The sequence below is a fragment of the Amycolatopsis sp. NPDC003731 genome (assembly GCF_053586895.1).
Genome location: NZ_JBSFNC010000054.1, coordinates 1 through 55176, shown reverse-complemented (window position 1 = coordinate 55176; position 55176 = coordinate 1). Strand labels below are relative to the sequence as shown.

The following is a 55176-nucleotide window of genomic DNA, read 5'->3' as shown; positions in this document are numbered from 1 at the left end:
TCCTTCGCCGCGGACGCCCGGCCAGCCATCCGGATCCGTTGTTGGCCGCGGCGCCAATAGGCACTCATTCGGGACGTCCGAGGTCCCGAATGAGTCATTCGCGACACCGGAAGCCGGGCGGAGCGGGGCCGCCGAGCCCGTCGTCAGCGGGTCAGCGGTTGCCACCGTTCGACATAAACCGTCCGCGGCGGTTCGAAGTCCACCACCAGCACCTGGGTGCCGGAGCTGAACGTCTCCTCCGGGTCCGCCGGGTACGCGTAGAACGCCTCCGTGCCGCCGCGGACGTTCAGCAGCACTTCGCCGATGAGGCCGGGGCCGATCGTGCCCGTCACGCGGCCTCGGCTGCCGATCATCCCCCGAAGCCCTTCAGCTTGACCTTGGAGTTCTTCGCCACGAACGTGCCCGGCTGCGGGTCCTGCTGGAACACGAAGTCGAACCCGCCGCCACCGCCGTTGCCGCGCCCGCGGCCGCCTTCGCGGTCGGCCTTCAGACCGGCCTGCTCCAGGATCTTCTGGGCGTCCTCGAACGAGCGGAACCGGACGTCCGGTACCTGGACCGCGTTGTTGACGAACACGCCGATCCGCTTGGCCTTCGGCTGGGCGTTCGCCGGCGGGTCGGTCCGGGTGACCGCGCCGGCCGGGACGTCCTGCTTGAACTCCTCGCCCGCCTGGAACGGCTCGAACCCGGCCTGCTGCAGCAGCTGGAAGGCCTCGTCCTTGGGCCGGCCGGTGACGTCCGGGACCGGCGGCAGCGGGATCGGGCCCTTCGACACGATGATCGTGACCTGGCCGCCGATGGTCAACTGGCTGCCCGCCGACGGCGTCGTGCGGATGACCGCGCCCTGCGGGACCTCGGCGTCGAAGTCGTCGCCGCCGCGGACCGGGGTCAGCTGCGACGCCTTGATCGCCTGCTCGGCGTCGGCGAGCGCGGTGCCCGGCTGGATGTCCGGCACCTGCGGGCGGCCCTTCGACAGCACCACCGACACCGTCGCGTTCGGTGACAGCGTGGTGCCCTCGGCCGGGTCGGCGCGCAGCACCGTGTTCGACGGTGCGGTGTTGTCGTACTCCTGGCTGAACTGCGGGTTCAGCTTCACCGCCCGCAGCGCGTCGCCGGCCGCGGCCTGGTTGAGCCCGACCAGCTTCGGCACCCGCGCGGTCTTGTCGCCGCCGGTGTCGGTCAGGATGAACGCGAACGCCCCGATCAGGCCGCCGAGCAGCAGCACCGCGGCCGCGATGACGAGGATCCGCTTGCGGTTGTCCTGCGGCGGCTTCTCCGGCTCGGGCCGGCTCCGGCGCCGCGGCGGGGGCGGCGCCACGGGCGGCACCCGGGTGGTCGCCGGCCCGGCGGCGTGGCTCAGCGCCCGCGTCACGTTCGGGCGGTGCACCGGCATCGTCTTCTCGGTGTCGGGCACCTGCGGGATCCGCGGCAGCGTGCGCTCGGTGTCGGCGAGGTCGCCCTGGCCGTGGGACACCGGGATCGGCACGGTCACCGGCAGCAGCCCCAGCTGGGCGCGCACCGCGGTCAGCTCGGTGAGGAACTCCCCGGCGTCGGCCGGCCGCAGCCGCGGGTCGCGGCGCGTCGCCCGGACGACCAGGTCGTCGAGGGCGGGCGGCAGGTCCGGGCGCAGCCGGCTTGGCGGCGGCACGTCGTCGTTCACGTGCCGGTAGGCGACCGAGATGGCCGTGTCCCCGGTGTAGGGGACCTGGCCGGTCAGCATCTCGTAGAGCAGGATCCCGGCCGAGTAGACGTCGCCGCGCGCGGACGCCGCGCCGGTTTCGACCTGCTCGGGGGCGAGGTAGGCGACCGTGCCGAGGATGACGCTCGAGCTGGTCGTGCCCGCGCTCGCCACGGCCCGCACCAGGCCGAAGTCCGCCACCTTCACCGCACCGCCGGTGTGCTGCCCGACCCGGCCGATCAGCACGTTCTCCGGCTTCACGTCCCGGTGCACCAGCCCGGAGGCGTGCGCGGCGGCCAGCGCCGACAGCACCGGCTCGGCGACGCTCAGCGCCACCGCGACGTCCAGCGGGCCCTCGTCGTCCAGCAGGTCGCGCAGCGTCCCGCCGTCCACCAGCTCCATCACCAGGAACGCCAGGCCCGACTCCGCACCCGGCGGCAGGTCGAAGCCCTGGTCGTGCACCGCCACGACGTGCGGGTGGTGCAGCTGCGCCGCGGACTGCGCCTCGCGCACGAACCGGTCCACGAACGACCGGTCGTCGGCGAAGCGCGGGTCCATGATCTTGATCGCGACCGGACGGTCCAGCCGGGTGTCCGTCCCCCGATAGACGGAAGACATTCCGCCGTGGGCGAGCAGCCGGTCCACCCGGTAGCGCCGCTCCAAGAGCGTGCCGACCAGGCTGGGTTGGGTGCGTGTCACGAGTATGGATCGTACGGAATCGCACACGCCTCGTGGAGGAGACCTCGCGGGTCACCCGTGCGCACTAGCGGGTGAGGGGACGGAATGTGGCACAGTGTCACCTGTGAGTGGGATTCCTGTCGCCGAAGACATCCTCGACACCGCCATCGCGGTCCTTCCGCTGGCGGAGGTGGCGACCGTCCTCGGGACTTCGGCCAACAAGGTGCGGCAGATGCTGCGCGACGGGCAGCTGATCGCGCTCAAGCGCGGCGGCGAACTGTGCGTGCCCAGCGATTTCTTCGTGAAGGACGGCGTCGTCAAGGGCCTGACCGGGACGATCACCGTGCTCGCCGATTCGGGGTTCTCCCGGACCGAGATGCTGCGGTGGCTGTTCACCGCGGACGACACGCTGCCCGGGAGCACGCCCATCAACGCCCTGCGGACCAGCCACGGCACCGAGGTCAAGCGGCGCGCCCAGGCGATGGCGTTCTGACCCGCAGCTCTTTCGGGGGTCCGGGTGGCGGAGCCCCCGGCCCGGGGCGAAGCCCCGGATGTCACTGCTGATACAGCTCGCCGCGGCGATCAGCTGAACAGCCGCCGCGGCGATCAGGCACGCCGGCAGCGACCACGCGGCCAGTGGCCCGGCCAGCGCCGCGCCCGCGGCCAGCCCGGTGATCTTCACGCTCGCCGCCGTTGTGAACACCTGCGCGCGGACGTGCTCCGGTGCCTCCCGGTGGCGGATCGCGAACAACGCCGTGAGCTGCGGACCTTCGGCGACTCCGGCCAGTACGGCCGCGACGGCGACGCCGTGCCCGGTCGCGGCCACGAGGCAGCTCACGGCCAGCAGGAGCGTGCTCAGCCAGACGATCCGGTCGGGCGCCCACGGCAGCGGCTTCTTCGCGAAGACGGCGTTGGCCAGCAGGGAGGCCACGGCCAGGACGGCCAGCAGCAGGGCGCCGTCCGCCGGGCCGCGCAGGTGCGCCGCGCCCAGCAGGGGATAACTGACGGTGACCATGCCGATCCCCGTGCAGGAGATCGTCGAGGCGACGGTCGCCCGCCGCAGCGGCGCGTTGCGGACCAGGACCCGGAAGCCGTCCCTGAGGCGAGACTTCCTCGGCGTCCGCTTCGGCAGGAACCACGCCACGGGCATCGCCACGGCAACCATGCCGACCGCGGCGACCAGGCCGGCCGAGCCGCCGAGGAGCCCGGCGAGCCCGGGCCCGGCGAGGGCGGCGGCGGTGAACGTCATGGCGTCGAGCCGGCTGGCTTTCGGCAGCGCCGGCCCGGCGACGGCAGGCAGCTGCGCGGTCCAGCCACCGGCGATGGCGGGGTTGAGCAGCCCGGCGACAACCGCCACTCCGACGACGGCGAGTAGCGGCAAGTGCCCGAAAAGGGCGCTGACCAGCGCGATCCCGCCCGCGTAGCCGCCCAGCGCGACGGCGAGCAGCCGCCCGGGGTGAGCGCTGCGATCCAGCAGGGCGCCGAACCCGGGCCCGCCCACGGCGGCGGCCGCGGTCAGCCCGGCGAACAGGGCCGCGCCGGCGTGCGGGCCCGCGGTCATCCCGAGCAGCAGCAAGGCGGGGCCGGACAGCTCGTCACCGGTCCGGGCGAGCGTGGCGCCGAGCAGGTAACGTCTTATCACTGGCGAGACGTTACAGTGGGGCATGGCCTTTCCGCACCGGGATTCCGTGCAGCGCGCTGTCGACCTGCTGAACGTCCTGCTGGTCCCGTCTCCCGACCCGGCCGCGGTGGCGCAGGTGCTGCGCAATCACGGCGAACCGGAGGTCTCGCTGTCCCCGGAGGACATCGCGGATTTGCGGGCGGCGGCCCGCGAGCTGCGCGAAGTGTTCGCGGCGCGCGACGTCGCTTCGGCGGCTTCGGTGCTCAACGCGTTGTTCGCGGCGTACGCGGGCCCGCCGCGCCTGACGAACCACGAAGAGGGCTACGGCTGGCACCTGCACGCGGACGCGGCCGACGACGGGCCGTGGGGAGCGTGGCTGGTGACGTCGTCGGCGCTGGGGCTGGCGTCGCTGCTGGCGGAGCGCCAGGGGGTGCCGGGCGGGCTGTGCGCGTCACCGACGTGCGGGAAGCCGTTCGCCCACACGGGCGGGGGAAGCCCGCGAAGGTACTGCTCGCCCCGGTGCGCGACGCGCGAACGCGTCGCCGCGCACCGGGCGCGCGGGCCGGGACCACGGGCGGGTCCCGGCCACCGGGCAACTCAGCCCTGGGTCTTGTCGCGCCAGGCGATCCAGGACTTCAGCGCGTCGAGGTCGTAGTCCGGGCCGCCGACGCCGACGGTGAACGTCGTGACGCCCAGCTCCAGCAGCTTCGGCCCGAGCTCGTCCGGCTCGCCCTGGACGCCGCACGAACGCTCGATCTCGGCCGGGTCGCGGCCGACGTCCGCGCAGTGCTGGTCGAGGATCTTGACCTTGCGGCCGACGACCTCCGGGTCGCCGAAGCCGTGCCAGATGTCGGCGTGCTTGGCGACCAGCTTGAGCGTCTTCTTCTCGCCGCCGCCGCCGATGAGCACCGGGATCTTGCGGGTCGGTGCCGGGTTCAGCTTGCCCAGGCGCGACTCGATGCGCGGGAGGGACTCGGCGAGGTCGTCGAGCCGGCCGCCGGCGGTGCCGAACTCGTAGCCGTACTCGTCGTAGTCCTTCTCGAACCAGCCGGAGCCGATGCCGAGGATGAGCCGGCCGCCGGAGATGTGGTCGACCGTGCGGGCCATGTCGGCGAGCAGCTCGGGGTTGCGGTAGCTGTTGCAGGTGACGAGCGCGCCGATCTCCACCCGGGACGTCGACTCCGCCCACGCGCCGAGCATCGTCCAGCACTCGAAGTGCTTGCCCTCGGGCTCGCCGTACAGCGGGTAGAAGTGGTCCCAGTTGAAGACGATGTCGGCCCCGAGGTCTTCGGCGGCCGACGCGGTGCGCCGGATGCTGTCGTAGTCGGCGTGCTGCGGCTGGAGCTGCAGGCCGATCCGGATGCGTCGTTGGGTCATGATCGCAGCCTACGACCGCCGCGGAACGTCTCGCGCGCCCAGACCGTGGCCAATGGGGGTACTGCGACCACCAGCCTCCGCGACTTCGGCACCACCGCCCGCCGCGTCAGGATGTCGTAGTCCAGGGCCACGATCTCGTCCAGGATGCCCTCGTACAACGTCAACGCCGTCCGCACGCACGGGCGCGATTCCGGACGCAGCAACGCCACCCCCGCCTCGGCCCGCCGGTACACCGCCCGGGTGCGCGCGACGAAGTACGCCAGCGCCGCCCGGATCCGCGGGTCCGGGGCGCGCCGCTCCAGCATCGAGCGCGAGACGCCGAACGCGGCCAGCTCGTCGAGCGGCAGGTAGAGCCGTCCCCGGTCGAGGTCCTCGCCGACGTCGCGGAGGAAGTTCGTCAGCTGGAACGCCTCGCCGAGCGCGATCGCGCCCGGCTCCGCGTCCGCCACGGCGCCCACCGTGCCGAACACCGGCAGCATCTGCAGCCCGATCACCGCGGCCGAGCCGTACATGTAGTCCCCGAGCTCGCCGAACGTCCGGTATTCGACCGGCGAAAGGTCCATCCGCATCGACTTCAGGAACGCGTCGAACAACTCCCGCGCGAGGCCGTAGCGCCGCACCGTGTCCGACAGCGCCGCCAGCACCGGGTCGTCCGGCGTGCCGCCCGCGAAGACGACGTCGACCATCTCGCCGACCGCGTCCAGGGAAGCCGCCGGATCGCTGCCCGGTGCCGGGTTGTCGACCAGCTCGTCCGCCATCCGCGCGAAGCCGTACAGCGTGTGCGCCGCCGGCCGGGCGCGGGCCGGCAGCAGCCGCGTCGCGAGGAAGAACGTGCGGCCGTAGTGGGCGTTGATGCGGCGGCACTCGGTGTACGCCGCCCGCAGCTCCGGCGAACGGATGCCCGCCGCGTCGAGTTCGTTCACCGGCCGGTGATCCGTTCCGCCGCCAGCCGGCCGGAGATGAGCACCGGCGGGATGCCGACGCCGGGCGTGGTGCCGCAGCCGGCCAGCACGACGTTCCCGGCCGCGCGGACCAGGTTCGCCGGCCGGAACGGGCCGGTCTGGGTGAACGTGTGCGCCAGCGAGAACGGCGTCCCGGCGGTGAGCCCGCGCGCCGCCCAGTCCGCCGGGGTGATCGTCTCGTCGACGCTGAACTCGCCCCCGAAGCCGGTCAGCCCGCGCGCTTCCAGGGTCCGCAGCAGCTCTTCGCGGTACGGCCCGCGGACGCGCTCCCAGTCGATCGGCCCGCGGCGCAGGTTCGGCGCGGGCGCGAGCACCGAGACGATCTCTCCGCCGCGCCCGGCCAGCCCCGGGTCGGTCGCCGTCGGCCGGGTGACCAGCAGCGACGGGTCGCTCATCAGCTTGCCTTCGCGGATGATCTCGGCGAATGTCCGCTCCCAGGCGCCGCCGAAGAAGATGGTGTGGTGCCCGAGGTCCCACTTTTCGCCGGTCCGCCCGTGCAGGACGACGGCCGACGGCGAATAGCGCAGCGGCAGCGGACGGCGGGGCCGCGCGCCGAGGAGCCGGTAGGCCGTGCCGAGCTCGGTGGCCAGCACGACGGCGTCGCAGGCGATCCGCTCGCCCGAGCGCGTCCGGACCGCGCGCACCCGCGAATGCACCCGCTCGAGCCACGCGGCCTCGGTCCCGAACCGCACGTCCGCGCCCGCTCGCGCGGCGGCCCCGGTCATCGCCCGGCCGATCTCGCCCATCCCGCCTTCGGGGTAGTAGACGCCGCCGACGGTGTCCATGTAGGCGATGACGCCGTACGCGCCGATCGCGCGGGCCGGGTCGAGGCCCGCGTAGAGCGCCTGGAAGGTGAAGAGCCGCCGCACGCGCTCGTCGAGCAGGTACCGCCCGACGCGCGGGCCGAGCCGCCCGAAGCCGCCCAGCGCGGCCAGGCGGGCCAGCTCGGGGCGGGCCAGGTCGAGCGGCGAGTCGAAGTTCGCGGCCAGGAAGTGGTCCTTCTGCGCCGCGTACAGCTCGGTCAGCCAGCGGCGCAACGCCCGGTAGCCGGCCGCTTCGCGGGCGCCGGCGAAGGCGCGGACTTCGGCCTCCATCGCGTCGCCGTCGGTGCGCAGCGCCAGTGAGCTGCCGTCGGCGAACCGTGCCCGGTACGCCGGGTCGAGCCTGGTCAGGCGCAGGTTCTTGGCCAGCGGCTCGCCGACCGCGGCGAACGCCTCTTCGAGCAGCTCCGGCATGGTGAGCACGCTCGCGCCGGTGTCCACGGCGTTGCCGTCGAAGCTCTGCTGCCCGGCCCGGCCGCCCGGGACGTCCGCCTGTTCCAGCAGCGTGACCTGCCGTCCGGCGCCGAGCAGGTGCAGGGTCGCCGAAAGCCCGGCCAGTCCCGCGCCGATGACGACGACGTGGTCGGCCGGTGCCTCGAGCGTGCGCACGTCAGTACGTCCGCTGGGTGGCCTTGACGACCAGCCCGGTCAGCGCCGCGGGCGCGGGCTCGGCCAGGTGCGCGCGGTCCAGCGCGGCCATCGCCGCCGACGTCAGCTCGTCGATCCGGCGCTCGACCGCGTCGACCGCGCCGACCTGCTGCAACGCCATCCGGACGGTCTCGACGCCTTCGTCGGACAGGTCCGCGTCGCCGATCGCGTCCGCGATCACCGTGGCCGCGGCCTGCTCGTCCTTCTCGGCGGCGAGCTGCAGGCCGAGCGCGACGAGCAGGGTGCGCTTGCCCTCGCGCAGGTCGTCCCCGGCGGGCTTGCCGGTGACCGACGGGTCGCCGAAGACGCCGAGCAGGTCGTCGCGCAGCTGGAACGCCACGCCGACCTCGCCGCCGAACTCCAGCAGCGTGGCGATCAGTTCCGGCGACGCGCCGCCGAGGGCGGCGCCCAGGTGCAGCGGCCGCTGCACGGTGTAGGCGGCGGTCTTGAGCCGGTCGATCTTGAGCGCGGCCTCGACCGAGGCGTCCCCGGTGGCCTGCGTGCGGACGTCGAGGTACTGCCCGGCGAGGACTTCGGTGCGCATCGCGCGCCAAGCCGGGCGCGCCGCGGCGAGCGTCTCCGCGGGCAGGGGCGCGTCCGCGAACATGTCGTCGGCCCAGGCCAGCGCCAGGTCGCCGACCAGGACCGCGGTGGCCAGGCCGAACGTCGCGGGGGAGCCGAGCCAGCCGCGGTCGGCGTGCAGCTTCGCGCCCGCGATGTGCACCGTCGGGTTGCCGCGGCGGGAGTCGGAGGAGTCGATGAGGTCGTCGTGGATCAGCGCGCACGCCTGGATCAGCTCCAGGCTGGACACCGCCTGCAGCACGCCCTCCGCGTCCGGGCCCGCCGGGTCACCGCCCGCGCCGCGCCAGCCCCACCAGGCGAAGGTCGGGCGCAAGCGTTTGCCGCCGCCCAGCACGAACCCGCGCAGCGCGTCGATCCCGGCGGCCACGGTGGGCTCGGTGGCGAGGATCGCGGTGCCCGCCCGATCGAGGAACCCGGCCAGCGCGCGCTCGACGTGGGCGGGCAGGTCACTGTCGGCGGCGGGCGCGTTCATCCCGCCATCCTCGCCGAACCCGCGCAGGCGGGGCCCGCCGGGGCACCCGGATGTGGCGAATCAGACTCCGGCCGTGGCCGGGGCCCAGAACGGCCCGGTCAGGCCCGCCTCGGCGAAGTAGGCGACCGCGCTGTCCGGTTCTCGCCGCCGGTAGCCGCGCTCGAGCCGGCCCGCGTACCAGCCGCGGGCGAGCCGCCAGAGCGTGACGAGATCCATGACGTACCCCTTGGCCTGCGCGGTCGCCGCGAGCCAGGCGTCCACACAGGACTCGCAGCAGAACAGCCGCTGGTGGCCGCAGGTGTGCAGCACGTCGTCCCACATCCGCGCGGCGGGAACGAGGAAGTGCGCCACCTGCGCGCCCTCCGGCGGCCCCGTGCGGTTCACGACCAGGGCGTGCGGCTGGGCGCAGCCGGGGCAGCGGGTGGCGACCAGCACCTCGGGCTCGTCGTCGACCAGGTGGGGGATGGCGAACGAGTCCCACGCGCAGCCGCCCCACCAGAGCGTGTGCGAGCCCATCACGGAGAACCCGAGCGGCTTCGCCGCGAACGGGTGGGCCAGCACGACGTGCTCGCACTCGTCGAGCACCAGGTGGTGGGCGTCGGCGAGGCGGTGCAGCGCCTGCTTGGCCACGGCGAGCGACCCGCCCGCGGCGTCCGCCAGCTCCGGCCCGGTCGGCGCGCGGCCGCGGTCGGCGAAGGCGTGGTAAACGGCCAGGCGCACGTCTTCGTCCCAGCTCGCGTCGTCGTACCTCATCGCTCACTCCTGTATCGAGTCTAGAGCCGGGCCCCTTAACATTCGAGGTATGACGTCGGTGATCGAGCGGTTGCGAGGAGACGGGCCGAAGTTCTCCATCGAGTTCTTCCCACCCCGGGACACGGCGGACGAGGCCGTCCTGTGGAAGGCCATCCGGGAACTCGAGCCGTACGACCCGGCCTACATGTCGATCACCTACGGGGCCGGCGGCTCCAGCCGCGACGGCACGGTCCGCAGCATCGCCCGCGTCGCGACCGAGACGACGCTGGTGCCGATGGCGCACCTGACCGCGGTCAACCACTCCGTCGCCGAGCTGCGGAACGTGATCGGCTGGTACGCCTCGGTCGGCGTCCGCAACATCCTCGCGCTGCGCGGCGACCCGCCCGGCGACGTCTACGGCGAGTGGATCCCGCACCCCGAGGGCCTCACCTACGCCGAAGAGCTGGTGCAGCTGGTCCGCGAGCTGGGCGACTTCTGCGTCGGCGTGTCGGCGTACACCTACGGCCACCCGCGTTCGTCCGACCTCGAGTCGGACACGAAGTACCTGGTCCGCAAGCTGCGCGCGGGCGCGGACTTCGCGATCGCGCAGCTGTTCCACGTCCCCGAGGACTTCCTGCGCCTGCGCGACCGGGTCGCCGCGACCGGCTGCGACGTGCCGGTGCTGCCCGGGGTCATGCCGCTGACGACGATGCGGACCCTGCAGACGACGATCAAGCTGTCCGGCGCGCCGGCCCCCCGCAAGCTCCTGGACCGGCTCGAACCGCTGGCCGACGACCCCAAGGCGTTCCGCGCGGCGGGCATCGACGTCACGACGGAACTGTGCGAGAAGCTGATCGCCGAGGGCGTGCCGAACCTGCACTTCTACACGTTCAACCGGTCGAAGGCGACGCGCGAGGTGATCGCCCGGCTGGGCCTCGTCCCGGCCCGTGCTTAAGTACGTACCACCAGGTACGGGTGGCCCGGTAGCGTGCCGGACATGGCTTCTACTGCTTCCGAAGGCGTGCACGAAATCTGTGACCGGTACGTCGACGACTACGCGGCCGCCGACCCGGTCGCGGCGACCGCGCACGGGATCGCCGGCCACGACCACCGGCTGACCGACTACTCGGCGGACGGGTACGCCGAGCGCGCCGGCCTGGCCGCGCGGGCGCACGCCGCCGTCACCGCCGCCGAGCCGCGGGACGCCGCCGAGCGCGCGGCGAAGGCCGTGTTCACCGAGCGCGTCGGCCTGGAGCTGGAGATCCACGAGGCCGGCCTGGACGTGGCGAGCCTGAACGTCATCTCCAGCCCGGTGCAGGAACTGCGGATGGCGTTCGACCTGATGCCCCGGGAAACCGAGCGGGACTGGGCGGTCCTCTCGGACCGGATCGCCGAGGTCCCGCAAGCGCTGGCGAACATCCGCAGCGGCCTGCTTTCGGCGTCCGACGCGGGGCACGTCGCGGCGCTGCGGCAGGTCGCGAAGGTCGCGGAGCAGTGCGAAACGTGGGCGGGGCTGAAGGAGGAGACGGGCTTCTTCACCGAGCTCGCCGGCGGCGCGGCGCCGGAGGGGCTGCAGGCCGACCTCGGGCGTCACGCGCGGGCCGCCGACGAGGCGTTCGCGGAGTTCGCCGGCTTCCTGCGGGCCGAACTGGCCCCGAAGGCCCCGGTCAAGGACGCCGTCGGCGAGGACGTCTACCGCCTGTGGTCCCGGTTCTTCGTCGGCGCCACGCTGGACCTGCGGGAGGCGTACGAGTGGGGCTGGGCGGAGTTCGCCCGGATCGAGGCCGAGATGCGCGCGGTGGCGAACCGGATCAAGCCGGGCGCGTCCGTCCCGGAGGCCGCGGCCGCTCTCGACGCGGACGCGCGGTACCGCATCCGTGGCCGCGCGGAGTTCGAGGCGTGGATGCAGCGCCTGTCCGACGACGCCCTGGAGTCGTTGCGCGGCAAGCACTTCGACATCTCCGACCGGGTGATGGCCCTGGAGTGCAAGATCGCCCCGCCCGGAGGCGGCGTCGGCGCGTACTACACGGGACCGAGCGAGGACTTCGTGCGGCCGGGCCGCATGTGGTGGTCCCTCCCGGCGGGCCGTGACGAGTTCAGCACCTGGCGCGAGACGAGCACGGTGTACCACGAGGGCGCACCGGGTCACCACCTCCAGATCGCGACGGCGGTGGACCAGTCGGGCGGGCTGAACAAGTACCAGAGGCTGCTGGCGTTCACCTCGGGCCACGCGGAGGGCTGGGCCCTGTACGCGGAGCGCCTGATGGAGGAACTGGGCTACCTCGCCGACGACGGCGACCTGCTGGGGATGCTGTCGGAGCAGCTGTTCCGCGCCGCCCGCGTCGTGGTGGACCTCGGCATGCACCTGGAGCTGCGGATTCCGGCGGGAACGGGCTTCCACGAGGGCGAGCGGTGGACGCCGGAGCTGGGCCTGGAGTTCATGCTCACCCGCACGATCACGGACCAGGCCCACATCCGCGACGAGATCGACCGCTACCTGGGCTGGCCGGGCCAGGCCCCGGCGTACAAGATCGGCGAGCGCCTCTGGCTGACGGCCCGCTCCGAGGCCCAGGCCCGCGCCGGCGCGGGGTTCGACATCAAGCGGTTCCACACGGAGGCGCTCAAGCTGGGCGGGATGGGCCTGGACACGCTGCGGGAGCAGCTGTCCCACCTGGACTGAGCACTCGGGGGCGGGGCCACCGAAAACCGGTGGCCCCGCTTCGCGTCTCCCCGATAGGTTTCCTCCGTGCGCCGAATCCTCTTCGTCACCCCACCGCCTCGCGCCTGAGCGGGGTGGTCCTCCGCCGCGTGGCCTTCGGGGCCCGCGGCTGATTCGTGGTGCGCACTCACCCCGCGTCGTCGATCTCCGTTTTTCCTTCGACGCAGGAGCGTTCCCTTGGTGTCTCTGTCCACGCGCGCCCATTCTTCGGCCGCGCTCGTTCTCGCCGGTGTCCTCTGGGGCACCGGTGGCCTCGCCGGCTCGCTGCTTGCCCGGCGGGCCGGCCTCCATCCGCTCGCCGTCGCCGACTACCGGCTGCTCGTCGGCGGCGCCGTCGCGACCCTCCTCCTGAACGGCCGTTCCCTTCCCCGCACCGCGGAGGCCGCCCGGCGCGTCCTGGCCGTCGGCGGGCTGTTCGCCCTCTTCCAGGCGAGCTACTTCGCGGCCGTCGCGCTCAGCTCGGTGAGCGTCGCGACCATGACCACGATCGGCGCCGCGCCCGTCTTCGTCACCCTCGCGTCGGTGCGGAAACTCCGCCGCTGGACGCTGGTCTCGGTGACGGGCACCCTCGCCGGACTGGTGCTGCTCCAGTGGTCACCGGGCGAAGCGATCTCGTTCGGCGGCCTCGGTTTCGCGCTGCTCGCGGCGGCCGGCTTCGCCACCCTCACGCTGGTCACCGCGAAGCCCGTCGAAGGCCTGGACCCGCTGTCGACGACGGGGTTCGGCTGCCTCGCCGGCGGCCTGCTGCTCCTGCCGGCCGCGAGCTGGTCGGGCATGGCGGTCCCGCTGCACGCGGACGTCCTCGCGATCGTCTGCTACCTCGGCGCTGTCCCGACAGCGCTCGCGTACGCCGCGTACCTGCGCGGCCTGGCCGATGCGCACCCCGTGCTCGGCTCGCTCTCGGCGGTCCTGGAGCCGCTGACGGCCGCGGTGCTCTCCGCCGCGCTGCTCGGTGAGCGACTGAGCGTCACGGCCTGGTGCGGCGCCGCCGTGCTGGTCGCGGCGCTGGTCGTCGGCTACTGGCGGCCCGAGCCGCGGTGAGGGCTTGCTGCCCCTCGGCTCAGCGCGGGTCGAGGGGCAGCGCCCGCCCCAGGATCGCGAACGGCCGCGGGTCGCCGGCGAAGTGGTAGTCGCGCAGGACGTCGACGAAGCCGGTGCGGCGGTAGAGCTTCCACGCCCGGCTCGTGCCCTCGGGGGTCGACAGCAGCACGTTCGCGCTCGGGACGCCTTCCAGGAGGCTGCGCAGCAGGTCCTCGCCGATCTGGTGGCCCTGGTTCTCCGGCCGGACGTGGATCTCGGTCAGCTCGAAGTAGTCCGACAGCCACCGGTCGGCCTCGGCGGCCCCGGACCGGCGGCTCAGGCCGTGGCGCACCTGCTCGTGCCACCACTGACCGGCCCGGCCGCGGTAGCCGTAGGCCACGCCGAGCAGGACGTCGTCGGCGTCGAGCGCGGCCATGCAGCGCCAGCCCTCGCGCAGCGCGTGGGTGAGCCACATCGGCGCGCGCTGCTCGGCGGTGCCCGCCGGGTACCGCATCGCCCGGACGTAGATGTCGAGCGCTTCGGGCAGGCGGGCGCGGAACTCGTCCGCGGAGAGCTGGACGTACCGGGAGCAGCCGGCGGGCATCGCGGTCACGGCTGTCCATCCTCCTCCGCGCCGCCGAGCGCGCCCGGGGTGCCCCCGGTCAAGGCGACCAGCCCGGCGAAGGTCGTGGGGAAGACGGCCTTCGGGTGCCCGGCGGCGGCCCAGACGACGTCGTGCTCGCGCAGCGCGGTGTCGACCAGGGTCGGCAGCGGCGACGGGTGCCCGACGGGGGCGACACCGCCGATCGGCTGCCCGGTGTGCGTCCGCACGAAATCGGCGTCGGCCTTGCCGATTTCGCCCCCGGCCAGCCGTTCGAGGGTGGCCGGATCGGCGCGGTGGGCACCCGAGGTGAGGGCGAGGAGCGCTTTTTTGTCGGACCCCAGGCGGAAGATGAGGCTGTTGGCGATGGCCCCGACGGGCACGCCGAGTGCCTCGGCCGCCTGAGCGGCGGTCCGGACCTCGGCGGGCAGGACACGGATGCCCTCGGCGGCGCCGCGCTGCCCGGCTTCGGCCAGCGCGGCCGCCACCTTGGCGACGGCGGGGTGCTCCAGCGAACTCATGAACCTATGAGATCACGGCACCGACCTGGTGTCCCGCACCACGCCCCCTGGGGTTGAGCGGGCACCGGGTCGGGGGTTACTCTGGAAATTGTTCGAACAGGCGTTCGACATCGGTGAGTGGGCACCGGTCAAGTGCCCGGGGCTCACCCGCGCAGGAGGAGGGTCGCCATGTCCGTCAAGGTCGTGTCCCCCACGGATCCCGGGCAGCCGGAGCTGCCCATGTCGCTGCGCCCGCAGCCGTCCCCGGCCGGTGCCCGGCGCTCCCGGCAGTGCGTGTCGCCGGCAGCGGAGTCGCGGCAACGCCCTGCGTCGGCGGTGGATTCCCGGCAGCCGCAGCTGCCGATCGCCCTGTGCACTTCGGCAGCCGAGCTTCCGGCCCCGGAGATTCCCGAGCAGACCCGCCCAGTGGACATCGACTCCGGCCGGCCTGTCGCGGATTCGGAGCAGCTCGAGCTGTCGGCTGCGGAGCCGTCCGGGCAGCCGGTCGCGCCGTCCGTTGCCGGTTCCGGCGAGCCCGTCGCGCTGGCGGATGCGCTGCAGGCCGAGCCGCGGCCGGTCGCGCCGTCCGCCGCCGGCTCCGGCGAGCTCGCCAAGCCGCCGGCCCAGCCGCCCGTCGCGGCCGATCTGCCGGCTTCCGAAGCCTCGGCCGCCGGCGTGCCCGAACTCCCCATGGAGCTCCGCCCGCCCGGCGCCGAGTCCGACCAGTCGCAGCTGCCCATGTCCCTGCGCCCGCCCGCGTCGCCGGCCGCCGCCGGGTTGCTGGCTCAAGCGCGGCGGGGGCTGGCCGAGGCCGCTCAGGAAACCCGGCCCGCCGAACGCTTCATCGGTGCCTACCTCGCCGCCCTTCGCGGGGCCGCCGCCGTGCTCGCCGCCCGGGGGCGGCCGCACCGGGGGCGGGCCCGGCCCGCCAGCACCTGGGTGCTGCTCGACTCCGTCGCCCCCGAGCTGCGCGAATGGTCCGCCTTCTTCGCCAGCAACTCGGCCACCCGCGCCGCCGCGCAGGCCGGGATCACCGGGAAGGTCACCGCCGAGTCCGCCGCCGGGCTGGTCGGGGCCGCCACGCCGTTCCTCGAGCTCGTCCGCCGTCTCGTGCACGGCCTGCCGATCACCGGGGAAGCCCATGTCGCGTGAGCACGGCCCGGTCGACCAGGGGCGGTTGCTCACGGCGTTGGGAATCGAAGGCAGGCTGCTCGCCGAAGCGGTGCACGCGGCGCCGACCGAAGCGCCGGTGCCCGCTTGTCCAGGCTGGTCGCTCGGCGAGGTCGCCCGGCACGTCGGGAGCCTCTACCGGCTGGTCCGGCGCCGGCTGACCGACGGCCGCAGCCCCGAAGACTGGCCACGCGAGCCCGAGCCGGGCCAGAGCTTGCGCGCGTTCCTGGAGGAGGGCCTCACCGAGCTGCTCGACGAGCTCGCCGCGCACGATCCGGAGGACCGCGCCGACACCTGGTGGCCGGCCGACCGGACCTACGGGTTCTGGCGCCGGCGGATGCTGCACGAGACGGTCGTCCACCGGGTGGACGTCGAGCAGGCGTCGGGCGCCGAGCCGCGCGGCGTGCCCGAAGACGTCGCGATCGACGGCATCGACGAGGTGCTCACCCTGTGGTTCGGGCAGAAGCTCCCGATGCTCGGTCTGACCGGCACGAAGGCGGGCTCGGTCGGCGTCCGCGCCGGCGCGCACAGCTGGATCGCGCGGGCCGGTCCCGTCACGACCGAGGCCTGGCGCTGTTCGGCCGAGGAGGCCGAGGCCGCGGACGACGTCGTCACGGCCAAACCCGCGCAGATCTACCTGTGGCTCTGGGGCCGCGCGTCCCTGACCGCGGTGACCGTGCGCGGCGTGCACGACCAGGCGGCCCAGCTCTGGGCGCTGCTGCGGCTCGCGACCCGATGACCCGGCCGGTGGGGAAGCCGAACCGGAATTGTCGGAGGTGGCGGTTAGCCTGCGGCGCATGACCACGCGCCTGGTGAACCTGGTGATCGACGCGGCGCGGCCGGAAGTCCTGGCGGACTTCTGGGCCGCGCTGCTCGGCTGGCACGTCGCCGTCGAGGAGCCCGGCGAGATCGACGTCCGGGCTCCGGAAAGCGACGGCTGGGACCTGGACCTCGTCTTCGTGCCGGTCCCCGAACCCAAGGAGGTCAAGAACCGCATCCACCTGGACCTGGCGAGCACGACCCCGGAGCACCAGGCCGAGCTGGTGGCGCGCGCCCTGGAGCTGGGCGGCCGCCGGGTCGACGTCGGCCAGGGCGACGTGCCCTGGGTGGTGCTCGCGGACCCGGAAGGCAACGAGTTCTGCGTCCTCGAACCCCGCGAGCGGTACGCGGACACCGGCGCGGTGGCGTCGATCCTGGTCGACGCCCATGACCCGGAGCTCCTGGCGGGCTTCTGGGCGGGAATCACCGGCCGCCCGATCCAGGCCCGCGAAGGTGACGTCCTGGTGGGGCTGCGCGCGCCGTCCGGCCGGGGGCCGTGGCTGGAGTTCCTGCGCAACGACGACGTCAAGAGGGGCAAGAACCGCGTGCACCTGGACGTCGCGCCCCCGGCGGAGGCCGATCACGCCGCGGCGGTGACGCAGGTCATCGCGGCCGGTGCGGCGCCGGCGGACCTGGGCGGTCCCGCGCTGCCGTGGCGGGTGCTGACCGATCCGGAGGGCAACGAGTTCTGCGTGCTCACCCCGCGCTGACCCAGCTTGGGGATCATGGAGTTCTTCGACTGGCAGGGGCGCCGGATCGCCTGGGATCGCGCCGGATCGGGGCCCGCGGTGGTGCCGCGCACGACTACGGCGGTGCGGTTTCCCTGCGCGCCCACCTGGTCCACGGCGTACCGTACGCGTCGCTGCTGATGGCCGACGTCGTGGCCATCCGGCCCTCCACGAGGCGCTGGTCCGCACCTACATCGGCAACGCGAGCTTCCGGGAGCTGCGGGAGGCCGACCTGACCGATCGCCGCGTACGACGAGCAGTACCTGGTCGAGAACGAGGAGCGGCTGGACCGGATCGACCTGCCCGTGCGCGTGCGGTGGGGCGTCGAGGACACGTGGATCCCGCAGGCCACCGGCGAGCGGCTCGCCGCCGGCATCCGCGGTGCGACGTTCGCCCCGGTCGCCGGCGCCGGGCACCTCGTCCAGCTGGACGCCCCGGTCGCGCTGGCCACCGAGCTGCGGTCCTGGCTGAGTGTTTCGGCGGCGTTGCCGGGTCGCGTCGAACGCTGACCTGCGCGAAACACCGGCGTCCTGGAGCGGCAACAACCCCGGGGGACCGTGGGGGCATGGAGACTTCCAGAGCGTTGCCCCAGCCGGGCCGGACGGCCGTCGCCGAGGAGCCGGCGGCGCCGTCGGCGTGGCGGGTGCGGATCCGGATGCACGACCACCCGGGCACCCTCGCCCGCATCGCCATCCGGCTCGCCGACCTCGAGTGCAACATCCTCGGTCTGTCCGTGCTGCCGGTGCCGGGCGGAGTGCTCGACGAGATCGTGCTGCGCCCGGCGACCGGCCTGCCCCGGCGGCACCTGGTCGACGCCATCCGCGCCGAGGGCTGCGAGTGCACGGCGATCATCGACGCCGACGTCCACGAGCTCGTCGACCCGTCGGCATCGACGCTGCTCGCGGCCCGCCGCGCGATCGACGACCCGGCGCGCCTGGCGGAGGTGCTGAAGGACGTGCTGGCCGCGGACGTCGTCACGCTCGTCCCGGCCGCCGAGGCGAACCCGGCGCGCACGGAGAGCGGGCACCGGGCGGTGTTCGCGCTGACCGACGGAGGCACGCTGGTGGCGCGCCGCCAGTGGGCGCCGTTCGTGCAGCTGGAGCTGACCCGCGCCGAAGCGCTGGTGACGCTGCTGGCGGCAGCGGCCCGGAACGCGGCCGGCCCGGTGGTCCTCGACCGCCCGGACGGCGCGGCGATCGTACTGCGCAAGGGGGTCCCCGGCGACGCCGACGCGGTGGCCGAGCTGCACCGCCGCTGTTCGATGGCGACGTTGTTCCGCCGCTACCACACGGGGGTGCGGACGGTCCCGCGCCGCCGCCTCCACCGGCTGCTGGTGCCCCCGCGCGGCACGAGCGTGCTGGCGGTGTTCGGCCGCGAGGTGATCGGCCTGGCCCAGCTCATCCCGACGCTGACCGGCGGAGCGGAGATTTCCCTGCTGGTGGAGGACGACTGGCAGCAGCAGGGAATCGGAACGGCCCTCCTGGCGCGGCTCGCGGTGCTGGCGGAGGCCCAGGGCATCAGGGAGCTGTCCGCCGAGTGCTTGGCGGGCGACGACATCCTGCCCCGCACGGCGGCCCGCGCCGGCCTGCGCACAGAACGCAGCATCGACGACGGCGCCCGGCTGAGGCTGTTCTTGCCGGCGTGAGCCGTCAGCGCTTCCAGAACCAGTCTTTGCCGCGCGCCTCACGCAGGGCGGACTTCTTGCGCTCGGCGGTGAGCCGGTCGAGGTAGAGAACGCCGTCGAGATGGTCGGTTTCGTGCTGCAGACACTGGGCCAGCACGTCTTCGCCTTCGACCTCGATGGGCTCGTTGTGGACGTCGACGCCGCGCACCTTCGCGTGTTTCGCGCGCTTGGTGGGGAACCACAGCTCCGGCACGGACAGGCAGCCTTCGTCGATCTCGTGTGTCTCTTCGGACAGTTCGACGATCTCGGGGTTGATGACGTACCCGGTCAGCCCGGCAACGTCGTAGCTGAAGACGCGAAGCCCCACGCCGATCTGCGGCGCGGCCAGCCCCGCGCGCCCGGCAGGCTTGACGGAGTCGACCAGGTCCCGCACGAGCGCCTCGAGCTTCTCGTCGAACACGGTGACCGGATCGCAGACGGACTTGAGGATCGGGTCCCCGAAATAGCGCAGTTCGCGCATCGCCATGAGCAGAACATCCTTCGTGCGTGTCGGACTGGCAGCTTAGGGCAGCGAGGAAGCCGATCGCGCGGGAATCGCCAACCAGCCTCGCCTGCCGACGGCTTGGGTTGCGCTGCCTGGGGTCGAGGGTGGAGTGCGCGGTGCGGCGGACCGACCGGTTTCGGTGGGATGGGCGCGGCGGGTCGCCTTCGGCGGGATCGGCGGGCAATCGCGGCGGTGGTGGTGGGCCGGGCTGGCGATTCCAGTCCGCTCGCCTGGCCTGCCCGGGCTCGGCGGGCCGCCCCGGCGTCAGGCGCGTAGGCGCAGGCCGGAGGGGGTGGCTCGGAAGCCTGCCTCCTGCAACACCTCCGCCAGCTCCGAGGTCAGGGCCTGCTCGCCGTCCGCGCGTTGGACCGACAGCTGACCCAGCCAGCCTTCGCGGACCGCTGCCGACAATGCCTGGGCCGCCTCTGCGAGTGGCTGGCGCTCCTCTGTGAAACTCAGCAGGGATCGGCCTCCTCTCTCCACGTACAGGGCCGGGACTCCGTCGACCAGGACTGCCAGTGCGCCCGCCTTGCGGGCGGGGCGGTGCTTCGTGTCGCCCGTTGCCGCCGGCCAGGGGAGGGCTGCGCCGTACGGTTGGGCCGGGTCCGCCGCCGCCAGGACCACTGGGCGGCCCGGGGCCGGGCGGCCTGGGCCGGACAGGGCGCGCAGGCGGTCGACCGCGCCCTTCGCCGCGAACTGGGCCGCGCCGAGGCCCTCCACCACGTAGCCGCGGATCACCTGGCCCGTGTCCTCCATGCCGCGCAGGACCTTGTAGATCCCGGAGAACCCGCCCGTGACGCGTTCGGTGTCCAGCGCGCCGCGGGTGAGGACGCCGTGGCGCTCCAAGAACGCTTCCGTCCTCGCGTGGGCGCGGCGGGTTGCGTCGGTTTCCCGGGGCGGGGTCAGTGCCCAGCGGCCGGCGACCGTCGGCGGGCCGGACCGCGATGGCATCTGGGGCCGCCCCGCCCGCAGCCGTGCGTAGCGGCCGCGAGGCGCCTGGCGACGGGGCTTGTGGGCGCCATGCCCGGCGACCTGTGCCCGCAGTGGGCCGAGGGTGTCGCCTGTGACCAGCCCGGCCCAGACCAGGTCCCACAGCGCCGCCACGACTTCGGCGTCGTTGGGGGCCTTGTCCACCAGCACCGTCGCGCGGTCCACCAACTGGCGGAAGAACAGCGCGCCACCCTCCAAAGTGGACACGATCGCGTCGTGCAGCGGGCCGGTCGGGATGTCCTCGACGACTTCGGGCAGCAGGAGATCGGCCACGTCGGTCGGGGCCAGGGCGATCCAGCCGTCGCCGCCGGACAATGCGCCGCAGCCCGCCCACGTCACTTCGCCCGCCGTGGTCAGCTCGTCCAGCAGGGCGGGGGAGTAGCCCGGCAGCCGTCCGGGCAGGATCAGCGACTCCACCGCGCTCGCCGGCAACGGCGCCCCGGCGAGCTGCTCGACCACCGACAGCACGTCGTCCGCTGTCGGGGCCGCCCGGACGCGGCCGCCGAACCCGTGCCACGCGGGCAGGAACCGGCCCAGCGCCGCCGGTTCGACCGGTTCGACTTCGGCGCGCAGCTTCGCCAGCGACGCCCGCCGAAGCCGGCGCAGCACCGCCGCGTCGCAGTACTCGACTCCGACGCCGTGGGTTTCGGGATGGCCGACCGGGCTCAGCTCGCCGCGGACCAGGCGGCCTTCCCCGGTCATCCGGTCGAGCACGCCGGTGACGACCGCCGTGCCGAGCCCGAACCGCGCGGCCGCGTCCGCCGCCGCGAACGGGCCCCGGCCGCGGGCGTAGCGCGACAGCAGGTCCCCGAGCGGGTCCGCCACCGGTTCGGTGAACGCCTCGGGCACGCCCACCGGCAGCGCGGTGCCCAGCGCGTCACGTACCCGGCCGGCGTCCTCGATCGCCAGGAACCGTTCCGCGCCGCCGATCCGCACCCGGATCGCCCGCCGGGCCGCTTCCAGCTCGGTGAGCCACTCGGCCTGGATCCCGCGTTCCGCGGCCTCCTCGACAGTCAGGTCGCCGAGGAACCGCAGCAGGTCGGCGGCGTCCTCGGCCGAGCGGGCGTGCCTGTCCGGATCGAGCCGCTGCAGCGACCGTTGCACTTCGGCGACGGCTTCGGGATCCAGCAGCTCGCGGATCGCCTCGGTGCCCAGGAGCTCGGCCAACAGCGCCGAATCCAGCGACAGCGCCGCCGCCCGCCTCTCGGCCAGCGGTGCGTCGGTCTCGTACAGGAACATCCCGATGTAGCCGAAGAGCAGGCTGCGCGCGAACGGCGACGCGGCCGGCGTTTCGACCTCCACCAGCCGGACCTTGCGGGCCCGGACGTCGGCCATCAGCTCACGCAGGCCGCTCACGTCGTAGACGTCCTGCAAAACCTCCCGCATGGCCTCGAGCACGACCGGGAACCGCTCGTACTTCGCCGCGACCGACAGCAACTGTGACGCGCGTTGCCGTTGCTGCCACAGCGGAGTCCGCCGCCGCGGGTCCCGGCGGGGCAGCAGCAGCGACCGGGCCGCGCACTCCCGGAACCGGGCAGCGAACACGGCCGAGCCGCCGACTTCGGCGACGATCAGCTGCTCGACCTCCTCGGGGTCGAGCAGCACGTCGTCCGCGCCGATGGTGACTTCGCCACCGTCAGCGTCCAGGGCGTCCGGCAGCCGCAGGACGATGCCGTCGTCGGAGTGCGCCACCTGCGCGTCCACCCCGCGGTTTTCCCGCAGCCGCGCGGCGATCGCGAGGGCCCACGGCGCGTTCACCTGCGCGCCGAACGGCGAATGCACGACGATCCGCCAGTCGCCGAGCTCGTCGCGGTAGCGTTCCAGCAGGATCGTCCGGTCGTTCGGGACGTGCCGGGTGGCGGCCTTCTGCTCGGCGAGGTAGGCGAGCAGGTTGTCGCACGCCCGCTCGTCCAGCCCAGCCGCCTCGGCCCGCTCGCGCGCCTTCTCATCGTCCGAAGTGGACAGTTCGCGGACGAACTTCCCGAGCGCCCGGCCCAGTTCCAGCGGGCGGCCCGGCGCGTCACCCTTCCAGAACGGCATCCGCGCCGGTTCGCCCGGCGCCGGCACCACGATGACGCGGTCGTGCGTGATGTCGGTGATCCGCCACGACGACGTGCCGAGCAGGATGGTGTCGCCGACGCGCGACTCGTACACCATCTCTTCGTCGAACTCGCCGACGCGCGAGCCGGGCTTGTCGTCCGCGCCCGGCGTCATGACGGTGAACAGGCCGCGGTCGGGGATGGTGCCGCCCGACGTGACGGCCAGCCGCTGCGCGCCGGGCCGCCCGCGCAGCTCGCCGCCGATGCGATCCCAGGTGATCCGCGCCCGCAGCTCGCCGAACTCCTCGCTCGGGTAACGGCCGGCCAGCATGTCGAGCACCGCGTGGAGGGCGTCGTCCGGCAGCGCCGCGAAGGGGGCCGCCCGCCGGACCAGCGAGGCCAGGTCCGGCACCGTCCACGGCTCCAGCGCCACCATGGCGACGACGTGCTGCGCCAGGACGTCCAGGGGGTTGCGGGGGTAGCGGACCGCCTCGATCGCGCCGGTCGCCATCCGCTCCGCGACGACCGCGCAGGAGACGAGGTCCCCGCGGAACTTCGGGAACATCACCCCGGACGACACCGCGCCGACCTGGTGCCCGGCGCGGCCGACGCGCTGCAGCCCGGACGCCACCGTCGGCGGCGCCTCGATCTGCACCACCAGGTCGACGGCGCCCATGTCGATGCCCAGTTCCAGCGACGACGTCGCCACCACGCACGGCAGCTGCCCGGACTTCAGCGACTCCTCGACGTGCGTGCGCTGCTCCCGCGACATCGACCCGTGGTGGGCCCGGGCGATCACCGGCGGCGCCCCGGTGCTCACGCCGGACTGCGCGATGGCTTCGGCGGGGAACGTGTCGGCTGGGGTGAGCTCGGTCTGCTCGGCGGCGAGTTCGTTGAGCCGGGCGGTGAGCCGCTCGGTGAGCCGGCGCGAGTTGGCGAAGACGATGGTCGAGCGGTGCGCGCGGATCAGGCTCAGCACCCGCTCCTCGACCGCCGGCCAGATCGACGGCCTCTGGACGGGGTTGCCGGCCATCTCTTCGAGGGTGCCCAGGCCACCCGGCGCGATGTCCCCGGGCGGGAAGGCCTCGGTCAGCGACTCCAGGGATTCCAGCGCGTCGAGCGGGCTCGGCGCCGGGCCGCTGCGGGGCGCGTCGAGGTTGCTCATGTCTTCGACCGGGACCTCGACGCGGACCTCGATGGTCTTCGCCAGCTTCGGCTGGACCACGCGCACCGGCCGGCCGCCCGCCAGGAACGCGCTCACCTCGTCGATCGGGCGGACCGTCGCCGACAGGCCGATCCGCTGCGCCGGCTTCGGGAGCAGCGCGTCCAGCCGCTCCAGCGAGAGCGCGAGGTGCGCGCCGCGCTTGCCGCCGGCGACCGCGTGCACCTCGTCGACGATCACGGTCTCGACGCCGCGCAGCGACTCCCGCGCCGACGATGTCAGGATGAGGAACAGCGACTCCGGCGTGGTGACCAGCACGTCCGGCGGTGTCTTGGCGAACGTGCGGCGCTCGGCGGCCGTGGTGTCGCCGGTGCGCATGCCGACCTCGATGCCGGGCACCGGCAGCCCGAGCCGGCGGCTGGCCTGCGAGATGCCGGCGAGCGGGGCCCGCAGGTTCCGCTGGACGTCGACCGCGAGGGCCTTCAGCGGCGAGACGTACAGGATCCGGCAGCGCTTGGTGGCTTCCGCCGGCGGCGGCTCCACAGAGAGCCTGTCCAGCGCCCAGAGGAACGCGGACAGCGTCTTGCCGGACCCGGTGGGCGCGACGACGAGGGCGTGCTCACCCGCGTGCGCGGCCCGCCAGGCCCCTTCCTGCGCCGCGGTGGGCGCGGCGAAGGCCCCCGCGAACCAGTCCCGGGTCGCGGGGGAGAAGAGGTCGAGCACGTCAGTAGCCACGTCATTCATGATGCGCGGCACCACCGACAGTTTCCGGCGCGCTCGCCAGGATCACGCTGTGGGCGAACTGCGGGAACGTCACATCCACCCGCCGCTCGTCGGTGATGAGCCGGTACTCGCGGTCCAGGGGCGCCCAGTAGGAAAAAGGGGCCTGGTCCAGCTTGGAGCGGTCGGCCAGCACGTACGCCTGGCCGCCCGCGTGGAGCATCGCGTGCTTGACCACCGACTGCTCCAGTGACGGGCAGCACAACCCCCGGTCGGCGACCACGCCGTCCGCGCCCAGGAACACCCGATCGGGTGAGATGTGCCGCAGCTGCGCGAGCACGTTCTCACCGAGGATCGCTTCGCCGGGGTGCCGTAGCCGACCGCCCAGGACGATGAGGTCGATCCCGGAGAAGCCCGCGAGCTCGCGGATCGCGGTGACACCGTTGGTCACCACGGTCAGCTCCTCGCGGTGGGCGAGGTGGCGGGCGAGCCTGCCGGTGGTCGTGCCGGCGTCGAGCAGCACGACCTCGCCGTCCTGGACGAGTGCGGCGGCCTCGCGGGCGATCGCCTCCTTGGCGGCCGCGTGCTCCCGGTCCTTCTCGCGGGGGCTGCGTTCGGTGTCGAGCGCGCCGCCGTAGGTGCGGACGACGTGCCCGGCGCCGGCGAGCGAGGCGAGGTCGCGGCGGATCGTCGACTCGGAGACGCCGAACTCTTCGGCCAGCTCCGCGATGCCGCCGGCGCCGTCGCGGACGGCTTCCAGCAGCATCGCGCGCCGGTCACGGGTGCCTGGTCGCGGCTGGGACATGCGCCGACTCTTCCACAGTCGCGGGTTTCAGCCCGAAGAACGCCAGGCCGGCGGCCACGGCGAGGAACGCGGCCAGGACGACGAACCCGGTGGTCGCCGTGCCGGTGACGTCGGTGAGCCAGCCGACCAGGTACGGCCCGGCGAACCCGCCGAGGTTGCCCAGCGCGTTGATCAGGCCCATCGCCACGGCGACGACCTCGATGCCCAGGACCCGGCTGGGGATGGCCCAGAACGGCCCGTACGGCATGTAGACGCCGGTCGCGACGACGCAGAGCAGGACCAGCTGCACGGCCGCCGGCCAGTGCACGAGGTTGCCCAGCAGCAATCCGGCGATCGCGACGAGCAGCGGGACCGTGACCGCGAGCCGCCGGTTGCCGGTGCGGTCGGACCAGTGCGCGCAGGCGACCATCCCGGCCAGCGCCAGCACGTACGGCACGGCCGACAGGAAGCCGACCGCGGTGGCCGAGCCGCCCGTCATGGTCTTCACCACCGACGGCAGCCACAGGGAGAAGCCGTAGAAGCCGGTGATCCAGAAGAAGTAGACGCCGACCAGCAACAGCACCTGGCGGTTCGCGAGCGCCTGCCGGTAGCTCTGCTTGGCGAACGCCGGCTTCGCGTCTTCTTCGGCCTTCAAGGTGGTTTCGAGGTACTCGCGTTCGGACGCGGAGATCCACCGGGCCTGCGCCGGCCGGTCGGCCACCGTGAACCACCACACGACCGCCCACACCAGCGGCGGCAGCCCCTGCAGGACGAACACCCAGCGCCAGGACATGTGGTCGAGCATGAACCCGGACAGCGGCGACATGAGGATCGCCGAAATCGGCAGGCACGTCATCCACAGCGCGTTCGCCCGCGCCCGCTCCGCCTGCGGGAACCAGGACGCCAGCAGGATCAGCACCGCCGGCCACACACCGCCCTCGAACAGCCCGAGCAGCAGCCGGGCCAGGTGCAGCTGCGTTTCGTTCCGCACCAGGCCGCACAGCACCGCCGCGACCGCCCACGCGATCATCAGCAGCACCACGGTCTTGCGGGCGCTCCACTTCGCCGCCAGCACCGCCGCCGGGATCTGCAGGACGAGGTAGCCGACGAAGAAGATGCCGCTCGCCAGCCCTTTCGCGCTGGCCGACAAGGGGAAGTCGGCGCCGATGTAGGGCAGGATCACCGCGACGTTCGTGCGGTCGAGGTAGGCCAGCATGTACATGACCACCGCGACCGGGATGACGTACGCCCAGCGCTTGCGGGGGATCACCGGAGGCTCGGCGGGTAGATGACCGGCAGTTTCCGCGCGTAGGGAGCCAGGGTGGCCGCGGCCTTGAACGCCGCCCGCATGGTGCCGTGCGACGCCCGGCCGGTGCCGGCGATGTCGAACGCGGTGCCGTGGTCGACCGAGGTGCGCAGGATCGGCAGGCCGACCGTCACCGACACCGTGCCGTCGAAGTCGTACGTCTTCGACGCGATGTGCCCCTGGTCGTGGTAGAGCGAGAGCACGCCGTCGAACCGGCCCTGGATCCCTTGGTGGAACACGGAATCCGCGGGGATCGGGCCGACCACGTCGAGCCCGGCCGCCCGCGCGGCGGCGACCGCCGGGGCGATCGCGACGATCTCCTCGTCGCCGAACTTGCCGTTTTCCCCGCCGTGCGGGTTCAACGCCGCCACGGCCAGTCTCGGTTTCTCCGTGCCGAAGACCTCCAGCGCGGTGTACGCCTCCCGGATCGCGTACTCGATGTTCTCGCGGGTGATCTGGTTGATCGCCTCGCGGAGGGAGAGGTGCCGGGTGGCGAAGAAGATCTTCAGCCCGGACACCCAGAACATCGTGTTGAACCGGGTCGACCCGGTCAGCTCGCCGAGCATCTCGGTGTGCCCGAGGTGCCGCGAGCCCGCCGCCCAGATGGCTTCCTTGTTGATCGGCGCGGTCACCACCGCGTCGACCTCGCCGGCCAGCGCGAGCCGGGTGGCGACCTCGATCGCCCCGACCGCCGCCGCACCCGCGGTCGCGTTGACCTCGCCCCACGGCAGGTCTTCGGTGACGACGCCGAGGTTGAGCACGTCGATCACGCCGGTGGTGAAGCGCGCGTCGGCGACCGTGGCGATCGGGTTGATCTCCAGGTGCAGGCCCAGGTGCCGGACCAGGCGTTCCAGCACGATCGCGTCGCCCACCGCCACCCCGCGCGCCAGCTGGAGGGCTTCGGGCTCGGCGAGGGTCTTGAGGGTGATCTCCGGGCCGATGCCGACGGGGTCGCCGAGGGTGACGGCGAGAACGGGGAGGTCGCTCACGGGTTGTTCCTTCCGGTGGCCAGGACGTGGTTCAGGTGTTCCAGGCAGGCGACTGTGCCAACCGAGGGCCAGGGGCTCCGGCACCCGGGCCCCGAAATGCGGTCGCGGGCGTCGCGTCCGCCGATCCGGTGCGTGCCGAGCACGAGCCGGGCGGCCTCCCCGAGGGCGGGCGAAAGCCGGGCCGCCACCTCCGGGGCGACCGGTGTTCCGGGCGCGGGTGCACGTGCTCGCATGCCCACCACACGGTGGCCGGTGGCCGGGAGTTCGCGCGCGGCGGCGGCCGGGTGGGGCCTCTCCGGGGCGACGTCGCCGTACCACGCGTCCAGCACGTGACCGAGGCCAGGGGATCCCGTGCCGCGGGACTTCCCGCCAGCGGCACGCCGTCGACCGCCTGCGCCGCGTGTGGTGGCGGGACGTGCCGGGTACTCACGCTCACTAACAGCGCGTCGGTCCTGCTTTCCCACATTGAACCCTCCCTTTTGCGCAGTTCGAGCAGTCGAGTTGATCGAACTGCGCAACTATCGTGCACCTTGATCGCCGCCCGCGTCAAGGAGCAGTGACTTTCGCGGGTCCGCACGCACGGTGATCGCGCGCATGGCAGCATCACGCGGGCGCCGTCGTGGCGTGTTTTCGCGAAGGGGAGTGCTGTGCGGATCCTGTCGGTGGACCTCGGGACGTCCAACACCGTCGCCGTGCTGTCGGCGCACGGCATGCCGCCCCGGGTCGTCGAAGTGGACGGCTCGGCCAACATGCCGTCGGCGGTGTTCGCCACCGAAGAGGGCACGATCATGGTCGGCCGCGACGCCGAGCGGCGCGCCCGCCTCGACCCGACGCGCTTCGAACCGAACCCCAAGCGCCGCATCGACGAGCAGACCCTGCTGCTCGGCACCGATGTCGTCCCGGTGACCGACGCGCTGGCCGCCATCCTGCGCCGCGTGCTCGAAGAGACCTCCCGCCAGCTCGGCGGCGAGCAGCCCGACGAGGTCCGGCTGACCCACCCCGCGCAGTGGGGGCAGACGCGCCGGAACGTGCTGATGTCCGCCGCCCGGCTCGCCGGGATGGGCCCGAACATCCTGCTGGTGCCCGAGCCGGTCGCCGCCGCGGCGCACTTCGCGTCGTTCCCCGGCAAGTCGCTCGCGCCCGGGCAGGCGCTCGCCGTGTACGACCTCGGCGCGGGCACCTTCGACGTCGCGGTCGTCGGTGCCACGCAGAACGGGTTCACCGTGCTCGCCGAGGACGGCCTGCCCGACCTGGGCGGTCTTGACGTCGACCAGGCGCTGATGGTGCACGTCGGGCGCGAGGTGTCGCACTCCGACCCGCAGCGCTGGCAGCGGCTCCTGCGGCCGGAATCGACCGGCGACCGGCGCACCCGGCGCGCGTTGCAGGAAGACGTCAAGGCGGCCAAGGAGGCGTTGTCGCGGCACCCGCAGACCGAAGTGCCGATGCCCGAGCCGTTCAAGGACGTCCTCGTCACACGCGGTGAGTTGGAGGGTCTGGTCCGGCCGGCGATGCTGCGCAGCGTCGAGCTGCTGTCGCGGACGTTGCGGTCGTCGGGGCTGACCCCGGACCGGCTGGCCGGCATCTACCTCGTCGGCGGGTCGAGCCGGCTGCCGCTGGTCGGCACGATGATCGCGGAGAAGCTCGGGGTCGTGCCGGGCAGCCTCGACCAGCCGGAGACCGCGGTCGCGCTCGGCGCCCAGCACGTGGCCCGCGACGGGCTGTCCGTGCGCACCCAGAACGTCGAAGGCGCGGTGGCCGCGGGTGCGCCGCCGCACCGCCCGCAGTACGCGCCGCCGCCTCCGCAGTACCCGGGCTACGCGCCGTCGAACTTCCCGCCGAGCGGCCCGCAGCCGGTGCCGTCGAACTTCCCGGCGTACTCGCCCGCGCCCGAGAAGGCCGAGCCTCGCGGGAAGAAGAAGCTGCTGATCGGGATCGCGGCCGCGGTCGTCGTGGTGCTCGCGGCCGGGGTGACGTACTTCCTCACGTCGTCGTCCTCGGTGCCGACTTATACCGCGGACCAGTGCAAGACGCCGGGGCAGGCGGACGACAAGGGCTTCACGGGGTGCCTGCGCCAGCTCGCCGGGAAGATCGCCGACACCGGCGACTGCAAGCCGGGCATGGGCAACGGCCCGGCGGCGCCGGCGCAGCGCCTGGGTGCCTCCTCCACCTGCTCCGCGCCGGGCCGGGCGGGCACGCAGGTCACCTACGTCCACGGTGACAGCGCCGACGCGCTCAAGCAGTACACCGACGGCCTGCTCGCCTCGGCGGGCGGCGACCGCACCGAGGCCGACTGGGGCGGCAACGGGCTCAAGGGGCACTACTCGTCGGCCGCGGGGAAGACGTCGGCGGTGCTCGTGTTCACGGTGTCGGACCGGCCGCTGGCCGGGTTCATCTACCAGCTGAACACCAGTGACCAGGCGGCGGCGACCACGCCCGGCACGCTGGCCGACTACTTCGAGGCGAGCGTCCAGCCGGGGCAGTAGCCGGTCGGGCCCGCCGGTTAGAGTGGGTCCGATGCGGATCACGGTTTTCCGGCGGCTGATGGCCGAGGAGTTCGGCCCCGGGCGGGCCCAGGTGCTGGCCAGGGACCACGTCCTGAGCGGGCTCGGCGGGCGCACCGTCGACCAGGCGCTGACCGCGGGAATCCCCGCCAAGGAGATCTGGCGCGAGGTCTGCGACGCCTTCGACGTCCCGGTCGAACGGCGCTGACCTGGGGTTTCCGGACCAGTGCCGACCCGGGCGGGCGAAAATCCTAGCGCAAGGGTGTGTCGCTGCCGACCTCGAACAGGTGTTCGTCTAAGGTGTTGTCCACATCGGGTCCAGCGATCCACAGATTGGGCGCCGCGCCTGGAATTGTCGGTCCCCGCCGCTAGCGTCGGACCGGACAGCTGAAGAACCGACACAGACCCCGGGACACGGGGCTTCGACCAGCGAGGTGGACTTCCATGCCTGCAGCACCCGACAAGGACAAGGCGCTCGAGCTCGCGCTCGCGCAGATCGACAAGCAGTACGGCAAGGGCTCGGTGATGCGCCTCGGCGAGGACACCCGGCCGCCCATCGCCGTGATCCCCACCGGCTCGATCGCCCTCGACGTCGCGCTCGGCATCGGCGGGCTGCCCCGCGGCCGCGTCGTCGAGATCTACGGCCCGGAGTCCTCCGGTAAGACGACGGTCGCCCTGCACGCGGTGGCGAACGCGCAGCGCGCCGGCGGCATCGCGGCCTTCATCGACGCCGAGCACGCGCTCGACCCGGAGTACGCCAAGGCCCTCGGTGTCGACACCGACGCGCTGCTCGTCTCCCAGCCGGACACCGGTGAGCAGGCCCTCGAGATCGCGGACATGCTGATCCGCTCCGGGGCGCTCGACATCCTGGTCATCGACTCCGTGGCCGCGCTCGTGCCGCGCGCGGAAATCGAGGGCGAGATGGGTGACTCGCACGTCGGCCTCCAGGCTCGCCTGATGAGCCAGGCGCTGCGGAAGATCACCGGTGCGCTGTCCAACTCGGGCACGACGGCGATCTTCATCAACCAGCTCCGCGAGAAGGTCGGCGTCATGTTCGGCTCCCCGGAGACGACCACCGGTGGTAAGGCGCTGAAGTTCTACGCGTCGGTCCGCCTGGACGTGCGCCGCATCGAGACGATGAAGGACGCCGGTGAGGCGGTCGGCAACCGGACCCGCGTCAAGGTCGTCAAGAACAAGGTGGCCCCGCCCTTCAAGCAGGCCGAGTTCGACATCCTGTACGGCCAGGGCATCTCCCGCGAGGGCTCGCTCATCGACATGGGTGTCGACCAGGCCATCGTGCGCAAGTCCGGTGCCTGGTACACCTACGAGGGCGACCAGCTCGGCCAGGGCAAGGAGAACGCGCGCCGGTTCCTGCGCGACAACCCGGACATCGCCAACGAGATCGAGAAGCGGATCAAGGAGAAGCTCGGCATCGGCCCGCAGGTCGACGCGGCCGCCGTCGACGCGGTCCCGGCGCCGGTCGACTTCTGATCGGAGGGGAGCGGCGGGGTGAGGTGTGCGCTCGCCCTCGTCCCTCCGCCGTGTCTCCCGGAGTTGCGCCGGGTGGTGACGTCCGGCCTCGGTGAGGTGTCTGCCGGGGCCGTGAGAACGAGGAGTGATCGAGGTGGCCAGGGCGCCGAAGGTGCCGCCGGCCGAGCTTCCTCCCGAGGAGCGGTACAAGAAGGCCAAGGAGATCTGCTTCGATCTCCTGGCCGCTCGGCCGCGGACTCAGGAAGAGCTGCGGCAGGCGTTGCAGCGCAAGGGGTTCGACGAGGAAACCAGCGAAACCCTGCTCGGCAAGCTCGACCGGGCCGGGCTGGTGAACGACGAGGAGTTCGCCCAGCTGTGGGTGAAGTCCCGGCACGCGAACCAGGGGCTGTCCCGCACCGCGCTGGTGGCCGAGCTGCGGCGCAAGGGCGTCGACGGCGAGGTCGCCGCGCAGGCGGCGGGCGAGGTCGATCGCGAGTCCGAGGAACAGATGGCCAGGGAACTGGTCCGCAAGCGCCTCGGCTCGCTCGGCAACGTCGACGAACAGACCGCCCTGCGGCGGCTGCTCGGCTTCCTCGCGCGCAAGGGCTACCCGCAAGGCCTGGCCTACACCGTGATCAGGGAGGAACTCCGCGAGTACGGCGCGGAGTCCACCCTGCTCGACGACGCCGTCATCGAGTGATGGCGGACGTCCGGACCGTCGAGCACTTCTCGCAGAGCAACCCGGTGGGGCCGGGGCAGGGAGACGTCTCCGCCCTGCTGCGCCGGGTCGCCGACACCCTCGACGAACTCGGCGACGTCCAGGTGCAGGACGTCGTGTTCGGCAGCGAAGTCACGGCAGGCGAAGACGACCTGCACGTCACCGTTTACTTCCATCGGGAGCCGCGGCGGCGGTGACGTCAGTGAAGCGTATCCGTTGTAGTCCCGCTCGTGCACCGAGTTGGTCGCGGAACGTTTCCACCGAGTGATTTGCCGGTCTCGTCGAGGCCTTCGATCGTGCTGGTGCGTAGTGTTCGGAGCTGCTCTGCGGCGGGCTGGCTCACGATCCCCGTGCTTCGAGGCGCGAATTTCCCGCATCCAAGTTCACTGCGTGAGCCGTCGCAACGGCAGGTCGGTCTGATACGTGGGAGGCGTGGCGGTACACGGCCTCGACGGCCGGTGTCCTTCGGTCCGAGCGGTGCTTGCGGACGGCCAGCAACAGCAACGCCAGCAAGCCCATCGCGACGCACGTCACCACGGCGGTCATGACCAGGAACTCGTTCAGCTGCCCGGCCGCCAGGTACGCGCCCAGGGCCACCGCGACCAGGGCGCACACCGCCCTGTCCACAATGGACTCCATGGACAGGAGGGTGGCCCGGTACCGGGAATCCGGGATGGAGTCGTTCAGCAGCTGCTTCTGGACCGGGAACGCGATGCCCGTCGCCACCGCGAAGACGCACAACAGCACCACCGCCGGGAACGAGCCGACGAACACGATCACGCCCAGGCACACCGCCATCACGATCGTCAGCGTGAAGACCGTGCCCACCGGGCCGATCGCGCGGCGAAGCCGATGGGGGCGGGCTGCGCCCAGGGCCTCGAAGACCGTCATCGCGGCCAGGACCGCTCCGTACCAGTTCACCGAGAGCGTCTTCGATTCCAGGATCGGCTGGAACAGGTTCACCTGGCAGATGCGCACCAACGTGAACATCGCGACGCCCTGCACCATCAGCAGCACCAGCCAGCGGGACGACCGCAGGGCCGACAGCGCGCCGCCGACTCCGGCCACCAGCGAGGCCGTCTTGCCGGTCACGCGGCGGCCTCCCGGGATCGGGGGGAGCTTGGCCGCGAAGACGAGCGCGATGGCCGCGTTGATCGCCGTCAACCAGTACGGCGAGGGGAGGCTCCAGGACATCAGGAGGCCGATCACCGGCCAGAACAGGATCTTGCCGACCAGGCTGTACGCGCGGCCGACGCCCTCCACCCGGAGGTAGTGTTCCCCCGCGCCGGATGCGTGCAGGTACTCGTACAAATACGCGCTCTGCGCGCCGGACACCAGCGAGCGGGCCAGGGCGATCAGGATGAAGTGCACCAGGAATCCCGTGTACGAGCCCAGGAACACCGGCACCAGGTTCGCCGCCACCAGCACGCCGGCGCCCGCCGTCAGGGACGTGCGGTAGTCGAAGCGGTCGGCGATCATCCCGGTCGGGATCTCGAGCAGGCAGAACACGATGTAGTAGATGCTCTGGATGCCGAAGATCTCGCTGTCGGAAAGTCCGATGAGTTTCTGGTACGAGTAGAAGATCGGCACCCACAGCAGCAGGCCGAAGAAGAACTGGAACCCGTAGGTGAGCCGGACGGCTCGCTGGACGTCGGGTCTCGCGGGCAGACGGAGGCCCAGCATGATCGCGTTTCTCCCGGGGAGGTCAGGCCGAATAGGGGCGCAGCTGCACGAGGTGGAGGTGCTCGCCGTCGGCGAGCCACTCGATGTCCACTGGTGCGTCGAACGTGTAGTCGGGCGAGAAGTGGCCCTGCAGCAGGCGGCCGGCGATCGCCAGCCGCTGGAGCTGGTCGTGGGCCCGCGAGTCGAGGTCCGCGGGCGCGTCGCCCAGGGACAGCGTGCGGCCGCCGCCCTCGACCGTCGAATACAGGTACTGCATCGGGAGCGCCGACCCGTCGACGACGTCGGTCACGCGCGGCGACACGTTGACGTACACCGTGCGGAAGTCCGCGCGGTTCATCGGGTTCGTCGTCACCAGCACCCCGCCGAAGTCCGCCGCGACCTGCTCCTGGATCACCACGCCCATGTAGCACTCGTCGAGGGAGATCCCCGCCTGCTGCCGCAGCCGGACGCTGCGCACCGACACCAGCGACGCCCAGACCTCCTTGACGCTGGCGAAGATCCGCTCGGCCGTGGTGACGTGGTTGTGCGACTCGTAGATCCCGGCGGCGGAGAACCCGGCGAGGTCTTCCGCGTTCGACGAACTCCGGACGACGAACGCCCGCACGCCGGCCAGCTGCGACACGAGCGCCGAGTCGATCTCGCCGGCGAGCGCGCCCGGCAGGCGTGCCGACCGGATCAGGCCCTGCAGCTCGACGCACAGCGGCTCGATCTCCCGCGCGTCCAGCTCCAGGGCCATCTTCAACTTGCCGATGGCCTGCTGGATCCGCGGCGACGACTCCAGGAACCGGCGTTGCAGCGAGAACGGCAGCGCGATGCCGCGCGGGACGCGGACGTGCTCGTCGAGCAGCCGGCGGGCCGCGGCACCGAGGTCCGCGTCGAGCGGGACGTCCAGCAGCCGCGCCAGATACGGGAGCAGGTTGTCCCGCGGCGGCCGCGGCACCTGGTAGAAGCCGAGCAGCCGCTGGGACCCGTGCGCCAGCACGTGGTGCAGCTCGCCGAGGTTGGCCGCCTTGGTGCCGTAGCGGTGGCGGTCGGCCGCGCGCAGCCGGGCCAGGTTCACGATCGGGCTGTGGTCGGCCTCCGGCTGCTCCAGGGTGACGCGCTGGGCGTACCAGGACGGCGGGGCCGCGTCGGCCGGCTCGTCGACCTCGCGCAGGGTCAGCGCCTGGGCGTCCACTGTGTACTCGACCCACTTGCCGTCGAGCCCGCGGCGCTCGATCTCGGCCAGGGCGCCGAGCTGGACGGCGTTCGGGATCTGCCAGCCGGTGGCGAGGACGTTGGTGTGCGACAACGGCGTCGTGTGCCGGGCGTTGACGATCCCCGCCAGCCGCGGGATGTCGTCGGGGACGCGGTCCATCACGATGATGTCGGTCCAGTCCAGCGTCGCGGCCCGGTACTCGGCCTCGCTGCGGAACGCGCGCAGCCGCCCGACGGCGGTGCCCGGGTTCAGCGCCACGAACGGCGCCGTGGAGAACAGCTCGTGCGCGAAGACGCGCGGCAGCTCGCTCGCCGGGATCTCCCGGACGATCCGCTCCTGCAGCTGGTTGGCCGGTTTGAACAGCAGCGGCAGCGCCGGGTCGACGTACTGCGCGACGAAGGCGTGGAACTCGCGGATCAGTGCGGCCGGCATCGTGTCGACCTCGACCGTCTCCAGTGAAAGCATCTGCGGGTGCAGCGCGAGAATGCCGAGGAGGAACCGGCGGTCCGGCGCGTGGTAGAAGGCCTCGTTGTACGAGTCGATCTCGGCGCGCACGCGTTCTTCGCCGACGCCGAGGATCTCTTCCCCGATATAGATCGCGTGAAAGGAATGGCGCGCGTTGTTCAGGAAGTGGATCTTCGCCTGCTCGCGGTCGACCACGACCTTGACGAAGGAATAGCCGCCGAGAGTGCCACCGAGCTGGTGGAGTGCGGACACCGAAAGCCGTTCGCCGACAAGGGCGGCGACGGTCTCGGGGGCAGGTCTGGGCGTGACCACGCTGGTCAGGGACACGGATTCTCCTCGCTGGAAATAGCGAAGAGAAACGATAACAGGCCGGTAAATCACCCACCTGCGCGGTGAATGCGCCATTCAGCGGGATGCATGACCGGCGCCACACCCGCTCGGAGCACCGTTCCAGCGCACTGGAACGGTGCTCCCGGAATGCGGACGTGCATTCCGCCGTTCGGGGACGGCGATGACGCGGAGTGATTTCCGCTACAGCGCGGCCGCCTCCGCGGCCAGCTTCTCGATCGTGGCGGGGTCGAGCGAGGCCGTCAGCCACGATCCGCCGATGCAACCGACGTTCGGCAGCGCCAGGTACGACGGCGCCGAGGCCACCGTGATCCCGCCGGTGGGGCAGAACTTCAGCGACGGCAGCGGTCCGGCGATCGACTTCAGGTACGCGACGCCGCCGGACGCCTCCGCGGGGAAGAACTTCAACGCCGAAAGCCCGCGCTCGGCCAGCCGCATCGCCTCGGACACCGTGCTCGCACCCGGCAGGAAGGGCAGCCCGGACTCGAAGCACGCGTCGACGACGGCGTCCGTGCAGCCCGGGGTCACGAGGAACTTGGCGCCCGCGTCGGCCGCCTGCTTCGCCTGGTCCGGCGAGGTCACCGTGCCGGCGCCGATGACGATGTCCGGCACCTCCGCGGCGACCCGCTCGATCGCGGACAACGCCGCCGGGGTGCGCAGGGTCAGCTCGATGACCCCGATCCCGCCGGCGAGCAAAGCCCGGGCCGTGGGCACCGCGTCGTCGGCGTCGTCGATCACCACGACGGGCATCACGGGGGACAGCTCGAGCAGGTCTTGACCGGTGGTCACTGACCGACCTCCTGGGTTGCGAAAGCGGGCGTTCCGAAGTGTTCCGGCGTCAAGCCTCCGAACACCGATGCGCCCTGGTCAGCGGGGCCGACGGCCCGGCGCAACGCGGCGAACAGCTCTCGGCCGGTGCCGGTCCAGGATGCTTCGGACGGCGGGGCGTCCACAAGTTCACGCCGGGCGAGTTCTTCGTCACCGACCAGCACGTCGAGCGAGCCCGCGGACGCGTCGAGCCGGATGACGTCGCCGTCCGCGACGCGGGCGATCAGGCCGCCCGCCGCGGCTTCCGGCGTCACCTGGATGGCCGCCGGGATCTTGCCCGAGGCACCCGACATGCGCCCGTCGGTGAGCAACGCCACGGCGTACCCGCGGTCCATCAGCACACCCAGCGCCGGCGTCAGGCCGTGCAGCTCCGGCATGCCGTTGGCCTGCGGGCCCTGCTGCCGGAGCACGACGACGACGTCCCGGTCCAGCTCGCCGGCGTCGAACGCGGCCTTGAAGTCCTCCTGCGTGGTGAACACCCGCGCCGGCGCCTGGACGACCCGGTGCTCGGGCGCCACCGCGGACACCTTGACCACCGCGCGGCCGAGGTTGCCCTCGACCATCCGCAGCCCGCCGTCGGCGGCGAAGGGGCGCCACACCGGACGCAGCACGTCTTCGTCGAGGCTGTGGGTGGGCACGTCCCGCCAGACCAGCTCGCCGTCGGACAGGATCGGCTCGGCGCGGTAGCGGTGCAGCCCGAACCCGGCCACCGTGTGCACGTCCTCGTGCAGCAACCCGGCGTCGAGCAGGGTGCCGACCAGGAACTGGATGCCGCCGGCGGCGTGGAAGTGGTTGATGTCGGCGCTGCCGTTCGGGTAAACCCGGGCCAGTAGCGGCACGACGGCCGAGAGGTCGGAGAAGTCGTCCCAGGTCAGCTGGATGCCCGCGGCCGCGGCGATCGCGACCAGGTGCATCGTGTGGTTGGTCGACCCGCCGGTGGCGAGCAGCGCGATGACGCCGTTGACGAACGCCTTCTCGTCGAGGATCCGCGCGACCGGCGTGTACTCCTCGCCACGGGACAGCGCGACGACCCGGCGCCCCGCTTCCTCGGTCAGCGCCTGGCGCAACGAAGAACCCGGCTGGACGAAGCTGGCGCCCGGCAGGTGCAGGCCCATCACCTCGACGACCATCTGGTTCGAGTTGGCCGTGCCGTAGAAGGTGCAGGTGCCGGCCGAGTGGTACGACGCCGCTTCGGCGTCGAGGAGGTCTTCGCGGGTCGCGAGGCCCTCGGCGTAGAGCTGCCGGACGCGGGCCTTCTCCTTGTTGGGCAGCCCGGAGTTCATCGGCCCGGCGGGAACCAGGATCGCCGGCAGGTGGCCGAACGACAGCGCACCGATCAGCAGGCCGGGCACGATCTTGTCGCAGACGCCCAGCAGCAGCGCGGCGTCGAACATGTCGTGCGAGAGCGCGATCGCCGTCGACATCGCGATGACCTCGCGGCTGAACAGCGACAGCTCCATGCCCGCGCGGCCTTGCGTGATCCCGTCGCACATCGCGGGCACGCCGCCGGCGAACTGGGCGACCCCGCCGGCGGAGCGCACGGCCTTCTTCAGCCAGGCCGGGTATTCCTGCATCGGCTGGTGCGCCGAAAGCAGGTCGTTGTAGGACGACACGATCGCGACGCCGGGGGCGCGCGCCGCCCGCAGCGCTTCCTTGTCGACGCCGTCCATCGCGGCGAAACCGTGGGCGAGGTTGCTGCATGCGAGACCGCGGCGGACCGGGCCTTCTTCGTGCGCGGCGGCCGTGCGGTCGAGGTAGGCGGAGCGGGTCGCGGCACTGCGCGCGGCGATGCGGGCGGTGACCTCGGCGATGACGGGGTGCAACGATGTGGTGGGGGTCGGGCTCATGTCCGGCTCCGGATCACTGGTGTGGGGTGGTCCGCGGGACGGCAGCGCTGACGCCTCAGGGTCGTGACACTGGCCACACTACCTCGGGAAAACGCCGAATCAAAATCGATTCAGAAGATCGCTTCGCGTGACCCCGATCACCTCCGGAACCGTTAGTGTGCTAGTTGTCACACTGCACGACGCGTGGCAAAGCCTTCGCCGGTTCCCTGCCAGCCCCACCACACGGGAGGCATGATGTCCACCTCCGAGATCGCCGAGCTGCGGCGAACCATCGGCCAGCTCCGGCAGTGCGTCGGCGCACTGCGCTCTCGCTACGGCGACGCGTCGGCGGTCCGCCGGCTCGCCAACGACGTCGAGCGCCTCGACATCGACACCGCGGACCTCGACGGCGTGCCCCTCGCGGTGCCCGCCCAGGCGAAGGCCGCGGAGCGCGTCCCCGTCCCCGACACCCCCTACGACCCGGCGCTGTGGCACGGCGCCGATGACGAAGGCGTCGGCGGCTACAAGCGCGACCAGCGGTGAGCGCTCCCGCTGACAACGGCGTCGGCACCGGCGTCCGGGCCCCGAAGCGGGCCCGGATCGCCGAGCGCACCCTCCGCACGGACCGGTGGTGGCTCCAGCCGCTGCTGACCGTGCTCGGACTGTCGGCGTTCATCATCTACGCGACGGTCCGGTCGTTCGTGCGCACCGCCTACTGGGTGCCCGACTACCACTACCTGACGCCGTTCTACTCGCCGTGCCTGTCCACTTCCTGCGTCGAGGGCTCGAGCCACTTCGGCCACTGGTTCGGCGACCTGCCGGGGTTCATCCCGCTCGGCTTCGTGGTGCTGCCGTTCCTGCTCGGGTTCCGCCTGACCTGCTACTACTACCGCAAGGCCTACTACCGGTCGGTGTGGTTCTCCCCGCCCGCCTGCGCCGTCGCGGAACCGCACGCCAAGTACACCGGCGAGACGCGGCTGCCGCTGATCATCCAGAACGTCCACCGCTACTTCTTCTACGTCGCGCTGATCGTCTCGCTGGTGAACACCTACGACGCGATCACCGCGTTCCACGGGAAGACCGGCGGCTTCGGCTTCGGGCTCGGCAACATCATCCTGCTGGGCAACGTGATCCTGCTCTGGGCCTACACGCTGTCCTGCCACTCGTGCCGGCACGTGACCGGCGGGCGGCTGAAGCACTTCTCCAGGCACCCGGTGCGCTACTGGATCTGGACCAAGGTCTCGAAGCTCAACACCCGCCACATGACGCTGGCCTGGACGACGCTCGGCACGCTGGTGCTGACCGACTTCTACGTCATGCTCGTCGCCAGCGGCGCGATCTCGGACCTGAGATTCGTCAACTAGCGCCGCTTCTTCCCAACCGCAGACGTCCCCAGTTCCGAGGTGGAATCTCTTCATGACCGAGGTCGAACGGCACAGCTACGACGTGGTGGTGATCGGTGCCGGTGGCGCCGGTCTGCGCGCCGTGATCGAAGCCCGTGAACGCGGCTTCCGCGTCGCCGTCGTGTGCAAGTCCCTGTTCGGCAAGGCGCACACGGTGATGGCCGAGGGCGGGTGCGCCGCCTCGATGGGCAACGCGAACTCGAACGACAACTGGCAGGTCCACTTCCGCGACACCATGCGCGGCGGGAAGTTCCTCAACAACTGGCGGATGGCCGAGCTGCACGCCAAGGAGGCGCCGGACCGCGTCTGGGAGCTCGAGACGTACGGCGCGCTGTTCGACCGCACCGCCGACGGCCGGATCAGCCAGCGCAACTTCGGCGGGCACACCTACCCGCGGCTGGCGCACGTCGGTGACCGCACCGGCCTCGAGCTGATCCGCACGATGCAGCAGAAGATCGTCTCGCTGCAGCAGGAGGACTTCGCCGAGACCGGGGACTACGAAGCGAAGATCAAGGTCTTCGCCGAGTGCACGGTCACCGAGCTGCTGACCACCGAGGGCCGCATCGCCGGCGCGTTCGGCTACTGGCGCGAGAGCGGGCGGTTCATCCTCTTCGAAGCGCCCGCGGTCGTGCTCGCCACCGGCGGCATCGGCAAGTCGTTCAAGGTGACGTCGAACTCGTGGGAGTACACCGGTGACGGCCACGCGCTGGCCCTGCGGGCGGGCGCGAAGCTGATCAACATGGAGTTCGTCCAGTTCCACCCGACCGGGATGGTCTGGCCGCCGAGCGTCAAGGGCATCCTCGTCACCGAGGGCGTGCGCGGTGACGGCGGCGTGCTCAAGAATTCCGACGGCAAGCGGTTCATGTTCGAGTACGTGCCCGACGTGTTCAAGGGCCAGTACGCGGAGAGCGAAGAGGAAGCCGACCGCTGGTACGCCGACGCGGACAACAACCGGCGGACGCCGGACCTGCTGCCGCGCGACGAGGTGGCCCGCGCGATCAACTCCGAGGTCAAGGAGGGCCGCGGCTCCCCGCACGGCGGCGTCTTCCTCGACATCGCCAGCCGGCTGCCGGCCGAGGAGATCCGCAAGCGGCTGCCGTCGATGTACCACCAGTTCAAGGAGCTGGCGGACGTCGACATCACCGCGGAGCCGATGGAGGTCGGGCCGACCTGCCACTACGTCATGGGCGGCATCGAGGTCGACCCGGACACGGCGGCGGCGAGCGTGCCCGGCCTGTTCGCGGCCGGCGAGTGCTCGGGCGGCATGCACGGCTCCAACCGGCTCGGCGGCAACTCGCTGTCCGACCTGCTGGTGTTCGGTCGGCGCGCGGGGCTCGGCGCGGCCGAGTACGTGCTCGGCCTCGACAGCAGGCCCGCCGTGCTCGAGTCCGATGTGGACGCCGCGGCGAAGATGGCGCTCGCGCCGTTCGACCCGCCGGCCGGCGCTTCCGCGGAGAACCCGTACACGCTGCACACCGAGCTGCAGCAGTCGATGAACGACCTGGTCGGCATCATCCGCAAGGCGGAGGAGATGGCGCAGGCGCTGGCGAAGCTCGACGAGCTGCGGCAGCGGATCCTGCGCGTCACCGTCGAAGGGCACCGGCAGTTCAACCCCGGCTGGCACCTCGCGATCGACCTGCGCAACATGCTGATGGTCAGCGAGTGCGTCGCGAAGGCGGCGTTGACGCGGACCGAAAGCCGCGGCGGGCACACGCGCGACGACTACCCGGGCATGGAAGCGGACTGGCGCAACAAGCTGCTCGTGTGCTCGGCATCCCCGGGTGACAACCCGGTGGTGCCGGACGTCGACGTCGAGGTGAAGGAGCAGGTGCCGCTGCGGCAGGACCTGCTGGAGCTGTTCGAGTTCGGCGAACTCGGGAAGTACTACACCGATGCGGAGCTCGAGACGCACCCCGGGAGCAAGGCATGAGCTACAAGGCGAGTTTCCGGGTCTGGCGCGGCGACGCCGACGGCGGCGGGCTGCAGGACTTCACGGTCGAGGTGAACGAGGGCGAGGTCGTCCTCGACATCATCCACCGGCTGCAGGCGACCCAGGCCGCGGACCTCGCCGTCCGCTGGAACTGCAAGGCGGGCAAGTGCGGCTCGTGCTCGGCGGAGATCAACGGCCGCCCGCGCCTGCTGTGCATGACGCGGATGTCGACGTTCACCGAGGACGAGGTGATCACGGTGACGCCGATGCGGACGTTCCCGGTGATCCGCGACCTCGTCACCGACGTGTCGTTCAACTACACGAAGGCGCGCGAGATCCCGTCGTTCACCCCGCCGGCCGACCTGAAACCGGGCGAGTACCGGATGCAGCAGGTCGACGTCGAGCGGTCGCAGGAGTTCCGCAAGTGCATCGAGTGCTTCCTGTGCCAGAACACCTGCCACGTGGTGCGCGACCACGAGGAGAACAAGGAAGCCTTCGCGGGGCCGCGGTACCTGATGCGCATCGCGGAGCTGGAGATGCACCCGCTGGACGTCGCGGACCGGCGTGATGCCGCGCAGGACGAGCACGGTCTCGGGTACTGCAACATCACGAAGTGCTGTTCGGAGGTGTGCCCGGAGGGGATCCACATCACGGACAACGCGCTGATCCCGATGAAGGAGCGCGTGGCGGACCGGAAGTACGACCCGATCGTGTGGCTGGGCAACAAGCTCTTCCGGCGGGACAAGTAGGGCTTTCCCCCTCGACGCTCGCGAACCGCGCCTCGGGCCGGTTCGCGAGCGTCTTTTTCCGCCGTGGCAAGGTGGGGGCATGGAGATCGAGCTGCTGCCGCCGTCCGCCGATCCCGCGGTGATCGAGCGGATCACCGGGCTGGTCAACCAGGTCTACGCCGAGTCCGAGAAGGGGCTCTGGCTCGGAAGCACCGACCGGACGTCCGTCGAGGAGTTCACCGGGTTCGTGGCAGCCGGGGAAATCGCCGCCGCCTTCGTGGACGGTGACCTCGCCGGGTCCGTGCGGATCCGGCGGCTCGACGACGTCGTCGGCGAATTCGGCATGCTCGCCGCCGACCCGGCGCGGCGGGGCCTCGGCATCGGGCGGGAGCTGGTGCGGTTCGCCGAGCAGACCAGCCGGGACGCCGGATGCCGGGAGATGCAGCTCGAACTGCTCGTGCCGCGCGACTGGACGCATCCGTCGAAGCAGTTCCTGGCCGAGTGGTACGGCCGGCTCGGCTACCGCGTGACGCACCGCGCCGACCTCGCCGAGGACTACCCGCACCTCGCGCCGTCACTGGCCACGCCGTGCGATTTCCTCATCTACCGCAAGGAACTCGCGTGACGGTGCTCGCCGGAGCGCGGGTGTTCGACCCCGAAACCGGGGAGACGACCCGCGCGGACGTGCGGCTGGACGGCGACCGGATCGCCGAAGTCGGCCTGGGCCTCGAGGGCGAACGGGTCGACTGCTCGGCGGCCTGCTGATCCCGGGGCTCATCGACTGCCACGTGCACGTCGCCTTTCCGCGGCCCGAGCCGTTGCCGCGCAGCGCCCGGATCCTCGAAGCCGTGCCGGTGCTGCGCGGGCTGCTGGCGCGCGGGATCACCACCGTCCGGGACGCCTGGGGTGCCGACGCCGGGTTCAAGCACGCCCTGCGCGAAGGGTGGATCGCCGGGCCGGACCTGCGGATCAGCCTGCGTCAGCTGGGGCCGACCGGCGGGCTCGGCGACGGCTGGGAGCCGCCCGCCGGCGCCGTCGACCACTACGGTGACCCGTCGCTGCCCGACCCGCTGTTCGAGGGCCCGGACGCGGCGCGCGCGGCGGTCCGCCGGATGGTGCGGGCGGGCGCCGACTGGATCAAGGTCGGTGCGAGCGGGGCGATGCGAGCGGTACGCTCGGGAACCGACGTCCGGCCGACCGACGACGAGCTCACCGCGCTGGTCGACGAAGCCCGCCGCTGCGGCCGGGACGTCCTGGCCCACGCGCACACGTCCGCCGCCGTCGTCTCGGCCGCCCGCGCCGGGGCGCGCAGCATCGAGCACGGCACCTTCCTCGACGACTCCGCTGTCGAGGCCTTGGCCGGCGCTTGGTACGTGCCGACGCTCTCGCCGATCAGCGGCAGCGAATTCGCCGAGACGCACCGCCGTTCGCTCCGGCTCGCGGCGGAGGCGGGGGTCCGCATCGCCGCCGGTTCGGACCTGGCCCCGCGTCCCCATGTCGACTTGACGACCGAGCTGCGGCTGCTGGCCGAGGTGCTCGGCGAAGCAGCGGCGCTGAAGGCGGCGACCGCCGAGGCGGCGCGGCTGCTCCGCCTCGACGACGACCGCGGCCGCATCGAGCCGGGGTTGCGCGCGGACCTGGTGCTGCTGGACGGCACGGATCTCGAGGTGACCGACCTGCCGGGGCGGACCCGGGCGGTCTGGCACGACGGGAAGCGCGTTATCGGGGCGCGTCCGTCACTTGGGTGAGCCGGACCTCTGATGGTGGCGCTTTCGGCGCAGCGTGGCCGAAGAAGGTATCTAGGCTCGGTTCCCGGCCGGTGATCGGCGACGAGGATGCCGGCGGTGACCTCGAGTGGATCAGCTCGGCGGACTTCGAGCGGGGGCGGGGCACATCGGCATTCCGCTGGGGGGCGGGGAAAGAGGGGTGCACAGGCGGGGTCAAAGCCGCGTCCGCGGCGTGGAACCGCTGCCCCACAAGCCATTCGGCCGTGAGGTGCCCGGCGCCGGGCGCCTTCGCGTCCCGGGCCGCGGTGCCGTCGTCCTCGGTCACTGTCTCAGGCGTTCGTACTCGTCCGCGAACCGGACGAGCCACTCCAGGGACTGTCCTTCGGGGAGGGCCACTTGTTCCAGGCGGGTGGTGAGCAGGTAGAACGCCTCCACGGCGATGCGGTCGTCGACGAACAAGCCCGCGGTGTAGGTCTCTTCGTAGACGACCGGTGGGTGTTCGGGGAACTCCATGACCGTGAAGGTCGTGCTCAGCACGCGGAACGTGGGGTCCGACTCCGGGACCACCCGGATGACGCAGTGCGGCAGGTTCGTGGCCAGCACGAGGTTCTGCAGCTGTTCGTGCATGAGCGACGGGCTTCCCACGACCGAGCGCAGCGCGCGCTCGTGGATGAAGAAGGTGCAGTTCGGCGGGTTGTGGCGTTGCAGGAGCTGCTGCCGGTCCACGCGGGCGCGCGTCAGCATGTCGAGCCTGTCCGCGGTGTAGCGGCCGGTGAGTTCGAAACAGGTGTGGACGTACTCCTCCGTCTGCAGCATCCCGGGGATGGCGGCCGGGCTGTAGTAGACCATCGACCGCGCGAGGTTCTCCTGGATGACGAGGGATTTCATCGGGTCGACGAGCTTGTCGAAGTACGGCCGCACCCAGTAGAGGTCGCCGGACGGCTTGGCCAGCTCGAGGAGCCGCGCGCGTTCGGCGGCTCCGGTGCCGCAGTGGGCGAGGTAGATCGCGGCGTCGACCGCCGAGATGCGGCGGCCGTTCTCCCAGGCCGACACCTTCGACGCCGACCAGTCCGCGCGGCGGGCCACCTCGCGCAGGGTCATCCGCTTCTGCTCGCGCTGGCCCTTGAGCTCGTAGGCCATTTCGCGCGTGCGCACCGTGCTCTTTTCGGTCATGGCACGGACGGTAGAGGGGACCTCCGACAAAACGACGCACGCCGCGCGCGGATTCACCGCAAGGAGGTCGCTGTTCCGCCTGTGTGACAACGCAATCCGGCTCTCGAAGCGCTGCGAAGCTGCTTCGCGCGGCGAAGGCGCTTCGCGCATCTTAAGCGATATATGGCGGCGGAAACAATGCGGCCGGCGATTCGGCGAAATGGCGCGGAGTCGCTTCGGCGCGCGGGTGGTCAGGGGCGGCCGACGGCCGCGCGTCCGGGCGCGAGGTGGTTGACTGCCCGCATGGCTGAACCGAAACCGCGGGGCCTGGCCGCCCTGTTGCTGACGCTGACCGTCGTCACCGGGGTGGTCGACGCCGTCAGCTTCCTCGGGCTGGGCCGGGTCTTCGTCGCCAACATGACCGGGAACGTGGTGTTCCTCGGGTTCGCGGCGGCGGGGGAGACGACGCTGTCGGTGCTCGCCTCGCTGACCGCCGTGCTCGCGTTCCTGGCCGGCGCGCTCGCCGGCGGCCGGCTCGCGCGGCGGGAGGACGACTACGACGCCCTGCGGCAGGCGACCGGGGCGCAGGCCGCCCTGATCGCGGTCGCCGTCGTGCTCTCCGCCACCCTCGGCGACGGTACGCGGCTCGGCGCCGAACTGCTGATCGTCGTGCTCGGGCTGGCGATGGGGCTGCAGAACGCCGCCGTCCGCCGGATCGGGGCGCCCGACCTGACGACGACCGTCCTGACCATGACGCTCACCGGCTTCGCGGCCGACTCCAAGGCGGCCGGCGGGACCGGTTCCCACCCGCTGCGGAAGGCGGCCGCCGTCGGCGCGATGCTCGCCGGGGCCTTCGCCGGCGGCCTGCTGCAGCTGCACGTGGCCATGTGGGCCGCGCTCGCCGTGGCGCTCGTGCTGGTCCTGGCCGTGCTCGCCGCGCTGCACCGGGCGAAGCGGTCCACAGAGGACTGACCGGGACCGGGAAGGCCACCGCGGTGGCCTTCCCGGAGCCGGCTCAGGCGCCGGTGACCCTGAGCTCGACCAGCGTCGCCGGGTCCTGCCCCGCGCCCTCGCCGAATCCGGTCCAGCCGTGCGTGTCCACGTTCACCGTGGTCGGGGCACCCTTGATCGTGACCGTCGCCTTGACGTTGTGCGCTTCCTGGTCGTCGCCCTTGGCCTGGAAGGCGTACGGGATGCTCAGCTTGAGGTAGCCGCTCGGCCCGGTCACCTGGAAGCAGTAGTGACCCGGGTCGGTGCCGTGGTCGGCCGGGTTGTTCGTCGAGTACACCTCGATCACGCCGGTGTGGTCGGCGCAGCCGACCAGCAGGATGTGCCCGTCGCCGCTGACCAGGGTGATGCCGCGGTCGCGCAGGATCTTGTCCGCGCCCGGGTAGCTGTAGTCCTCGACCAGGCCGGGCGGGGTGTCGTCGGCGGTCGCGGCGTGGGTGATCGCGGCTGTGCCGGAGATCACGGCGGCGCCGGCGACGGCGGCCGAGGCGAGCAGGGTGGTGCGGAAACGCATGTCGGGTTGCACTCCTTGTCGTTGACGGGGCTGGGCGCGCGTCGCCGGACAGGGTGCTGCGTCCTCGACCCGACATGGCCCCCCATGCGAGAACAGACGGACCGTATCCCCCGCTCCGCCGTCCGGTCAACGCCGGTGATCATTACTTGATCGGAGTCTTTTCTTCGCGGCGAACCTGCGCTTAAGGTACGTCTCGGCTGACACAGGGGGGACCGCGTGTGCGCGGCAGCCGGCGGCTTGCTGCCGCCGAACCCCCTGCGGATCTGACGAGGGGGCAGCGGGGTACATGGGCATCCGACACCTACGGGCCGTTCTGACGGCGACGACGGCGTTCGCGCTCGTCGCCGGCATCGTGGCGACACCGGCCGCGGCGGCGGACCCGCCGCAGCCGACGGAACGCCAGCAGGTGCTGGCGCTGATGCGCGACGGCAGCCCGGTGATCTCCCGCGCGGCCGAGGCCGCGCTGTGCGGCACCGACGACGACGTGCACACCTTCCTGGCCACCGGGCTGAGCCGGGTGCAGGAGGTCTCCGACCGCGTCGCGGTGCAGCAGATGATCTCCACCGGCGGCCCGGCGACGCAGCACGCGGCCAACGCCGCCCTCGGCGGCACCATCGCCGACGTGCGGGCCTTCCTCGCGAACGGGTGGCGCCAGGCCTGGCAGACCGACCTGCGCGTGCAGGTCTCGCGGCTCCAGTCGGCCGCCACCGGCCCGACCGTGAAGAGCGCCGCCAACACCGCCCTCAACGGCACGTCCGACGCCCAGCTGGCCTTCCTCGGCCAGGGCTACCAGCGCGCCCAGGTGATGGACGACCGGATCGCCGTGCAGCGGCTGATCAACGCCGCCGGGGCCGAGGTCAAGAAGGTCGGCAACTGGGCGCTGTCGTCCAGCGCGGACGACGTGCGCTGGTTCCTCCAGAGCGGCTACCAGGTCGCGCTGCAGCGTGACCAGGAGACCGCGACGGTCGCGCAGCTCGCCGACCTCGCGAAGAGCTCGCAAGCCCGCGCGACCGAGCAGACGCAGGCGGCGAAGGACGCGGCCGACCAGGCCGCGACCGCCGCCGCGGCCGCGAAGGCCGACGCCCAGATCGCCGCCGACGAGACGCGCAAGGCGCAGGGCTCGGCCGAGCAGGCCGCGCAGGCCGCGGCGCGGGCGGCCGACGCCGCCAACCGGGCCGCGCGCGCCGCGCAGACCGCGATCAACGCGGCCAACGCGGCGAACAACGCGGCGCGCGAAGCCGCGGCCGCGGCCAGCCAGGCCGCCTGGGCCGCCTCGATGGCCGGCCGGGCCGCCTCGAACGCCCGCAACGCGGCCGCCGCCGCGGCCACCGACCGGGGCCAGGCCGACCGGGCGACGCAGGCCGCGAAGGACGCGCGGGACGCCGCCAACGGTGCGCAGAGCGCCGCCGACGCGCTGACCCACGCCATCGACGCCGTGCACGCCGTCGCCGTGACCGTGCAGGCGGCCGCCGCCGCGGCCAACGACGCCGCCGCGGCCGCCGCGGCTTCGTCCGAAGCCGGTGGCTACGCGCAGCAGGCCGGTGCCAGCGCCGCCGAGGCGAAGAACGCCGCCGCCCGGGCCCAGCGCAACGCCAACGAAGCCAGCCGCGCGGCCGCCGCCGCGTTGTCGCTGGCCAACGACGCCGCCGCCTGGGCCGGCCAAGCGCGGCAGGCCGCGCTGGACGCCGTCGCGCACGCCAACGCCGCGGCCGCCGCGGCCGACGACGCGGCCCAGCACGCCGGGGAGGCGGCCGGGGCCGCGCAGCGCGCGAAGGACGCCTCGATCGAGGCGAAGAACGCCGCCGACGCCGCGCAGGGGGCCGCCGACCAGGCCGAGAACACCGCGAGCCTGGCCCGCCGCGCCGACGCGGAGCGGCTCGCCCAGCAGCAGTCCCAGGCCATGCGCGACGCGCAGGACGCCAAGCAGGCCGAGGACTCCCGGACGGTGGCGGCGCACTGGAGCGCCGGCCAGCCCGAGCAGCTGAGCCAGCAGGCAGCGACCCTGCTGGCCGCGGCCAAGGATCCGGCGGCCCCGCCGGCGACGGCGATCGCCAGCGGCCGGAAACTGGCCGCCGAGCTGATGCACACCGGCGGCCCGAAGCTGTTCGCCGCGGCGAGCACCGCGCTCGCGGGCACGGACGCCGAACTGACCGCCTTCGTCCAAAGTGGCCTGAACGGGGCACTGGAGCAGGACGACCGGCTCAGCCTCAGCATCGTGGGCGGCGCCTCCCTGGTGCCGGCCCAGCGCGCCGCGGCCGGCACCGCCGCCGCGGGCAGCCACGACCAGGTCAAGCAGTTCCTGACGACCCGCGACTACCAGGGCAAGGTGACCAACGACCGGCTCGAAGCGCAGCGCATCTCCTCGCTCGGCGGGCCGGCCACCAAGGACGCGGCCAACCGCGCGCTCTCGGGGACCCCGGCCGACGTCGCCGCGTTCCTGAAGACCGGGCAGTACACCGCGGCCAAGAACGACGACCGGATCGCCGTCCAGAAGATCCTGGACAAGGGCGGCCCGGAGGTGAAGGCCGCGGCCAACGCCGCGCTGTCGGGGCCGTGGACCTACGTCCGCCAGTTCCTGCAGTCCGGGCAGTACAGCGCCGCGTGGCGGGACGCCGACGCCGCGCAGCACGTCGCCCAGATCAACGGCTACGTCGCCAACGCGAAGGAAGCCGCGGCCCTGGCCCACCAGCAGGCCGCCCTGGCCGCCGAGTACGCGGCCAACGCCGCCGGTTCGGCCGCCGAAGCCGCCGCGGCGGCCCAGGCGGCGAAGGACTCCGCGGCCGAGGCACAGCAGCACGCCGAAGCCGCCAAGGCCTCCGCCGACCAGGCCGAGAAGTCCGCCGCCCAGGCGGCGCAGTCGGCCGAGACCGCCCGGTGGGCGGCGTCGAACGCGCAGGCGGCGGCGCAGTCCGCGCAGCGCTCGGCGGCCCAGGCGGCGCAGTCGGCCGCGCTGGCCAACCAGTACGCCGCGGAGGCCCGCGAGGCGGCGGCCCGGGCGCAGGCCGACGCCGACGCGGCGGGCAAGGACGTGCTGGAAGCCAGCCAGGCGGCCGCGGACGCGTACAACGCCGTCAACGTCAAGCAGTCCGAGGAAAACGCCAAGCAGCAGGTCATGGACATGCGCGGCACCGTCCAGCAGGTCCGGGACGCGGTCGCGCAGGTCATCCAGGACCACCCGGAGCTGCAAGGGCTCCTGGACACGGCGAACCAGCTGCTGTCCATGATCGACACGATGGCCGGCGCCACCCTCGACTACGTGCGCGACCACGCGGGCGAGCTGCTCGCGCTCATCCAGCACCTGGCCGAGGTCGCCGGCGGCGTCGGAGCCGCGCTCGGCGGCGCGTCGGTCGCCGGCGGCGCGATCGCGGCGTGCGCCGAAGAGGTCGGTGCGGGTGCGGCGATCGGCGCCGGTGGTGGCGCCGCGTTCGCCGGCATCGGCGCGGTGCCCGGCGGCATCGGCGGCGCGCTCGTCGGGGCGATCGCGTGCATCTTCACCTCGGGCCCGGCGGTCTACGCCGGGATCGCCGAGATGATCGGTGGCCTGGCCATGGCCATGCACGGCATGGAGGGCATGGCCGACGACATCAAGAACCTCGCCGAGAACCCGGGCAACAAGATCGGCGACGCGCGCGAGGTGAAGGTCGCGGACATCGTCGGCGGCCGGCGCACCAAGGAGCTCACCAACGACGGCCAGGACTTCACGATCGTGCAGCCGGGTGTCGGCAAGACCGGCGTGGACGTGTTCGGTCCGAACGGTGAGTACATCGCGGTCGGCGGGCCGGGCAAGGCGCTGGACACCACCAAGCTGGGCAGCCAGATGAAGGTCCTCAGGTGGGGCGCCGACCAGGCGGGCGTGCGGGCCCTGGCGTACTTTGAGGAGGGCACGCCGCAGGCGGCGCTCGACCTCGCCAAGAAGTGGCTCGGCGACGGCAACGTCATCCTTTTCCCGAAGTAGGCAGGAATGTCCGACGGATTCGTGCGCCTGTACCGGCGGGACTGGACACCGGAACAGGTGCACCGGCGGGTCGACTCGCTGGCGGCGGCGGGGATGGTACTGAGCCATCCCCGCACCGGCCGGATCACCGCGATCAGCGGCGAGGGCGAGACCATCGGCGAGCAGGTCGAGATGGACCGTGCCGGCCTGCTCGCCGCCATGGCCGGGCTGGGGGAGAAGCAGTTCACCTTCCAGTACTGGCTGACCGACGACGAAGACGCCGACGTGGTCTGCACGGTGAGACAGGCCGGTGACGGCGTGGTCGTCGAGGACTACGGGCTCGACGGCTTCGGCGGTCCGGTCCACCGGAAGGGACAGGACACGGTGATCCGCCGGATCCTGGCCGAGTTCCGGGCGACCGGGCCGGCCGCGGTCGGCCTGGTCGTCGACCGCTGGGGGCCGTCGCTGGACACCGACCTCGACGACATCGTGACCGGCGGCCCGACCCCGGTGACGATCACCCCGGAACTGATGGTGTTGCGGCCCGAGATCGCGCGCCGGCATTTCGAGCCCGGAGAACTGGCCCCGTTCGGCGACTTCCTCGCCCGAGACACGGACGGGATCCTCGCGCTGGTCCCGGACTAACCGAGCGAGCGGCCGCCGTCGACGAGCAGGCGTTGCCCGGTGATGAAGCCGGCTTCCTCCGAAGCGAAGAAGCTCACCGCGGCGGCCACCTCCTCCGGCGTGCCCAGGCGCCCCGCGGGGACCGAAGCCCGGTACTGCTCGCGCTCGGCTTCCGGGACCTCCGCGTGCCGCTCCACCGGGATGAACCCGGGCGCCACCGTGTTGACCGTGATGCCGTCCGGGGCCAGCTCGCGGGCCCACGCCCGGACCAGGCCGAGCTGGGCGCTCTTGGCCGTCGCGTACGCCGAGCGGCCGGGTGGCGGGCGGTCCGCCACCTCCGAGTCGACGTACACGATGCGGCCGTGACCGCGGGCCCGCATCCCCGGCAGCACCGCGTGGCCCAGCAGCACCGGCGACCGGACGAAGAAGTCCAGCTGGGCCAGGTGATCCGGCCAGTCGACCGCGGACACCGGCGCTTCCGGCTGCGGTCCGGTCGCGTTGAGCACCAGCACGCCGATCGGGCCGAGCACCGCCGTGACCGCGTCGACCAGCTCGCCGGCCTGGCGCCGGTCCGTCACGTCCGCGGCGAACGCCGCCGCGCGGCCCCCTTCGGCGAGGATGCCTTCCGCGGCCGTCTTCAGGTCGGCGTTGTCGTGGCGGCCGTTGACCGCGACGGCGAACCCGTCTCTGGCCAGCCGGCGAGCGATCACGCGGCCGAGACCCCGGGAACTGCCGGTCACCAGTGCGACACCCATGCGCCCGACGCTAGGGGACACCTCCGGACACGACAAGGCCCCCGGGACAGGTCCCGGGGGCCTCGAACGGGTGACTCAGGCCGACGCGGCCGCCAGGTTTTCGGTCGCGGCGGGCGGTGCGGCCACGACCTTCTTATTGCGGCGGTTGCGTCGCTCCAGGTACGTCGCCAGCGCCGTCAGCAGCAGGCACATCACGACGTAGATGGCGGTCGCCACGATCGTCGACGGCACGATCGGCCGCCCGAACGCGCCCTGCGAACCGATGTAGCGCGCGTAGTACAGCAGCTCCTGGTAGGTGATGATGAACCCGAGCGCGGTGTCCTTCAGCAGCACGACCAGCTGGCTGATGATCGTCGGCAGCATCGCCCGGATCGCCTGCGGCAGCAGCACCAGGAACATCACCTGCGTCTTGCGCATGCCCAGCGCGTACGCGGCTTCGCTCTGGCCCTTCGGCAGCGATTGGATGCCGGCGCGGAAGACCTCCGCGAGCACCGAGCCGTTGTACAGCGTCAGGCCGAACACCACGCCGAGGAACGGCGTCATCGGCACGCCCAGCGTCGGCAGGCCGAAGTAGAACAGGAACATCAGGATCAGCGCCGGGATGGCGCGGAAGAACTCGACGACGAACCCGGAGACCCGGCGGATCCACACGTGGTCGGACAGCCGGCCCGCCGCGAAGATCGCGCCGAAGATCACCGCGAGCACCGCGGCGGCGGCGAACGCCTCGACCGTCGCGAGCACCGCGTCGGCCAGGTCGCGCTGCACCTGCGCGTACTGCAGCCACTCCCACTTGCGGGCGGTGAACTGGCCGCTGTCGTAGAACCGCCAGCCGATGTAGCCGACGAAGGCGAGGACCACGAGCGTGCCGATCACCGCGTACGTGCGGTACCGGAGCCGGGCCTTCGGCCCCGGGACGTCGAACAGGACGTTGCTCATGCGCACACCTCGCTGACGCTCGGTGCGGCCTGAGCCGCAAGCGCAGTGTTGAATGATTCGGTCGCAAACTCCCTCATCGGGCCACGCTCCAGCGCTTCTCCAGGCTGCGTTGGACGAACGACAGCACGGCGACCAGGATGATGAAGCCGAGCGCGACCCACAGCAGGCCGATCAGCTGGTTCTCCCCGCGTTCGGACAGGTACTGGCGGATCGCGCCGGCCTCGGCGACGGAGAAACCGGCCGCGATGGTGGTGTTCTTCAGCAGCGCGATCAAGGTGCTGATCAGCGGCGGCACGACCGAGCGCAGCGCCTGCGGCAGCACGACCTGGCCGAGGATCTGGCCGAAGGTCAGCCCCAGCGCCCGGCCCGCCTCGGCCTGGCCGACCGGCACGGTGTTGATGCCCGAGCGCACGACCTCGCAGATGAACGCCGAGGTGTACACGGTCAGCGCCGTCACCGCGGCCGGGAAGTAGTCGAGCTTGACGATGTCGAGCAGCGGGTAGGCGAACACGAAGAACGCGAACACCAGGGTGAGCGGCGTGTTCCGGGCGATCGTCACGTACGCCGCGCCGACGGCGCGGAAGACGGGGACCGGGCTCACCCGCAGCATCGCCAGGATCGTGCCCCAGATCAGGCTGCCGACGGCGGAGAGCACGAACAGTTCGATCGTGCGCAGGAAGAACGGACCGAACAGGTCCAGGTTGTTGAGCAGGACGTCCATGGAGCCTTCCCCGCGTCCGTGGTCAAGGAGTGGATGTGAGAGGGCCGGTGAACCGGGAAACCCGATCCACCGGCCCCGGTGTCACGTCAGTACTTCTCGAGGGTCGGCTTGGTCGCGGTCGAGCCCGACTTGCCGAGGGTGGCGTCGTAGATCTTCTGCCAGGTGCCGTCGTCCAGCGCCTTCTGCAGGATCTCGTTGACCTTGTCGCGCAGCACCTTGTCGTCCTTGTTGAGGCCGATGCCGTACTTCTCGGTCGAGAACGTCTTGCCGACGACCTTCAGGGTGTCCGGCTCCTGGGCCGCGTAGCCCTTGAGGATCGCGTCGTCGGTCGTGACCGCGTCGACGTCCTTCGACTGCAGCTTCTCGACGCACTGCGAGTACTTCTGGAACTCGACGATGTTGCCCGGCTCGGTCAGGTTCTGCTGCCGGACCTTCTGGATCGGGGTCGAGCCGGTGACCGAGCAGACCTTCTTGCCCTTGAGGGTCTCCGGGCCGGTGATCGAGGTGTCGTCCTTGCGGACGAGCAGGTCCTGGCCGGCGACGAAGTACGGGCCGGCGAAGGAGACCAGCGCCTTACGCTTGTCGGTGATCGAGTAGGTGCCGACGTAGTAGTTCACGTCGCCGTTCGCGATCGTCTGCTCACGCGCGCCGGAGTCGACCGTGCGGAAGGTGATCTTCTCCGGGTCGAAGCCGAGGCCGGCCGAGACGAGCTTCGCGATCTCGATGTCGAAGCCGCCGAACTTGCCCGTCGTCGGGTCCTTCTGGCCGAGGCCCGGCTGGTCGTCCTTGGCGCCGACGGTCAGTGCGCCCGCCGACTTCATCTTGGCGTACACCGGCGAGCCGGCCAGGTCGACGCCCTGCGCGACCGGGTAGCTCAGCGCCGCGGGGGCGTTCGTGCCGCTCTGGTCACCGGAACCCGGCGAGGTCGGCGTGCCTTCCTTGCCACAGGCGGTCAGCGTGGTCAGCGCCAGGCCACCGGCGAGCAGTCCCACCGCGAGGGTGCGGATCCTCATGTGAATCTCTCCTGTGTGTCGTCACCCGGACGCCGACGGCGCCGCGGAACGTTTGTTCTCAGTGGGTCAGGATCTTGCCGAGGAAGTCCTTCGCGCGCTCGCTCTTCGGCGCGGTGAAGAACTCTTCCGGCGTCGTGTCCTCGACGATCTCGCCGTCGGCCATGAAGATCACCCGATCGGCTGCCCGCCGGGCGAAGCCCATCTCGTGGGTGACGACGAGCATCGTCATGCCGTCCTTGGCCAGGCCCGTCATCACGTCGAGGACCTCCTGGACCATTTCCGGGTCCAGCGCCGAGGTCGGCTCGTCGAACAGCATGATCAGCGGTGGCGGGTGTCCCGCACACGTGACGCGCAGCCGGACGGTGGCGCCTTCGCGCCGCGCGGAGGCCAGCACGAGCGTGACGTAGCGGG

50 protein-coding genes and 2 pseudogenes are annotated in these 55176 nt (G+C 72.2%); 26 read left to right on the top strand and 26 right to left on the bottom strand.

All coding sequences use genetic code 11. The features are described 5' to 3' along the window. Positions 1 to 143: 143 nt before the first annotated feature. A complete protein-coding gene (locus ACWDN5_RS23145; protein WP_310976463.1) occupies positions 144 to 353 on the bottom strand; it encodes a hypothetical protein in 210 nt (69 codons plus the stop codon). Continuing rightward, positions 350 to 2374 (bottom strand): Stk1 family PASTA domain-containing Ser/Thr kinase, encoded by a 2025-nt coding sequence (gene pknB, locus ACWDN5_RS23140; RefSeq protein ID WP_449677744.1) that lies wholly within the window; start codon positions 2372 to 2374, stop codon positions 350 to 352. Before pknB ends, ACWDN5_RS23145 begins: the two co-directional genes overlap by 4 nt. A gap of 103 nt (positions 2375 to 2477) precedes the next feature. Here pknB and ACWDN5_RS23135 point away from each other — a divergent pair, with 103 nt between their 5' ends. The 3 genes and pseudogenes from ACWDN5_RS23135 to ACWDN5_RS23125 form a co-directional block, all read left to right on the top strand. Next, positions 2478 to 2846 (top strand): Rv2175c family DNA-binding protein, encoded by a 369-nt coding sequence (locus tag ACWDN5_RS23135; protein ID WP_310976460.1) that lies wholly within the window; start codon positions 2478 to 2480, stop codon positions 2844 to 2846. Positions 2847 to 3360: 514 nt separating this feature from the next. After that, positions 3361 to 3777, top strand: a complete 417-nt coding sequence (locus tag ACWDN5_RS23130) for a hypothetical protein (RefSeq protein WP_449677743.1) — start codon at positions 3361 to 3363, stop codon at positions 3775 to 3777. A gap of 240 nt (positions 3778 to 4017) precedes the next feature. After that, a pseudogene (locus ACWDN5_RS23125) lies at positions 4018 to 4533 on the top strand (CGNR zinc finger domain-containing protein); the annotation flags it as partial. Between the two features lie 38 nt (positions 4534 to 4571). On the opposite strand, the gene ACWDN5_RS23120 reads toward ACWDN5_RS23125, so the two are convergent. Genes ACWDN5_RS23120 through merB form a run of 5 tightly spaced genes read right to left on the bottom strand, consistent with a single transcriptional unit; the run spans position 4572 to position 9589 of the window. After that, positions 4572 to 5351 carry an LLM class F420-dependent oxidoreductase gene (locus ACWDN5_RS23120; protein WP_449677742.1) on the bottom strand — a complete coding sequence of 260 codons (780 nt, stop codon included), beginning with the start codon at positions 5349 to 5351 and terminating at the stop codon, positions 4572 to 4574. Continuing rightward, positions 5348 to 6274 (bottom strand): phytoene/squalene synthase family protein, encoded by a 927-nt coding sequence (locus ACWDN5_RS23115; protein WP_449677741.1) that lies wholly within the window; start codon positions 6272 to 6274, stop codon positions 5348 to 5350. Before ACWDN5_RS23115 ends, ACWDN5_RS23120 begins: the two co-directional genes overlap by 4 nt. Continuing rightward, positions 6271 to 7743 carry a phytoene desaturase family protein gene (gene crtI, locus ACWDN5_RS23110; protein ID WP_449677740.1) on the bottom strand — a complete coding sequence of 491 codons (1473 nt, stop codon included), beginning with the start codon at positions 7741 to 7743 and terminating at the stop codon, positions 6271 to 6273. The genes ACWDN5_RS23115 and crtI overlap by 4 nt, the downstream gene beginning before the upstream one ends. Before the next feature lies 1 nt (position 7744). Further along, entirely contained in the window at positions 7745 to 8836 is a 1092-nt protein-coding gene (locus tag ACWDN5_RS23105; protein WP_310976455.1) for a polyprenyl synthetase family protein, read from the bottom strand. 60 nt (positions 8837 to 8896) lie between these two features. Beyond that, complete coding sequence (gene merB, locus ACWDN5_RS23100) at positions 8897 to 9589, bottom strand: organomercurial lyase (RefSeq protein WP_449677739.1); 693 nt, start codon at positions 9587 to 9589, stop codon at positions 8897 to 8899. Between the two features lie 49 nt (positions 9590 to 9638). Here merB and ACWDN5_RS23095 point away from each other — a divergent pair, with 49 nt between their 5' ends. The 3 genes from ACWDN5_RS23095 to ACWDN5_RS23085 all read left to right on the top strand — a co-directional run bounded on the left by ACWDN5_RS23095 (position 9639) and on the right by ACWDN5_RS23085 (position 13328). Then, the gene (locus ACWDN5_RS23095; protein WP_449677738.1) at positions 9639 to 10523 is read left to right on the top strand and encodes a methylenetetrahydrofolate reductase; all 885 of its coding nucleotides are present in this window, start codon (positions 9639 to 9641) and stop codon (positions 10521 to 10523) included. Positions 10524 to 10565: 42 nt separating this feature from the next. Beyond that, entirely contained in the window at positions 10566 to 12248 is a 1683-nt protein-coding gene (locus ACWDN5_RS23090; RefSeq protein ID WP_449677737.1) for a DUF885 domain-containing protein, read from the top strand. Between the two features lie 216 nt (positions 12249 to 12464). Then, entirely contained in the window at positions 12465 to 13328 is an 864-nt protein-coding gene (locus tag ACWDN5_RS23085) for a DMT family transporter (protein WP_396136991.1), read from the top strand. A gap of 19 nt (positions 13329 to 13347) precedes the next feature. Here the strand turns inward: ACWDN5_RS23085 and ACWDN5_RS23080 are convergent, their stop codons facing one another. Beyond that, positions 13348 to 13920 (bottom strand): GNAT family N-acetyltransferase, encoded by a 573-nt coding sequence (locus ACWDN5_RS23080; RefSeq protein WP_043783214.1) that lies wholly within the window; start codon positions 13918 to 13920, stop codon positions 13348 to 13350. Next, complete coding sequence (locus tag ACWDN5_RS23075; RefSeq protein ID WP_449677736.1) at positions 13917 to 14429, bottom strand: YbaK/EbsC family protein; 513 nt, start codon at positions 14427 to 14429, stop codon at positions 13917 to 13919. Before ACWDN5_RS23075 ends, ACWDN5_RS23080 begins: the two co-directional genes overlap by 4 nt. 168 nt (positions 14430 to 14597) lie before the next feature. Between ACWDN5_RS23075 and ACWDN5_RS23070 the strand changes: the two genes are divergently transcribed. From ACWDN5_RS23070 to ACWDN5_RS23050, 5 genes are all read left to right on the top strand, one after another. Further along, positions 14598 to 15560 carry an SAV_6107 family HEPN domain-containing protein gene (locus ACWDN5_RS23070; RefSeq protein WP_449677735.1) on the top strand — a complete coding sequence of 321 codons (963 nt, stop codon included), beginning with the start codon at positions 14598 to 14600 and terminating at the stop codon, positions 15558 to 15560. After that, positions 15550 to 16317, top strand: coding sequence for a maleylpyruvate isomerase family mycothiol-dependent enzyme (locus ACWDN5_RS23065; protein WP_449677734.1), 768 nt, complete (start codon positions 15550 to 15552; stop codon positions 16315 to 16317). The genes ACWDN5_RS23070 and ACWDN5_RS23065 overlap by 11 nt, the downstream gene beginning before the upstream one ends. A gap of 58 nt (positions 16318 to 16375) precedes the next feature. After that, complete coding sequence (locus ACWDN5_RS23060) at positions 16376 to 17107, top strand: VOC family protein (RefSeq protein WP_449677733.1); 732 nt, start codon at positions 16376 to 16378, stop codon at positions 17105 to 17107. 323 nt (positions 17108 to 17430) lie between these two features. Next, positions 17431 to 17634 (top strand): alpha/beta fold hydrolase, encoded by a 204-nt coding sequence (locus ACWDN5_RS23055; RefSeq protein ID WP_449677732.1) that lies wholly within the window; start codon positions 17431 to 17433, stop codon positions 17632 to 17634. A 74-nt stretch (positions 17635 to 17708) separates the two neighbouring features. Next, positions 17709 to 18770 carry a GNAT family N-acetyltransferase gene (locus ACWDN5_RS23050; RefSeq protein WP_449677745.1) on the top strand — a complete coding sequence of 354 codons (1062 nt, stop codon included), beginning with the start codon at positions 17709 to 17711 and terminating at the stop codon, positions 18768 to 18770. 4 nt (positions 18771 to 18774) lie between these two features. Here the strand turns inward: ACWDN5_RS23050 and def are convergent, their stop codons facing one another. The 6 genes from def to ACWDN5_RS23020 form a co-directional block, all read right to left on the bottom strand. After that, positions 18775 to 19275: a peptide deformylase gene (gene def, locus ACWDN5_RS23045; RefSeq protein ID WP_449677731.1), complete on the bottom strand. Its 501-nt coding sequence runs from the start codon at positions 19273 to 19275 to the stop codon at positions 18775 to 18777. 282 nt (positions 19276 to 19557) lie between these two features. Continuing rightward, the gene (locus tag ACWDN5_RS23040) at positions 19558 to 24228 is read right to left on the bottom strand and encodes a DEAD/DEAH box helicase (protein WP_449677730.1); all 4671 of its coding nucleotides are present in this window, start codon (positions 24226 to 24228) and stop codon (positions 19558 to 19560) included. Then, positions 24221 to 25009 (bottom strand): DeoR/GlpR family DNA-binding transcription regulator, encoded by a 789-nt coding sequence (locus tag ACWDN5_RS23035; protein ID WP_310976444.1) that lies wholly within the window; start codon positions 25007 to 25009, stop codon positions 24221 to 24223. The genes ACWDN5_RS23040 and ACWDN5_RS23035 overlap by 8 nt, the downstream gene beginning before the upstream one ends. Next, on the bottom strand, positions 24981 to 26258 hold the full coding sequence (locus tag ACWDN5_RS23030) for an MFS transporter (protein ID WP_449677729.1): 1278 nt from the start codon (positions 26256 to 26258) through the stop codon (positions 24981 to 24983). Before ACWDN5_RS23030 ends, ACWDN5_RS23035 begins: the two co-directional genes overlap by 29 nt. Next, positions 26255 to 27283 carry a 4-hydroxythreonine-4-phosphate dehydrogenase PdxA gene (gene pdxA, locus ACWDN5_RS23025; protein ID WP_449677728.1) on the bottom strand — a complete coding sequence of 343 codons (1029 nt, stop codon included), beginning with the start codon at positions 27281 to 27283 and terminating at the stop codon, positions 26255 to 26257. Before pdxA ends, ACWDN5_RS23030 begins: the two co-directional genes overlap by 4 nt. Further along, the gene (locus tag ACWDN5_RS23020; protein WP_449677727.1) at positions 27280 to 27516 is read right to left on the bottom strand and encodes a hypothetical protein; all 237 of its coding nucleotides are present in this window, start codon (positions 27514 to 27516) and stop codon (positions 27280 to 27282) included. Before ACWDN5_RS23020 ends, pdxA begins: the two co-directional genes overlap by 4 nt. A gap of 414 nt (positions 27517 to 27930) precedes the next feature. Between ACWDN5_RS23020 and ACWDN5_RS23015 the strand changes: the two genes are divergently transcribed. The 5 genes from ACWDN5_RS23015 (at position 27931) to ACWDN5_RS22995 (ending at position 32169) form a co-directional block, all read left to right on the top strand. Beyond that, complete coding sequence (locus ACWDN5_RS23015) at positions 27931 to 29766, top strand: Hsp70 family protein (RefSeq protein WP_449677726.1); 1836 nt, start codon at positions 27931 to 27933, stop codon at positions 29764 to 29766. 31 nt (positions 29767 to 29797) lie between these two features. Next, entirely contained in the window at positions 29798 to 29992 is a 195-nt protein-coding gene (locus ACWDN5_RS23010; RefSeq protein WP_310976440.1) for a DUF3046 domain-containing protein, read from the top strand. A 236-nt stretch (positions 29993 to 30228) separates the two neighbouring features. Then, positions 30229 to 31275 (top strand): recombinase RecA, encoded by a 1047-nt coding sequence (gene recA, locus ACWDN5_RS23005; protein WP_310976439.1) that lies wholly within the window; start codon positions 30229 to 30231, stop codon positions 31273 to 31275. A gap of 151 nt (positions 31276 to 31426) precedes the next feature. Next, a complete protein-coding gene (locus ACWDN5_RS23000; protein WP_310976530.1) occupies positions 31427 to 31954 on the top strand; it encodes a regulatory protein RecX in 528 nt (175 codons plus the stop codon). After that, positions 31954 to 32169, top strand: a complete 216-nt coding sequence (locus tag ACWDN5_RS22995) for a hypothetical protein (protein ID WP_310976438.1) — start codon at positions 31954 to 31956, stop codon at positions 32167 to 32169. The genes ACWDN5_RS23000 and ACWDN5_RS22995 overlap by 1 nt, the downstream gene beginning before the upstream one ends. 142 nt (positions 32170 to 32311) lie before the next feature. Here the strand turns inward: ACWDN5_RS22995 and ACWDN5_RS22990 are convergent, their stop codons facing one another. The 4 genes from ACWDN5_RS22990 to edd all read right to left on the bottom strand — a co-directional run bounded on the left by ACWDN5_RS22990 (position 32312) and on the right by edd (position 38341). Next, positions 32312 to 33655 carry an MFS transporter gene (locus tag ACWDN5_RS22990; RefSeq protein ID WP_449677725.1) on the bottom strand — a complete coding sequence of 448 codons (1344 nt, stop codon included), beginning with the start codon at positions 33653 to 33655 and terminating at the stop codon, positions 32312 to 32314. Positions 33656 to 33677: 22 nt separating this feature from the next. Continuing rightward, positions 33678 to 35645 (bottom strand): PEP/pyruvate-binding domain-containing protein, encoded by a 1968-nt coding sequence (locus ACWDN5_RS22985; protein WP_449677724.1) that lies wholly within the window; start codon positions 35643 to 35645, stop codon positions 33678 to 33680. A gap of 204 nt (positions 35646 to 35849) precedes the next feature. Then, a complete protein-coding gene (gene eda / locus ACWDN5_RS22980) occupies positions 35850 to 36455 on the bottom strand; it encodes a bifunctional 4-hydroxy-2-oxoglutarate aldolase/2-dehydro-3-deoxy-phosphogluconate aldolase (protein WP_449677723.1) in 606 nt (201 codons plus the stop codon). After that, positions 36452 to 38341: a phosphogluconate dehydratase gene (edd, locus tag ACWDN5_RS22975; protein ID WP_449677722.1), complete on the bottom strand. Its 1890-nt coding sequence runs from the start codon at positions 38339 to 38341 to the stop codon at positions 36452 to 36454. The genes eda and edd overlap by 4 nt, the downstream gene beginning before the upstream one ends. 234 nt (positions 38342 to 38575) lie before the next feature. On the opposite strand from edd, the gene ACWDN5_RS22970 reads away from it, so the two are divergent. The 7 genes from ACWDN5_RS22970 to ACWDN5_RS22940 all read left to right on the top strand — a co-directional run bounded on the left by ACWDN5_RS22970 (position 38576) and on the right by ACWDN5_RS22940 (position 44129). Continuing rightward, complete coding sequence (locus ACWDN5_RS22970; protein WP_003054488.1) at positions 38576 to 38863, top strand: hypothetical protein; 288 nt, start codon at positions 38576 to 38578, stop codon at positions 38861 to 38863. Next, a complete protein-coding gene (locus tag ACWDN5_RS22965; RefSeq protein ID WP_449677721.1) occupies positions 38860 to 39684 on the top strand; it encodes a hypothetical protein in 825 nt (274 codons plus the stop codon). The genes ACWDN5_RS22970 and ACWDN5_RS22965 overlap by 4 nt, the downstream gene beginning before the upstream one ends. Before the next feature lie 52 nt (positions 39685 to 39736). Beyond that, positions 39737 to 41653 (top strand): fumarate reductase/succinate dehydrogenase flavoprotein subunit, encoded by a 1917-nt coding sequence (locus ACWDN5_RS22960; RefSeq protein ID WP_310976432.1) that lies wholly within the window; start codon positions 39737 to 39739, stop codon positions 41651 to 41653. After that, complete coding sequence (locus ACWDN5_RS22955; RefSeq protein WP_043783250.1) at positions 41650 to 42402, top strand: succinate dehydrogenase/fumarate reductase iron-sulfur subunit; 753 nt, start codon at positions 41650 to 41652, stop codon at positions 42400 to 42402. The genes ACWDN5_RS22960 and ACWDN5_RS22955 overlap by 4 nt, the downstream gene beginning before the upstream one ends. A 79-nt stretch (positions 42403 to 42481) precedes the next feature. Further along, positions 42482 to 43006, top strand: coding sequence for a GNAT family N-acetyltransferase (locus ACWDN5_RS22950; protein ID WP_310976430.1), 525 nt, complete (start codon positions 42482 to 42484; stop codon positions 43004 to 43006). Next, complete coding sequence (locus ACWDN5_RS22945; protein WP_449677720.1) at positions 43003 to 43146, top strand: hypothetical protein; 144 nt, start codon at positions 43003 to 43005, stop codon at positions 43144 to 43146. The genes ACWDN5_RS22950 and ACWDN5_RS22945 overlap by 4 nt, the downstream gene beginning before the upstream one ends. 23 nt (positions 43147 to 43169) lie before the next feature. Further along, positions 43170 to 44129, top strand: coding sequence for an amidohydrolase family protein (locus ACWDN5_RS22940; protein ID WP_449677719.1), 960 nt, complete (start codon positions 43170 to 43172; stop codon positions 44127 to 44129). A gap of 300 nt (positions 44130 to 44429) precedes the next feature. Here ACWDN5_RS22940 and ACWDN5_RS22935 read toward each other — a convergent pair whose 3' ends face one another. Continuing rightward, positions 44430 to 45281, bottom strand: coding sequence for a helix-turn-helix domain-containing protein (locus ACWDN5_RS22935; RefSeq protein WP_310976429.1), 852 nt, complete (start codon positions 45279 to 45281; stop codon positions 44430 to 44432). Between the two features lie 282 nt (positions 45282 to 45563). Here ACWDN5_RS22935 and ACWDN5_RS22930 point away from each other — a divergent pair, with 282 nt between their 5' ends. Then, positions 45564 to 46232, top strand: a complete 669-nt coding sequence (locus ACWDN5_RS22930) for a YoaK family protein (protein ID WP_449677718.1) — start codon at positions 45564 to 45566, stop codon at positions 46230 to 46232. A gap of 43 nt (positions 46233 to 46275) precedes the next feature. On the opposite strand, the gene ACWDN5_RS22925 is transcribed toward ACWDN5_RS22930, so the two are convergent. After that, positions 46276 to 46782 carry a hypothetical protein gene (locus ACWDN5_RS22925; RefSeq protein WP_310976427.1) on the bottom strand — a complete coding sequence of 169 codons (507 nt, stop codon included), beginning with the start codon at positions 46780 to 46782 and terminating at the stop codon, positions 46276 to 46278. Between the two features lie 286 nt (positions 46783 to 47068). Between ACWDN5_RS22925 and ACWDN5_RS22920 the strand changes: the two genes are divergently transcribed. Next, positions 47069 to 50737: an ALF repeat-containing protein gene (locus ACWDN5_RS22920; protein WP_449677717.1), complete on the top strand. Its 3669-nt coding sequence runs from the start codon at positions 47069 to 47071 to the stop codon at positions 50735 to 50737. 6 nt (positions 50738 to 50743) lie between these two features. Continuing rightward, complete coding sequence (locus tag ACWDN5_RS22915; RefSeq protein WP_449677716.1) at positions 50744 to 51361, top strand: hypothetical protein; 618 nt, start codon at positions 50744 to 50746, stop codon at positions 51359 to 51361. Here ACWDN5_RS22915 and ACWDN5_RS22910 read toward each other — a convergent pair. The 5 genes and pseudogenes from ACWDN5_RS22910 to ACWDN5_RS22890 all read right to left on the bottom strand — a co-directional run. Continuing rightward, complete coding sequence (locus tag ACWDN5_RS22910; protein ID WP_449677715.1) at positions 51358 to 52095, bottom strand: SDR family NAD(P)-dependent oxidoreductase; 738 nt, start codon at positions 52093 to 52095, stop codon at positions 51358 to 51360. The two genes, ACWDN5_RS22915 and ACWDN5_RS22910, sit on opposite strands and share 4 nt — an antisense overlap. Positions 52096 to 52170: 75 nt before the next feature. Beyond that, positions 52171 to 53031, bottom strand: coding sequence for an amino acid ABC transporter permease (locus tag ACWDN5_RS22905; protein WP_310976423.1), 861 nt, complete (start codon positions 53029 to 53031; stop codon positions 52171 to 52173). A gap of 73 nt (positions 53032 to 53104) precedes the next feature. Beyond that, positions 53105 to 53752 carry an amino acid ABC transporter permease gene (locus ACWDN5_RS22900; RefSeq protein ID WP_310976422.1) on the bottom strand — a complete coding sequence of 216 codons (648 nt, stop codon included), beginning with the start codon at positions 53750 to 53752 and terminating at the stop codon, positions 53105 to 53107. 86 nt (positions 53753 to 53838) lie between these two features. Continuing rightward, positions 53839 to 54765 carry a glutamate ABC transporter substrate-binding protein gene (locus ACWDN5_RS22895; protein WP_310976421.1) on the bottom strand — a complete coding sequence of 309 codons (927 nt, stop codon included), beginning with the start codon at positions 54763 to 54765 and terminating at the stop codon, positions 53839 to 53841. A gap of 58 nt (positions 54766 to 54823) precedes the next feature. After that, positions 54824 to 55176: pseudogene (locus tag ACWDN5_RS22890) on the bottom strand (hypothetical protein); the annotation flags it as partial.

Bases quoted from the DNA above. Each gene is read 5' to 3' on its own strand.
- ACWDN5_RS23145 (WP_310976463.1), bottom strand. From the start codon at position 353: ATGATCGGCAGCCGAGGCCGCGTGACGGGCACGATCGGCCCCGGCCTC.
- ACWDN5_RS23120 (WP_449677742.1), bottom strand. From the start codon at position 5,351: ATGACCCAACGACGCATCCGGATCGGCCTGCAGCTCCAGCCGCAGCAC.
- ACWDN5_RS23105 (WP_310976455.1), bottom strand. From the start codon at position 8,836: ATGAACGCGCCCGCCGCCGACAGTGACCTGCCCGCCCACGTCGAGCGC.
- merB (WP_449677739.1), bottom strand. From the start codon at position 9,589: ATGAGGTACGACGACGCGAGCTGGGACGAAGACGTGCGCCTGGCCGTT.
- ACWDN5_RS23095 (WP_449677738.1), top strand. From the start codon at position 9,639: ATGACGTCGGTGATCGAGCGGTTGCGAGGAGACGGGCCGAAGTTCTCC.
- ACWDN5_RS23090 (WP_449677737.1), top strand. From the start codon at position 10,566: ATGGCTTCTACTGCTTCCGAAGGCGTGCACGAAATCTGTGACCGGTAC.
- ACWDN5_RS23075 (WP_449677736.1), bottom strand. From the start codon at position 14,429: ATGAGTTCGCTGGAGCACCCCGCCGTCGCCAAGGTGGCGGCCGCGCTG.
- ACWDN5_RS23070 (WP_449677735.1), top strand. From the start codon at position 14,598: ATGTCCGTCAAGGTCGTGTCCCCCACGGATCCCGGGCAGCCGGAGCTG.
- ACWDN5_RS23065 (WP_449677734.1), top strand. From the start codon at position 15,550: ATGTCGCGTGAGCACGGCCCGGTCGACCAGGGGCGGTTGCTCACGGCG.
- ACWDN5_RS23060 (WP_449677733.1), top strand. From the start codon at position 16,376: ATGACCACGCGCCTGGTGAACCTGGTGATCGACGCGGCGCGGCCGGAA.
- def (WP_449677731.1), bottom strand. From the start codon at position 19,275: ATGGCGATGCGCGAACTGCGCTATTTCGGGGACCCGATCCTCAAGTCC.
- ACWDN5_RS23040 (WP_449677730.1), bottom strand. From the start codon at position 24,228: ATGAATGACGTGGCTACTGACGTGCTCGACCTCTTCTCCCCCGCGACC.
- ACWDN5_RS23035 (WP_310976444.1), bottom strand. From the start codon at position 25,009: ATGTCCCAGCCGCGACCAGGCACCCGTGACCGGCGCGCGATGCTGCTG.
- ACWDN5_RS23020 (WP_449677727.1), bottom strand. From the start codon at position 27,516: ATGCGAGCACGTGCACCCGCGCCCGGAACACCGGTCGCCCCGGAGGTG.
- ACWDN5_RS23010 (WP_310976440.1), top strand. From the start codon at position 29,798: ATGCGGATCACGGTTTTCCGGCGGCTGATGGCCGAGGAGTTCGGCCCC.
- recA (WP_310976439.1), top strand. From the start codon at position 30,229: ATGCCTGCAGCACCCGACAAGGACAAGGCGCTCGAGCTCGCGCTCGCG.
- ACWDN5_RS22995 (WP_310976438.1), top strand. From the start codon at position 31,954: ATGGCGGACGTCCGGACCGTCGAGCACTTCTCGCAGAGCAACCCGGTG.
- ACWDN5_RS22990 (WP_449677725.1), bottom strand. From the start codon at position 33,655: ATGCTGGGCCTCCGTCTGCCCGCGAGACCCGACGTCCAGCGAGCCGTC.
- edd (WP_449677722.1), bottom strand. From the start codon at position 38,341: ATGAGCCCGACCCCCACCACATCGTTGCACCCCGTCATCGCCGAGGTC.
- ACWDN5_RS22970 (WP_003054488.1), top strand. From the start codon at position 38,576: ATGTCCACCTCCGAGATCGCCGAGCTGCGGCGAACCATCGGCCAGCTC.
- ACWDN5_RS22960 (WP_310976432.1), top strand. From the start codon at position 39,737: ATGACCGAGGTCGAACGGCACAGCTACGACGTGGTGGTGATCGGTGCC.
- ACWDN5_RS22955 (WP_043783250.1), top strand. From the start codon at position 41,650: ATGAGCTACAAGGCGAGTTTCCGGGTCTGGCGCGGCGACGCCGACGGC.
- ACWDN5_RS22950 (WP_310976430.1), top strand. From the start codon at position 42,482: ATGGAGATCGAGCTGCTGCCGCCGTCCGCCGATCCCGCGGTGATCGAG.
- ACWDN5_RS22935 (WP_310976429.1), bottom strand. From the start codon at position 45,281: ATGACCGAAAAGAGCACGGTGCGCACGCGCGAAATGGCCTACGAGCTC.
- ACWDN5_RS22930 (WP_449677718.1), top strand. From the start codon at position 45,564: ATGGCTGAACCGAAACCGCGGGGCCTGGCCGCCCTGTTGCTGACGCTG.
- ACWDN5_RS22925 (WP_310976427.1), bottom strand. From the start codon at position 46,782: ATGCGTTTCCGCACCACCCTGCTCGCCTCGGCCGCCGTCGCCGGCGCC.
- ACWDN5_RS22920 (WP_449677717.1), top strand. From the start codon at position 47,069: ATGGGCATCCGACACCTACGGGCCGTTCTGACGGCGACGACGGCGTTC.
- ACWDN5_RS22915 (WP_449677716.1), top strand. From the start codon at position 50,744: ATGTCCGACGGATTCGTGCGCCTGTACCGGCGGGACTGGACACCGGAA.
- ACWDN5_RS22910 (WP_449677715.1), bottom strand. From the start codon at position 52,095: ATGGGTGTCGCACTGGTGACCGGCAGTTCCCGGGGTCTCGGCCGCGTG.
- ACWDN5_RS22905 (WP_310976423.1), bottom strand. From the start codon at position 53,031: ATGAGCAACGTCCTGTTCGACGTCCCGGGGCCGAAGGCCCGGCTCCGG.
- ACWDN5_RS22900 (WP_310976422.1), bottom strand. From the start codon at position 53,752: ATGGACGTCCTGCTCAACAACCTGGACCTGTTCGGTCCGTTCTTCCTG.
- ACWDN5_RS22895 (WP_310976421.1), bottom strand. From the start codon at position 54,765: ATGAGGATCCGCACCCTCGCGGTGGGACTGCTCGCCGGTGGCCTGGCG.